The 45,934-nt window shown below is 61.5% G+C and carries 41 protein-coding genes, 1 tRNA gene and 1 pseudogene; 31 read left to right on the top strand and 12 right to left on the bottom strand.

The window, feature by feature from the left end; translation table 11 throughout:
- Positions 1–294, bottom strand: a pseudogene (locus tag AB5405_RS03360) (IS21 family transposase); the annotation flags it as partial.
- A 108-nt stretch (positions 295–402) separates the two neighbouring features.
- On the bottom strand, positions 403–663 hold the full coding sequence (locus AB5405_RS03365; protein WP_368137598.1) for a hypothetical protein: 261 nt from the start codon (positions 661–663) through the stop codon (positions 403–405).
- A gap of 70 nt (positions 664–733) precedes the next feature.
- Here AB5405_RS03365 and AB5405_RS03370 point away from each other — a divergent pair, with 70 nt between their 5' ends.
- The 11 genes from AB5405_RS03370 (at position 734) to AB5405_RS03420 (ending at position 9,774) form a co-directional block, all read left to right on the top strand.
- Positions 734–2,200, top strand: a complete 1,467-nt coding sequence (locus AB5405_RS03370) for an ATP-binding protein (protein ID WP_368137599.1) — start codon at positions 734–736, stop codon at positions 2,198–2,200.
- 266 nt (positions 2,201–2,466) lie between these two features.
- Entirely contained in the window at positions 2,467–2,811 is a 345-nt protein-coding gene (locus AB5405_RS03375) for a type II toxin-antitoxin system RelB/DinJ family antitoxin (RefSeq protein ID WP_368137600.1), read from the top strand.
- Positions 2,808–3,275, top strand: a complete 468-nt coding sequence (locus tag AB5405_RS03380) for a PIN domain-containing protein (protein ID WP_368137601.1) — start codon at positions 2,808–2,810, stop codon at positions 3,273–3,275. Before AB5405_RS03375 ends, AB5405_RS03380 begins: the two co-directional genes overlap by 4 nt.
- A 65-nt stretch (positions 3,276–3,340) precedes the next feature.
- Positions 3,341–3,808 (top strand): PTS sugar transporter subunit IIA, encoded by a 468-nt coding sequence (locus AB5405_RS03385; protein ID WP_368137602.1) that lies wholly within the window; start codon positions 3,341–3,343, stop codon positions 3,806–3,808.
- A 187-nt stretch (positions 3,809–3,995) separates the two neighbouring features.
- Positions 3,996–5,219 (top strand): peptidylprolyl isomerase, encoded by a 1,224-nt coding sequence (locus AB5405_RS03390; protein WP_368137603.1) that lies wholly within the window; start codon positions 3,996–3,998, stop codon positions 5,217–5,219.
- Between the two features lie 54 nt (positions 5,220–5,273).
- Complete coding sequence (locus AB5405_RS03395) at positions 5,274–5,717, top strand: GatB/YqeY domain-containing protein (RefSeq protein ID WP_118270581.1); 444 nt, start codon at positions 5,274–5,276, stop codon at positions 5,715–5,717.
- Between the two features lie 355 nt (positions 5,718–6,072).
- Complete coding sequence (locus tag AB5405_RS03400) at positions 6,073–6,804, top strand: amino acid ABC transporter ATP-binding protein (protein ID WP_022094215.1); 732 nt, start codon at positions 6,073–6,075, stop codon at positions 6,802–6,804.
- A gap of 8 nt (positions 6,805–6,812) precedes the next feature.
- Complete coding sequence (locus AB5405_RS03405) at positions 6,813–7,688, top strand: transporter substrate-binding domain-containing protein (protein ID WP_368137604.1); 876 nt, start codon at positions 6,813–6,815, stop codon at positions 7,686–7,688.
- 25 nt (positions 7,689–7,713) lie between these two features.
- On the top strand, positions 7,714–8,460 hold the full coding sequence (locus tag AB5405_RS03410; RefSeq protein ID WP_035136546.1) for an amino acid ABC transporter permease: 747 nt from the start codon (positions 7,714–7,716) through the stop codon (positions 8,458–8,460).
- A 3-nt stretch (positions 8,461–8,463) separates the two neighbouring features.
- Entirely contained in the window at positions 8,464–9,102 is a 639-nt protein-coding gene (locus AB5405_RS03415; RefSeq protein ID WP_006235796.1) for an amino acid ABC transporter permease, read from the top strand.
- Positions 9,103–9,150: 48 nt separating this feature from the next.
- Positions 9,151–9,774, top strand: a complete 624-nt coding sequence (locus AB5405_RS03420) for a cytidylate kinase-like family protein (protein WP_055251542.1) — start codon at positions 9,151–9,153, stop codon at positions 9,772–9,774.
- A 126-nt stretch (positions 9,775–9,900) separates the two neighbouring features.
- Here AB5405_RS03420 and gltA read toward each other — a convergent pair whose 3' ends face one another.
- From gltA to glmU, 5 genes are all read right to left on the bottom strand, one after another.
- On the bottom strand, positions 9,901–11,310 hold the full coding sequence (gene gltA / locus AB5405_RS03425) for an NADPH-dependent glutamate synthase (RefSeq protein WP_022094914.1): 1,410 nt from the start codon (positions 11,308–11,310) through the stop codon (positions 9,901–9,903).
- Positions 11,301–12,140, bottom strand: coding sequence for a sulfide/dihydroorotate dehydrogenase-like FAD/NAD-binding protein (locus AB5405_RS03430; protein ID WP_006235793.1), 840 nt, complete (start codon positions 12,138–12,140; stop codon positions 11,301–11,303). The genes gltA and AB5405_RS03430 overlap by 10 nt, the downstream gene beginning before the upstream one ends.
- Positions 12,141–12,513: 373 nt before the next feature.
- Positions 12,514–13,143, bottom strand: a complete 630-nt coding sequence (gene pth, locus AB5405_RS03435) for an aminoacyl-tRNA hydrolase (RefSeq protein WP_199409553.1) — start codon at positions 13,141–13,143, stop codon at positions 12,514–12,516.
- 242 nt (positions 13,144–13,385) lie between these two features.
- Complete coding sequence (locus tag AB5405_RS03440; RefSeq protein WP_368137605.1) at positions 13,386–14,372, bottom strand: ribose-phosphate diphosphokinase; 987 nt, start codon at positions 14,370–14,372, stop codon at positions 13,386–13,388.
- 191 nt (positions 14,373–14,563) lie between these two features.
- Entirely contained in the window at positions 14,564–15,976 is a 1,413-nt protein-coding gene (gene glmU, locus AB5405_RS03445; protein ID WP_368137606.1) for a bifunctional UDP-N-acetylglucosamine diphosphorylase/glucosamine-1-phosphate N-acetyltransferase GlmU, read from the bottom strand.
- 199 nt (positions 15,977–16,175) lie between these two features.
- On the opposite strand from glmU, the gene AB5405_RS03450 reads away from it, so the two are divergent.
- From AB5405_RS03450 to AB5405_RS03460, 3 genes are read left to right on the top strand one after another with little or no spacing between them, the layout of a single operon-like run.
- Positions 16,176–17,063 (top strand): energy-coupling factor transporter transmembrane component T, encoded by an 888-nt coding sequence (locus AB5405_RS03450; RefSeq protein WP_368137607.1) that lies wholly within the window; start codon positions 16,176–16,178, stop codon positions 17,061–17,063.
- Entirely contained in the window at positions 17,063–18,706 is a 1,644-nt protein-coding gene (locus AB5405_RS03455; RefSeq protein ID WP_368137608.1) for an ABC transporter ATP-binding protein, read from the top strand. Before AB5405_RS03450 ends, AB5405_RS03455 begins: the two co-directional genes overlap by 1 nt.
- A 4-nt stretch (positions 18,707–18,710) precedes the next feature.
- Entirely contained in the window at positions 18,711–19,424 is a 714-nt protein-coding gene (locus AB5405_RS03460; protein ID WP_161144975.1) for a DUF6580 family putative transport protein, read from the top strand.
- Between the two features lie 149 nt (positions 19,425–19,573).
- Here AB5405_RS03460 and AB5405_RS03465 read toward each other — a convergent pair whose 3' ends face one another.
- Positions 19,574–20,392, bottom strand: coding sequence for an exodeoxyribonuclease III (locus AB5405_RS03465; protein ID WP_138113647.1), 819 nt, complete (start codon positions 20,390–20,392; stop codon positions 19,574–19,576).
- A gap of 135 nt (positions 20,393–20,527) precedes the next feature.
- Here AB5405_RS03465 and AB5405_RS03470 point away from each other — a divergent pair, with 135 nt between their 5' ends.
- The 3 genes from AB5405_RS03470 (at position 20,528) to AB5405_RS03480 (ending at position 23,808) form a co-directional block, all read left to right on the top strand.
- Positions 20,528–21,280: an NAD-dependent protein deacylase gene (locus AB5405_RS03470; protein ID WP_368137609.1), complete on the top strand. Its 753-nt coding sequence runs from the start codon at positions 20,528–20,530 to the stop codon at positions 21,278–21,280.
- A gap of 95 nt (positions 21,281–21,375) precedes the next feature.
- A complete protein-coding gene (folP, locus tag AB5405_RS03475) occupies positions 21,376–23,106 on the top strand; it encodes a dihydropteroate synthase (protein WP_368137610.1) in 1,731 nt (576 codons plus the stop codon).
- Complete coding sequence (locus AB5405_RS03480) at positions 23,107–23,808, top strand: hypothetical protein (RefSeq protein WP_349100035.1); 702 nt, start codon at positions 23,107–23,109, stop codon at positions 23,806–23,808.
- 145 nt (positions 23,809–23,953) lie between these two features.
- Here the strand turns inward: AB5405_RS03480 and AB5405_RS03485 are convergent, their stop codons facing one another.
- Positions 23,954–24,727, bottom strand: a complete 774-nt coding sequence (locus AB5405_RS03485) for a type III pantothenate kinase (protein WP_171025266.1) — start codon at positions 24,725–24,727, stop codon at positions 23,954–23,956.
- Positions 24,728–24,923: 196 nt separating this feature from the next.
- Here AB5405_RS03485 and AB5405_RS03490 point away from each other — a divergent pair.
- The 8 genes from AB5405_RS03490 to AB5405_RS03525 all read left to right on the top strand — a co-directional run bounded on the left by AB5405_RS03490 (position 24,924) and on the right by AB5405_RS03525 (position 34,199).
- A tRNA-Met gene (locus AB5405_RS03490) sits at positions 24,924–25,000 on the top strand.
- 540 nt (positions 25,001–25,540) lie between these two features.
- Complete coding sequence (bilR, locus tag AB5405_RS03495; RefSeq protein ID WP_368137611.1) at positions 25,541–27,571, top strand: bilirubin reductase, long form; 2,031 nt, start codon at positions 25,541–25,543, stop codon at positions 27,569–27,571.
- 449 nt (positions 27,572–28,020) lie between these two features.
- A complete protein-coding gene (locus AB5405_RS03500) occupies positions 28,021–28,416 on the top strand; it encodes a helix-turn-helix domain-containing protein (RefSeq protein WP_368137612.1) in 396 nt (131 codons plus the stop codon).
- A gap of 180 nt (positions 28,417–28,596) precedes the next feature.
- Positions 28,597–31,479, top strand: a complete 2,883-nt coding sequence (locus tag AB5405_RS03505) for a proton-conducting transporter transmembrane domain-containing protein (RefSeq protein ID WP_368137613.1) — start codon at positions 28,597–28,599, stop codon at positions 31,477–31,479.
- Positions 31,480–31,491: 12 nt separating this feature from the next.
- Entirely contained in the window at positions 31,492–32,070 is a 579-nt protein-coding gene (locus AB5405_RS03510) for an NADH-quinone oxidoreductase subunit B family protein (protein WP_368137614.1), read from the top strand.
- Positions 32,070–32,756 (top strand): NADH-quinone oxidoreductase subunit C, encoded by a 687-nt coding sequence (locus tag AB5405_RS03515; protein ID WP_368137615.1) that lies wholly within the window; start codon positions 32,070–32,072, stop codon positions 32,754–32,756. Before AB5405_RS03510 ends, AB5405_RS03515 begins: the two co-directional genes overlap by 1 nt.
- Before the next feature lie 5 nt (positions 32,757–32,761).
- Complete coding sequence (locus AB5405_RS03520) at positions 32,762–33,850, top strand: hydrogenase large subunit (protein ID WP_368137616.1); 1,089 nt, start codon at positions 32,762–32,764, stop codon at positions 33,848–33,850.
- A 7-nt stretch (positions 33,851–33,857) separates the two neighbouring features.
- A complete protein-coding gene (locus AB5405_RS03525; RefSeq protein WP_349116460.1) occupies positions 33,858–34,199 on the top strand; it encodes a 4Fe-4S dicluster domain-containing protein in 342 nt (113 codons plus the stop codon).
- Between the two features lie 799 nt (positions 34,200–34,998).
- On the opposite strand, the gene AB5405_RS03530 is transcribed toward AB5405_RS03525, so the two are convergent.
- Together AB5405_RS03530 and AB5405_RS03535 are read right to left on the bottom strand one after the other, a co-directional pair.
- Positions 34,999–35,628, bottom strand: a complete 630-nt coding sequence (locus tag AB5405_RS03530; protein ID WP_368137617.1) for a response regulator — start codon at positions 35,626–35,628, stop codon at positions 34,999–35,001.
- Positions 35,625–36,770 (bottom strand): sensor histidine kinase, encoded by a 1,146-nt coding sequence (locus AB5405_RS03535; RefSeq protein WP_368137618.1) that lies wholly within the window; start codon positions 36,768–36,770, stop codon positions 35,625–35,627. The genes AB5405_RS03530 and AB5405_RS03535 overlap by 4 nt, the downstream gene beginning before the upstream one ends.
- 199 nt (positions 36,771–36,969) lie before the next feature.
- On the opposite strand from AB5405_RS03535, the gene AB5405_RS03540 reads away from it, so the two are divergent.
- The 6 genes from AB5405_RS03540 to AB5405_RS03565 all read left to right on the top strand — a co-directional run bounded on the left by AB5405_RS03540 (position 36,970) and on the right by AB5405_RS03565 (position 45,246).
- Positions 36,970–37,908, top strand: coding sequence for an ABC transporter ATP-binding protein (locus AB5405_RS03540; protein ID WP_349116456.1), 939 nt, complete (start codon positions 36,970–36,972; stop codon positions 37,906–37,908).
- Positions 37,909–37,917: 9 nt separating this feature from the next.
- Positions 37,918–39,105 (top strand): ABC transporter permease, encoded by a 1,188-nt coding sequence (locus tag AB5405_RS03545; protein WP_368137619.1) that lies wholly within the window; start codon positions 37,918–37,920, stop codon positions 39,103–39,105.
- Positions 39,092–40,297, top strand: coding sequence for an ABC transporter permease (locus tag AB5405_RS03550; RefSeq protein WP_368137620.1), 1,206 nt, complete (start codon positions 39,092–39,094; stop codon positions 40,295–40,297). The genes AB5405_RS03545 and AB5405_RS03550 overlap by 14 nt, the downstream gene beginning before the upstream one ends.
- A 93-nt stretch (positions 40,298–40,390) precedes the next feature.
- Positions 40,391–41,104 (top strand): ABC transporter ATP-binding protein, encoded by a 714-nt coding sequence (locus AB5405_RS03555; protein WP_368137621.1) that lies wholly within the window; start codon positions 40,391–40,393, stop codon positions 41,102–41,104.
- Between the two features lie 8 nt (positions 41,105–41,112).
- Positions 41,113–43,779: an ABC transporter permease gene (locus AB5405_RS03560; RefSeq protein WP_368137622.1), complete on the top strand. Its 2,667-nt coding sequence runs from the start codon at positions 41,113–41,115 to the stop codon at positions 43,777–43,779.
- A 261-nt stretch (positions 43,780–44,040) separates the two neighbouring features.
- On the top strand, positions 44,041–45,246 hold the full coding sequence (locus tag AB5405_RS03565; protein WP_055252574.1) for a DUF362 domain-containing protein: 1,206 nt from the start codon (positions 44,041–44,043) through the stop codon (positions 45,244–45,246).
- Between the two features lie 133 nt (positions 45,247–45,379).
- On the opposite strand, the gene AB5405_RS03570 is transcribed toward AB5405_RS03565, so the two are convergent.
- On the bottom strand, positions 45,380–45,934 hold a 555-nt coding region (locus tag AB5405_RS03570; protein ID WP_368137623.1), incomplete at its 5' end, for an alpha/beta hydrolase.

The raw sequence follows: 45,934 nt of genomic DNA on the forward strand, positions 1-45,934 counted from the left end.
CAGCCGCTCGAATATCACCTGCGAGTTGGTGACGCCCTTCCGCAGGAGGTCGTCCACCAGGCCGGTGTGGCCGGCGAGCACGCCCGGCGCGGCCCTCCTCCCGCTGTTCCCGTGGGGCAGGGCCCTGAACCCGTGTGCCCTGACCGTCCTCGCGCGGGAGCGGGTGAGCCCCGTCCTCCTGCAGAACTCCGCGAGGTTGCATGCCTGCGGGTCGAACCCGTCGCCCTCCTCCGCGGCCATCTCCCGGAGCGCCGCGTCTATAATCTCCTGTAGGTCATCGTGTCTCTCGTTCACCTCAATGGTCCTCCTAACGCCGGCGTGTTGGCACCACCAGCGTAGTGGCGGCGGGGAGGCACGGTGGCCATTATTCGGTGACCGGGATTGGTCAAAATCGTTTGACTATTAGCGGCTAAAATCGCCCGGCGCTAACACCGCTGCCGCTCGATTTGTTCGAAGGACATGATGCTGGATAAGGACAACGCCCATTTGCTTGGCGATAGTTGCTGGTTTAATTACATTCCCTGCTGCTTGAGTTCCTTTTGACATCGGAGCCATATCTTCTTGCCTGTCAATTACGGCAGTCGACTCTTTTGCAGAGAACAAAGCTTCCAGCATTGAGATTATCTGGGAAAATGACCAGAAAAACTTGGCCTTCAGCTTCAAATTGTGCACAATTCTATTTGTCGTCTATTTATCATTTTGTTATCAAAATGAGCGCAAGGAGGCAGGCTCAATGGGTGAAGCAGATGGCATGGAGCTGATTTATTCACTTATCGGCTATCCTGATGAAACCGAGTGGCTTGAGTTTAAAGAGAGTAATAGCGACCCCGTTAGAACGGGGCGTGACATCTCTGCGCTTGCCAACGCTGCCGCTTACTGCGGCCGTGCATATGCCTATAAGATCTGGGGCGTGAGCGACGATGCTCATGAGCTTGTGGGTACCCAGTTCAACCCATATCACGCAAAGGGCAAGGGAAACCAAGAGCTTTTGATGTGGCTCAAGCTTGCGCTCTCAAACAATGCGAATTACGAGTTTGCGGTTATTGACCATGAGACAAAGCACTTTGTGGTGCTGAAAGTGCACGCCGCGAACGCTCAGCCGGTCTATTTTGATAAGACCGCCTACATCCGAGAGGGATCTTCGACGGCAGAACTGCTTCCTGGTAGTGCGCGAGAGGCGGAGCTGTGGCGTCGCTTGCAGGCGGGGAACGCGGAGCTCGCTGTAGTTGAGAGCGATCTGACGCCTCAAGAGGTCGCCGAGATTCTGGATATTGATGCATATTTTGAGCTGTGCAGATTGAGGAGACCCGTCGATCTGGACGGAGTAATTCTTGCTCTCTGTGAGCAAGAGCTGATTCATCGCCAAGACAACGGCCGTTATAGCATGACGCGCTTGGGGATGCTTCTAGTGGGAAAGAGGCTCTCTCGCTATCCGGAGCTCAGAAAACGCATGCTGCGAATTGTGCGATATGCGGGAAAAGGCAGCTTTGACATTATTGGTGATACTGAAATCGATAAGGGTTACGCTTTAGCGCTTCCGCAGGCTGAGCAACTGATCATGTCGATGATTCCGGCTGTTGAGACGTTGGATGGCGCATTTCGACGCATCCAGACGGCCTACCCCCAAAGGGCGATTCGCGAACTGCTATCAAATGCCGTGATCCATCAAGACATCGCTGACAACACGGCGGGGCCTCTTGTTGCGATTTACGACAATCGTATCGAGTTTTCTAATCCCGGGACAACGCTTATTCCGGCAGAACGCGTGCTCAACGCGCAGCCGAAAACGCGCAATTCGATGATGGCGTCCCTCATGCGCCAAATGGATCTTTGCGAAGAAGGCGGTACGGGCTGGGATTTAATCGTAGATTCGCTCGAAAAAGCCGGCATGCCTTCACCGGTTATCAAGAGTGAGGGCGGGCTGGGAACGCTCGTGACGCTCTATTGCGATTGCCCATATACTCGAATGAAAAAAAGCGAACGAAAAAATGCTGTGTACTGGCATGCTTGTCTTTTGTACGCCCAAGGCGAGTCGATGAGCAATCAGTCACTGCGAGAGCGTTTTGGACTTTCCGATGAAAAGAAAAACACGGTGGCGATGTCTCGTCTAATCAGAGAGTGTCTGGAAGAGGCGTTGATAAAGGAAGAGGACGAGGATGCGGGCGCCAAATATCGAAGGTATATTCCGTATTGGGCCTAAAGGGCAGAAGCGGGAAAATGAGGCAGCTTGTGTTTGTTAATGACGAAGCGCTGTTGTGACTTAACTATCGAAAAAGCTGAGGGGGCTTATGGAATCACATGAGCCCTCTCAGCTTTTATAGCCTCTTTGATTTTGGACTCTGAATAACGTGACGGGTGTCATTTCCATCCCAAAAAATCCGATAGGGTTCCGTCCGCGTGCGGGCGGGGCCCTTTTGCGTGGCCTTTCATGTTTGCTATACTGCTAGCATGTAGAGAGGAGCCGCTATGGGTACAGCAACGGTGCAGCTCAACACGCGAATTGATCCTATGCTCAAAGCCGGTGGCGATGCGGTCCTAACTCGCAATGGGTTGGGGCCGAGCGATGCCATTCGCGCGCTTTGGGTCTATCTTGTCGAGCATCAAGCGTTGCCGGGATTTATGGTGGCGGATAAGCGTGAGGCACTCCGTGAGGAGAGCCTCGCCGAACAGGGGTGTGGCCTAGCTTTTTCCTCGTTGGGGCTGAGCGCGTCGGATTTCGCATCGGCAGAATCTTCGGCGGAAGACTGGGATGCCGTACGAGATGATATGTATGACGCGATGATTGCCGACATAGAGGCGAATTGTCGATGATTGAGGCAAAGCGTCTCTTGGTAGATACGAACGTTTGGCTCGATTATTACCTGCAAGAGGGGGCGTTCGACGAAGCGAAGAGATTGGTTGAACTGGCCGAGGCGGGAAAGATCGACCTTCTGTATGCGCCCACGACGGCAAAGGATGTGTTCTATATTTTGCCTCGGCGTCTAGCCCGACGGAATGCGAATGGGATTAACGTATCGTTTGCCCCGGCGTCATGGGCCTGCATCGAGCACATGATGCAGGTGGCAACTGCCTCTCCGCTTTCGTTGGCAGAATGCGAGATGGCGCGCATGCTTGGCAAGCGTATGCCGGATCTTGAAGACAACCTCATCATCGCTTCGGGCGAGACGGCGGATGTTGACTATGTGGTCACGAGCGACCGGCGCATGCTGGAGGCGATGCCCGAGGTGTGCTTGACACCTGCTCGCGCGGTCGAGATGATCGGGATCCTCGGCTAACCTTGTCTGTCTCGTTTCGCTATCATATGGGGCATTGTGAACCTCGTACAACTTTGGAGGACAGTATGGCGGATAACGCCGAGATGCTATTCTCGCCTGAGCTGGTGTTTTTTGATTGGGAGTGCGCGACGCCGGGTGAGGTGTTTGCGCGGCTCGAGGGTGAGCTTGCCCTGCGCGGCTACATTGGTGAGGGTTGGCTCAATGCCGTCCGCACGCGCGAGGCCGCCTATCCTACGGGTCTCGCTATGCCGGCGGCAAACATCGCCATTCCGCATACCGATCCGGGATTTGTGGCCAAGCCCTATATCGCGGTGGTAAAGCCCGCCGCACCTGTGACGTTCAACGCGATGGCGGGCATGGGCGCCCCGGTGCCGGCGCAGATCATCATCAACCTGGGCATTGCCGAGCCGGGCGGTCAGGTCGAGGCACTTCAGGCGCTTATGAATATCTTTATGGATGCCGACGCCGCAGCCGATGTGCTCGGCCAAACCACGTCGCAGGGCATGGTCGACGCCATTCGCCGTCACTTCTAAAGCCGGCACTTGGGGACTGTCCTTAACTGCCAGCACAAAAGGAACGTCCCTAACTGCCGGCTGGCAGCGCTGTCCCCTTTGCACCAAAATGGTGCAGATTAACCTGTCCCCCATGCACCAGGTGTGTCGCGGGGGCCGCGTTGTGACACAATGGCGTTTGTTCGATTCGTGATGCGAAAGGCCAACTATGGCAAACAAGAAAAAGAACTCCGAGGCCGCGCCGACGCCCGAGCAGCAGACTCGTGCTGCCTCCAGCTCTCGTAAGAAGCAGCGCAAGACGTACGTGTCTAAGACCGTCAAGGTCGTCCTGGTGGTTATCGGCGTGCTGGCAATGCTGCTTTCCGTCTCGGCCATGACGTGCTCCGGCCTGATGTCGCAGACCGAAAGCGCCAGCTCGGGCTATAAGCTCACTGGTGGCGTGGCTGCCACCATCAATGGCACCAACCTCACCGAGGATACCGTGACCAAGCAAATCATGAGCATGCGCACGTCCTACGGCTACACCAAGGACAAGGACTGGGCGCAGTATCTGGTCGACAACGATCTGACGCCCAAGAAGTACCGCAAGCAGCTCATCGATTCCTACACGCAGCAGATTCTGCTTCAGCAGGCGCAGAAGGAAAACGGCGTGACGGTGTCGGACGAGGAGGTCGAGAAGGCATGGAAGGACGCGTGCAAGAGCGCGGGCGGTGCTAAGACCTTTAAGAAGACCCTTAAGACCTACGGCTATACCGAGGACACCTACAAGGACTCGCTCAAGGAGAGCCTGGCACAGCAAAAGCTCAAGGATGCCGTGGCGCCCACCAGCAAGCCCAAGGACAGCGAGATCGTCGATTACATCAACGAGAACCTGTCTAACTACAACGATGCCCGCCGCTCGTCGAATATCCTGATCAAGGTTGATTCCGACGCGTCCGACGAGGACAAGGCCGCCGCCAAGGCCAAGGCGCAGGAGTGCCTGGACAAGATTAACTCCGGCGAGCTGAGCTTTGAGGACGCCGTGGAGCAGTACTCCGACGATACCGGCTCCAAGGAGAAGAAGGGCGATGTGGGTTGGGATAAGCTCACTACCTTCGTCGACAGCTACCAGACGGCGCTCGAGGGGCTCAACAAGGGCGATGTGAGCGACGTGGTCGAGTCGACGTACGGTTACCATGTCATCAAATGCACCGACTACTTCCATGTCGATAATCAGGTCGATGACATTAAGCAGGTGCCCAAGGACATTAAGAAGTACGTCTCCAACGTGGTGAAGACGCAGGCGGCAAGCACCGCGTACAGCGAGTGGCTGGAGCAGTACAAGAAGGACGCCGACATCACCGTTAACCCCATGCCCAAAGACGTGCCGTACAACGTCAGCCTGAAGGGCGTCACCAAGAGTTCGACCGACGATTCGTCGACGACTGAGTAATCACGGGGCGGCGCTCGCTCGAGTGTCGCCCACACTATTGAGGAGGATTTGCAGATGACCAACGAAGAGCTGCAGCAGGAAATGATCGCCGCCATGAAGGCCAAGGATAAGGTTCGCCTGTCCATCATTCGCCAGGTCAAGGCCGAGGTGAAGAATATCGAGGTTAACGAGCGCCGCGACGTGACCGAGGAAGACGTCAACAGCATGATCAAGCGTCTGATTAAGCAGACGAGCGAGACGCTGGAGATGTCCATTAAGGCCGGCACCGACCAGGAGCGTACCGACAACCTGACCGAGCAGGTCAAGATTCTGGAGAGCCTGCTACCCGCGCAGGTTTCGGGCGAGGAGCTCGAGGCTCTGATCGAGCAGGTCATCGCCGAGCTGGGTGCGACCTCTAAGAAGCAGATGGGCCAGGTCATGGGCGCTCTGGGCAAGGCCACTGGCGGTAACTTCGATAAGCCGGCCGCGGCAAAGATCGTCGGAGCCAAACTCGCGTAATTTGTTACGCGGTTTTACCAAACCGCGTAACGGCTCGACGCTGCAAACCCGTACACGCGGCAATCTGACGTTCAATTTCAAGGGCGCGACCATAAGGTCTGCGCCCTTTCATTTCACGTCACCTTGCTCGCGTGTACGGGTTTTCGCTGACTTATGCTCAACAAGGGCGGTTGTATTATTTTCGGGCCTGATGAAGGGCACCTCCCCTGGCTGGTCGTTGGGTGCTCATTGGGGACAGACTTAAATGAGTGGGTTAAAGGTTGCGGGTTCTTTACGGGAATGTAGTGTGGGCTGCGGAAACGTGGTTCTTTCCGTACAATAGTGCAACTCGTGTAAACGCAGGGAAGGGACATTCATGGCAGACATGATCGAGATCAAGCATCTCAACAAGTACTTTGGCGACCTGCATGTGCTCAAAGATATCAACCTCACCGTCAAGCGCGGCGAGAAGCTCGTAATGATCGGGCCTTCCGGTTCGGGTAAGTCGACGCTCATCCGTTGTGTCGATTATCTTGAGGAGCCCACATCGGGCGAGGTCGTCATCGACGGTACGCCGCTCACCAAAAAGAATCACCTGGAGATGGCTCGCAAGTATAGTTCTATGGTGTTTCAGCAGTTCAACCTGTATCCCAACATGACGGTGCTCGGCAACCTGACGCTCGCGCCCATCAAGCTGCAAAAGAAGAGCAAAGAGGAGGCGACCGAGATCGCCATCGCCGCGCTCAAGCGCGTCGGCATGGCGCATAAGGCCGGCGAGTATCCGCAGAACCTCTCGGGTGGTCAGCAGCAGCGCATCGCCATCGCCCGTGCCCTGTGCACCAAGCAGCCCATCATCCTGTTTGACGAGCCGACCTCGGCGCTCGACCCCGAGATGGTCCAGGAAGTCCTGGACGTTATGATTGAGCTCGCGCAGGAGGATATCACCATGATCTGCGTGACGCATGAGATGGGCTTTGCGCGCCAGGTGGCCGACCGCGTCATCTTTATGGAGGACGGCCGTATTCTGGAGGAGGGCACGCCCGAGCACTTCTTCGATAACCCCGAGAACCCGCGCTGCCGCGAGTTCCTGTCCAAGATTCTGCACTAGGCGCGGTGATGGACATGACGGATATGACGAGGGCGGCCGTGTCACGCCGCCACTTTTTGCAGCTGGCTGGCGCCGGCATGCTTGCGCTGACGGGGACCGCGCTTACCGGTTGCGGCAACTCCACCAGCGGCGAGGGCTCCGACAAGGGGTCCAAGCTTGCGGCCATCAAGTCGCGTGGCCACCTGAATGCCGGCGTTAAGAAGGACGTTCCCGGCTATGGCTATTACGACACCGCCAAGGGCCGCTTTGAGGGCATGGAAGTCGATTTGTGCTACCAGATCGCCGCTGCCGTCTTTGGTGTGAGCTACAAGGATGCTCGCGCCCAGGAGCTAGTCGAGTTTACCGATGTAACGCCCAAGACGCGCGGGCCGCTGATCGATAACGGCCAACTCGACGTGGTCGCGGCGACCTACACCATCACCGACGAGCGCAAAAAGAGCTGGGATTTCTCGACGCCGTACCGCACCGACTACGTGGGACTCATGGTCAAGAAGCGTTCGGGTTTTACCTCGATTGAGGACCTGGACGGCAAGATTATCGGCGTGAGCCAGGGTGCTACCACGCAGAGCCTGATCGAGCAGATGATCAAGGACAACGGCTTTAGCTGCAAGCCCGAGTTTAGGGCCTTTAGCGGCTACCCCATCATCAAGAGTTCGCTCGACGCCGGCAATATCGACGTCTTTGCCATGGACCGCTCCACGCTGGCCGGTTATATGAACGAGACCGTTGAGCTGCTGCAGCCCGAGGTCAAGTTTGGCGAGCAGGGCTACGGCGTGGCGACCAAGAAGGGCTGCGACCTTTCCGCCGTGGTCGATCAGGTGATTTGCGATCGCCTGGCCGATGGCTGGCTCGACCAAGAGGTTAAGACCTGGGGTCTTGTATAGGCGTATCGTCCAAGGAAGGAATCAAATGCTCGAAGGATTATTTGACGCCGACCGTTGGTCGACGACATTTCAAAACATGGGGCCCTTCTGGGAGGGCTTTGGCGTGACGCTGCAAGTGGTCGTTGCCGGTCTACTGCTGTCGCTGGTACTGGGCACGCTGCTGGGCGTGTTCTCTACCACTCGCTCGCGCGTGCTGCGCGCCATAAGCCGCGTGTACGTGGAGTTTTACCAGAACACCCCGTTGCCCGTGCAGGTGCTCTTTATGTACATGGCCGGTCCGCAGTTTTTGCAGGCCATAACCGGTGCCGATCAGCCGGTGCGCATCGCGCCGTTCGTGCTGGGCTTCTTGGGTGTGGGCCTGTATCACGCGGCCTACATTTCGGAGGTCATCCGCACTGGTATCGAGGCGGTTCCGCGCGGTCAGATGGAGGCGGCCCAGAGCCAGGGCTTCACCCGTGCGCAGGCGTACTGGTACATCGTGCTGCCCCAGACATTCAAGATCATTCTGCCGCCGCTGTGTAACCAGGCACTCAACCTGGTCAAGAACACGTCGGTGCTGGCGCTTGTGGCCGGCGGCGACCTTATGTACCGTTCCGACAACTTTGTGAGTCTGTACGGTTACCTGCAGGGATACATCGTCTGCTGCCTTATGTACTTCATCATCTGCTTTCCGCTCGCCATGCTGGTGCAGTGGCTCGAGCGCCGCTCCAAGGAGCGTCCGCGCGGCGTGAGCCTGGCCGAGCTGGGGCTCGACAACGTAGAGGAGGCCTAGCGCATGGAAATCTTCAACGCGACCAACCTGCTCTACATTTGGGGCGGCTTTGTTAAGACAATCGAGATCTCGGCGCTGTCGATCTTTTTCTCGCTCATCTTTGGCACGGTGCTGGCGCTCGTTAAGAGCTATGCGCCCCGCCCGTTCCGTATTTTGGTGAGCGCCTATATCGAACTGTTCCGTTGCACGCCAAACCTGCTGTGGATCCTGTTTATCTACTTTACGGTGCAGGGTTTGGACATTGTGATTTCGACCATCGCCTTTACGCTGTTTACCAGCGCTGTTATGGCCGAGATTGTGCGCGGCGGCCTCAACTCGATTCCGCGCGGCCAGTTTGAGGCAGCGCAGAGCCAGGGCTTCGGCTTCTTTGCCACCATGCGCTACATCATTTTGCCGCAGACGTTTAAGACGATCATTCCGGCGCTGTTTAGCCAGTGCACGACCGTCATTAAGGACAGCTCGTATCTTTCGGGCATTAACGTGGCCGAGCTCATGTACACGGCAAACGTGGTGATGGCCCACGCGATCGACCTGTCGCAGGTGCTTATGCTCTACGGCCTGGTGTTTGCGATGTACTTTGTGCTCAACTTTGGTATCTCGCTGCTGGTTCGCGCATATCAGAGGCGAATGGTGGCAGCGTAGAATGTGGCAAAGGGACAGCCCCTTTGTCACATAGAGAAAGGAATCGCGATGAGCGATCTGGAGAATAAGAAGAATCCTGTGGTCATTACCATCGCGCGCGACTTTGGCGCCGAGGGCCACGAGATTGGCCGCATGCTTGCCGACGAGTTGGGGATTCCGCTGTACGATAACGAGCTGCTGGTACGTGCGTCGCTGCGCGCGGGCGAGTCGCTCGACAAGATGGCCGCCTACGACGAGCGTCTGGCCGTGGAGAACATGGCGTTTCTGCCCGACCGCTACGATGCGCGTTCGTACTCGGACAAGTTGTTCCAAAAGATGAGCCAGGTGATTTTGGATCTGGGTGAGACCGAGAGCTGCATTATCGAAGGCCGCCTGTCCGATTATCTGCTGCGCAACAACCCCAACCACATTGCCGTGCTGGTGACCGCACCCTTTGAGGACCGCGTCGAGATCGTGCGCAAGAAGCGTGGCCTTAACAAAAAGAAGGGTGCCAAGCTGGTCAAACAGCAGCAGAAGGCGCGCGAGGCGTTCTATAAGCGCTACAGTGCCGGAAAGTGGAAGATGACGAGCGGTAAAGACATCGTCGTCAACCGCGCCAAGCTGGGCCGCGAGGGCTGCAAAGACGTTATCGCCGCTGCCTACCGCTACAAAGTGGCCCAGCTCGAAGGCTAACCGACCAAAACCATCACAAAGGTGCCTGTCCCCATCGTGGTGGTTGGGTGGTCGGCATAGAAAAAGTCCCCGCCGGGCGTGTGCTCGACGGGGACTTTGCCGTTTGATGGCTAGCGCTGTAGGTGATTACTCGCCCAGCAGGCTCTTGGTGATGGAGGCAGCGGCCTTCTTGCCGGCGCCCATCGCCAGAATGACCGTAGCGGCACCGGTGACGATGTCGCCGCCAGCCCAGATGCGGGGATCGGTGGTCTGGCCAGTCTCCTCGTCGGCAACGATGTAGCCCCACTTGTTGAGCTCCATCTTGCCGCCGATCTTCTTTGCGAAGGGGTTGGCGTTGGTGCCGATAGCCGAGATTGCGACGTCGCAGGGAATCTCCTCGATGGCGCCCTCGATGGGCACCGGGCGACGACGGCCGGACTCGTCAGGCTCGCCGAGCTCCATCTTCTGGACCTTGACGGCGCACACGGAGCCGTCCTCGCCAGCGACAAACTCGAGCGGGGAGACGAGCGGCAGAACCTCGACGCCCTCGGCCTTAGCATGGTGCAGCTCGGCGCGACGGCAGGGCATCTCGTCCTCGGTACGACGGTAGGCGATGATGGCGTGCTCGGCGCCCAGACGCTTGGCGGTACGGACGGCGTCCATAGCCACGTTGCCGCCACCAAAGACGACGACGTTCTTGCCGTGCTTGGTGGGGGTGTCGTACTCGGGGAACTTGTTGGCCTTCATCAGGTTCACGCGGGTGAGGTACTCGTTCGCGAAGAAGACGTTGGGCAGGTTCTCGCCGGGGACGTTGAGGAACTTGGGCAGGCCAGCGCCGGTCGCCACATAGATGGCGTCGAAGCCCTGCTCGAACAGCTCCTCGGCCGTGGCCATGTTGCCCACGACGGAGTTGTACTCAAACTTGACGCCCATGTCCTCCAGGCCGTCAATCTCGCGCTTGACGACCGCCTTGGGCAGACGGAACTCGGGGATGCCGTAGACCAGCACGCCGCCGCCGGTAAAGAAGGCCTCGAAGACGGTGACGTCAAAGCCGTTGCGGGCGAGCTCGCCGGCGCAGGTGATGCCGGACGGGCCGGAACCGACGACGGCGACCTTCTTGCCGTTCTTGGGAGCCATCTTGGGCGTGGAGGCGAGCTCGGGGCGGTCACCCAGGAAGCGCTCGAGCTGGCCGATGGCCACGGGCTCGGACTTCTTACCACGGATGCACTTACCCTCGCACTGGTTCTCCTGCGGGCAGACGCGACCGCAGATGGCGGGAAGCATGGAGTCCTCGCGGATGGTATCGAGAGCGCCGCCGAAGTCCTTCGCGCGGATCTGCTCGATAAAGCGGGGGATGTTGATGTTGACGGGGCAGCCCTCAACACAGAACGGCTTCTTGCAGTTGAGGCAGCGCTCGGCCTCGGCCAGCGCCATCTCCTCGGTGAAGCCCTTGTCGACGGGGCGGAAGTCGCAGGCGCGCTCGGCAGCCGGCTCCTCGTTATCGGGGGTGCGGGGCGACTTCATATCGGCAACGAAACGACCGTTAACTAGTGGCATGCGCAGCTCTTTTCCTCATAGGCCTTGAGGGACTCGCCCTCTTCGGAACGGTAAGCGGCCTGGCGGGCACGAAGGTCATCCCAGTCGACCAGGGTAGCATCGAAGTCGGGGCCGTCGACGCAAGCGAACTTGGTCACGCCGCCCACCTCGACGCGGCAGCAGCCGCACATGCCGGTGCCGTCAACCATGATGGGGTTGAGCGACGCGGTGATGGGGGTGTCGTACTTCTGGGCGGTGAGGGTCGAGAACTTCATCATCGGAACGGGGCCGACGCAGAAGACCTGGCTCACGGCCTTGTCCTGCAGCAGGCGCTCCAGCGGAGCGGTGACAACGCCCTGCTCGCCGTAGGAGCCGTCGTCAGTGGTGATGTGGATGTGGTCCTCGTCGAGGAGCTCGCGGAACTGGTCCTCCATGAGCAGGAGGTCCTTGGTGCGGGCGCCCATGATGGCGTGAACCTCGTGACCGGTCTCGACCAGGTGCTTGGCGACCGGGAAGGCAATTGCCAGACCGACGCCGCCGCCAATGACGGCGCAGGGGCCCTCGGCCATCTCGGTGGGAACGCCCAGCGGGCCCACGACGTCGCGCAGCGACTCGCCGGCCTCGTAGGTGGAAAGCATCTCGGTGGTCTTGCCGATCACCATGAAGATGAACTCGACCCAGCCCTCGTCACCGTTCCAGCCAGCCAGGGTAAACGGGACGCGCTCGCCCGTCTCGTTGGCGCGAACCATGAGGAACTGTCCAGCGTGCGCATGCTTGGCGATTGCGGGCGCCTCGATGCGGAACTTGAACACCTTCTCCGAGAACTGCGTCTTCTCCAGGATCTTATACATAGAACCCCTCTCTTGTTAGGGCTGCCGAACCGTGCCTCCACGGAAATGGACGGTAGCCCGAATAAAACCGTACGCGCACAGGCGTTGTGCAGACATACGGTGCAAATTATACCCTCATGGACATGTCACTTACGTGTGTCTTCGGCGGTTGGGAGTAGGGTTTGTCCACTTTGGCCTACCAAATAGGGACAGGTTTATTTTGGTCGGTTTTATCAGGCAAAACGGCAAAGGGGCCGGCCTCGGGTTGTGATGAGGCCGGCCCCCTTTGGGGCGCTATGCATGTATGGTGGCAGCGTGTCTATTGCGATGTGCCGACTGCGGCGTTTTCGCAGATAAAACCTGCCAAAATAAACCTGTCCCTAAATAGTAGGTTTTAGTGCTTGCCGTTGGCGGAGGCGGCACCGTTGACGTGGTCGCGGGCATAGATCACGCCGTGGACGATTGCCAGGCCGGCGGCGTCGGCGGCGCGAGCGCAGGTGTCCTGGAAGTCCTCGGCCTCGCGGGCGCGCAGCTGCTTGAGCACGTAGTCTGCCACGGCCATCTTGCCGGGAGGGTTGCCGATGCCGGTGCGAATGCGACTAAAGTCGCGGCTGCCCATCTTGTCGATGATGGAGCGCAGGCCGTTGTGGCCGGCGTGGCCACCGCCCACCTTAACACGTACGTCGCCGGCGGGAATGTCGAGCTCGTCGTGGATTACGAGCAGTTCCTCGGCCTTGATTTTGTACTCGCGGCAGAGCTTGGAGATGGGGCCACCCGAGGTATTCATATACGACTGCGGCTTGACCAGCACAATCTGGCGCTTGCCACCCTCTTCCTCAGCATCGTTGATATTGATGAGCGCGACCTCGGCGCCGGCCTGGTTTTTCCAGTACGTGACGCCGGCCTGACGGGCCAACTCGTCGATCGCCTTGAAGCCAGCGTTGTGGCGGGTCTCGGCATATTCCTCGCCCGGGTTGCCAAGCCCGGCAACCATGCGAATCTTAAGCGGCTGTGCAGCTGCCATGTTTGTCCTTTCGTTACACAAAAGTTTAATCAACGACAAAGGCTACCACGCCCGCCGAAGGCGAGGAAAGGTTGCAGCAAAGTCATTTCAGAAAACAGCTGCCCCGAGACAGCAGGAAGCCCCGGACGCGCCGGGAGGGGTTATCAAAGCGAACATCCCGCAGCCGCAAAGCGGCGAGGACGTTCGCGTGATAACCCCGCAGGCGCGCCCGGGGCTTCCGGAGGGATGCGAGGGTCGAGCGACTACAGCGCGAAGTCGCCGCCGACGAGCGTGGAGACGGGCTCCTCGTGGTAAACGGCGGAGATGGCCTGAGCGAACTCCTCGGCGACCGAGATGGTCTTGATCTTGCCGCCGATCTCGACGGGAATGGCGTCGGTGACGAGGCACTCGACGATCGGGGCGTCGTTCAGACGCTCGATGGCCGGACCGGAGAAGATACCGTGGGTGGCGCAGACGTAGATATCGCCAGCGCCCATAGCCTTGAGCTCCTTGACGTTGGCGCACAGGGTGCCAGCGGTGTCGATCATGTCGTCGTTGATGATGCAGGTCTTGCCCTTGATGTCACCGATGATGCCCATGACCTCGGCGGCGTTGTGGCGCGGACGGCCCTTGTGGGCGATGGCCAGGTCGCAGCCGAGCATGTCGGACAGCTTCTTGGCGGCCTTGGCGCGGCCCACGTCGGGGGAGACGACAACCAGGTTGTCGGTGTCGAAGTGCATGTCGTTGTAGTACTGGCCAAACAGCGGCAGTGCGGACAGGTGGTTAACCGGGATATCGAAGAAGCCCTGGATCTGGCCCTGGTGCAGGTCGAGGGTGATGATGCGGTTGACGCCGGCGCGCTCGAGCAGGTTGGCGACGAGGCGGGCGGTGATGGGCTCGCGCGGGCCGGCCTTGCGGTCCTGGCGGGCATAGCCGTAGTGGGTGATGACGGCGGTGATGGAGCGGGCGGATGCGCGCTTGGCAGCGTCGGTGGCGATGAGCAGCTCCATGAGCATGTCGTTGACGTTGCCGCCGGCCACGGACTGAATCAGGAAGACGTCGGCGCCGCGGACGGTCTCGTCGTAGCGGGCGTAAATCTCACCATTGGCGAACTGCTTTAGCGTAAGGCCCGAAAGCTCGACCCCAAGGTACTCAGCGATCTTCTGAGCGAGGGGACGGTTGGAGGAACCGGAATACACGCGGATGGACTTGCGCATATTCTCCGACTTCTCGGGATCATTAATCGGCATTACCCTTCTCCTTTATATCGAATGCCATATAGATGCCTTTTTGCATTGTAACCGCGCGACGGGGTTTATCGAGTCTTGATAACGTCTTTACCGTCAACGGACACGAACCGACCACTCATCCGGTTGCGCAGGTCACGATAGAAAAAGGAGCCGTCCCCATGGGAACAGCTCCTTAGATGCTTGGTAAAACGTTATACCTCGTCGTCCTCGTGCAGACGGCGGCGATAATCGGCGGCCCAGCCCTCAATATTTATCTGGCGGGCACGGCCCAGGCCGAGTGCGTCAGCCGGGACCGGCTCGGTGATGACGGAGCCGGCGGCCACAAGCGCGCCGTCGCCAATCTGGGCGGGCGCGACCATCATGGTGTCGGAGCCGATGAAGGCATCCTTGCCGATGACGGTCTTGTGCTTGTGTACGCCATCGTAGTTGCAGGTGATGGAGCCCGCGCCCACGTTGACGCCGGAGCCCATGGTGGTATCGCCGATGTAGGACAGGTGCGGCACCTTGGAGCCCTCGCCGATCGTGGACTTCTTGATCTCCACGTGCGTGCCGGCCTTGGAGCCATCGAGCATATGGGTGCCCGGGCGCAGGTAGGCGCGCGGGCCGCAGTCGACGCCGTTCTCGATGACGGCCTCGACGGCGATGGTTTCATCGATGGTGCAGCCGCTGCCGACGGTGGTGTCGGTGAGGCGGCTGTTGGGGCCGAGCTGGCACTCCTCGCCCACGGTGACGTGGCCGATCAGGTGCGTCTGCGGCCACACGACGGTGTCGCGGCCGATGACGGCATCGGGACCGATCCAGGCCTGCGTGGGATCGATGAACGTGACGCCCTCGGCCATCCAGTGCTCGTTGATGCGGCCGCGCGCGATGGCGGTGAGCTGCGCGAGCTGAATGCGGCTGTTGACGCCCAGGCCGTCGCGGTAGTCGTCGCAGTGGAAGATGGAGACTGCCTGGCCGTGGCCTTTGAGGATCTCGAGCATGTCGGGCAGGTAGTACTCGGACTGCGCGTTGTCGTTGCCGATCTCGTCAATGTGCGCGGCGAGCTGCGCGCCGTCGAAGGCGTAGCAGCCGGCGTTGCACTCGAGCAGCGTGGCGGCCTGCTCGGGCGTGCAGTCCTTCTGCTCGATGATGCGTTCGATCTGGCCGTCGGCGCCCAGCTTGATGCGGCCGTAGCCGAAGGGGTCGGGCGGGGTCATGGTCATGACGGTGCAGGCGAGCTCGCCGGTAGCGACGGTCTGCGCGAACTTGGCGACGGTGTCGGCGGTGATGAGCGGCAGGTCGCCGTTGAGCACGACGACGGGGCCTTGCGTGATGCCGCAGGCCTCGAGCGCGACCTTTACGGCGTGGCCGGTGCCCAGGCGCTCGGTCTGCTCGACGCACTCGACCTTGGTGGCGCTGTTGGCGTAGGCGCCGTCGATCAGGGCGCGCATCTCGTCGGCGTGGCTGCCGATGACGACCACGACGCGGCTGCAGCCGGCCTTGATGGTAGCGTCGACGATCCACTGGACCATGGGCTTGCCCAGGATCTTGTGCGAAACCTTGCAGTGGTTCGACTTCATGCGGGTGCCCTCGCCGGCAGCGAGGATAATTGCGGTTGCGTCCATGTGATCTCCTGTTACGTTATAGAGACGTGTGTTTGGAAACGATACACGGCGCAATATGATACCGCAGGCATATGTTGAGCGCGTAGCGATTGGTTTGCGGCGGTTGAGGCTTGCGCCGCCGGCATGGCGTTTGCACTGCTTGCGTGCGGCGTTGGCGGTGCTGCGGAGCTGTCGTTTGAGCGAGGGGACGGGGGTGCCCGTGGACAACATACGAGAGGAGTTTGGCGGCGAGCCCGTCGCGGCATTCTCGATGTCGCATCCAGCTGTGCCGGCGCTCTATATAGTGCTGACGCTGGGGCTCACCATGTTCTCGATGCAGCCGGTGCTGATTGCGCTGTCGCTTGCGGGCGGGCTGGCGTATGGATTTGCGACGCGTGGGGCTGCCCGCACGCTGGGCGCACTTCGCTGGCAGCTGCCGGTGATTTTGATTATCGCGCTGGTCAATCCACTGTTTAGCGCTTCGGGTTCGACGGAGCTGTTCCGTATTGGCATGCGCGCGGTGTATCTGGAGAGCATGGTATATGGCCTGTGCATGGGCGGGCTGTTTGTGGCGAGCGTGCTGTGGTTTGAGGCCGCGGCGTCGATGCTCGAATACGACAAGGTGCTCGCACTGTTAGGCAACGCCGCGCCGGTGATTGCGCTCATGATCTCGATGTGCATGAGGCTTATCCCGCAGTTTTTGCGCCGCGGCCGCACGGTGCTGGCGGTGCAGGACGCGATTGATGTACCGGGGCGTGCGCCGGCCGACCCCGTGCGCTCGCGCTTGCGGGCATCGAGTGTGTTGATGGGCTGGGGCATGGAAGATTCGCTGGAGCGCGCGGACGCGATGCGCTCGCGCGGGTGGGGTGCCGCGACGCGTCGTACGACGTATGCGCGGTATCGGCTGGGGCGCAGTGACGTTGCCGCGCTGGCCGGGCTCGTACTGTTTGGCGCTGCCGCGGTGGCGGTGGCGTGGACCGCGACGACGCAGTATTCGTTTTATCCGCAGCTCTCGGTGCCGGCGCCGTGGCCAGGCTATGTCGTGTACGCCGCCTGGATGGTGTTGCCTTGCGCGTTGCACGCGATTGATGAGAAGAGGTTTGGCTGATGGCTCGGTTGGATAGCTGCTCGGTAACGGGCGGGGCGTGCGGCTCCGATGTGCCTGCGATTGAGGTACGGGGCCTGAGCTTTACCTACCCCGGGGCTGAGGCGTCGGTACTCGAGGGGCTCGACTGGTCTGTTCCCCGGGGTGCATTTGTGCTGCTTGTTGGCGGTACCGGATCGGGTAAGTCGACGCTGCTGTCGCTGCTCAAACCCGAGATCGCTCCGGCGGGCGAGCGCACTGGCGATGCGCGCGTGCTGGGCGAGAACGTTGCCGACATGGACGTGCGCGCGTCTGCGGAGCGCGTGGGCTATGTGTTCCAGGATCCCGAGAACCAGATCGTGTGCGAAACCGTGTGGCACGAGATGGCGTTTGGCCTGGAAAACTTGGGGCTAGCGCGTGATGAGATGCGCCGTCGCGTAGCTGAGACCAGCTATTTCTTTGGGCTGGAGGACTGGCTTCATCGTGATACCGATACGCTTTCGGGTGGCCGCAAGCAGCTGCTGTCGTTGGCGGCCGTTCTGGCGCTGCGCCCGCACGTGCTGCTGCTCGACGAGCCCACGTCTCAGCTCGATCCCGTTGCCGAGAAGAATTTCCTGCACGCGCTGTTTCGTGTAAATCGCGAGCTGGGCTGCACGGTTGTTGTGGCGACGCATCAGCCGCGCCCAATGCTCGAATACGCGACGTGTGCGTACCGGATTGAGGATGGCCGCGTGCACGAGGCGGCGGATATGGCATCTTTGGGACGCCGAGAATCGCTGTTTTCCGATGACACGTTGGGGTGGGGTGCCATCCGATGTGCAAAAAACGGAGTATTCAGCAGGCGTGAGGACAATTTAGGCTCTCTGGAGCCGCCCGGGGACGTATCGAGCGCGAAAAAAAGTTCGGAATTGGACAAATCGTCCGAATTTATGGCGCAAACGTCGCTCGAGAACGGCTCGGAAGCCTTCCCGCGCACGGATGGGAGCAGAATACTCCAAAAAATGCACGCTGGGTCGGCTACCACCCTGTCGGAAGGTTGGTTTCGCTACGATCGAGCGTCCGGCTGGGTGTTGCGTGGGCTCGATGCGTCGTTTTCGGCCGGTGCGGTGCATGCGATCGTGGGCGGCAACGGATGCGGTAAGTCGACGATGCTCTCGGTGCTGGCGAAGACCGCCAAGCTGCAGCGCGGCCGCATGGTGCGCGGAGCGGCCTCGGCGGCGTTGCTGCCTCAGAATCCCAAAGCATTGCTGGTTGCCGAGACGGTTCGCGATGAGCTGATGGAATGGGCCTCGACCTGCGGATACGACGAGGCCGCAGCACGGGAGCAGACAGCGCGCCTGGGTCTGGCGGGCTTGGAGGCGCGTCACCCGTACGATCTTTCGGGCGGTCAGTGCCAGCTGCTTGCGTTGGCAAAGCTGCTGTTGATTGGCCCCGAGCTGTTATTGCTCGATGAGCCCACCAAGGGTTTGGACCTGGCCAGCCGCCGCATCATCGCCCGTGCCCTGCGTGACCATGCGAAGGCTGGCGGCACCGTCATCATGGCTACGCACGATTTGGACTTTGCCGAGCAGGTAGCCGACGACGTCGCCATGATGTTTGACGGCGAGATTGCCTGCGTGGAGCCCCCGGCCGACTTCTTTGCCGACAACGTGTTCTATAGGGCGTGATGGGATGACGGACTGTCGTTTCTCGCGTTTACTCACAAAACTGGAGATTCCGCTGTTGTTGGCGGTGCCGGCGGTGATGGCAACGGCGTTGCTGGCGGGCGTTGAGCAGGCGGCGCTCGCCATGCTTGTCGTGGTGGCGCTGGTGCTTGCGCTGTTCTTTGCAGGCTACGAGGCGTCGCGACCGGGCCTGCGCCAGATTATGCCCACGCTGGTGCTGGCGGCGCTGGCGGCGGCGGGCCGCATCTTGTTCGGCCCCATTCCCGACTTTAAACCCGTGAGCGCCATCGCCATCATCGCCGGGGCGACGCTCGGGCGTCGCAACGGCTTCATGGTCGGCGCGTTGGCAGCACTGACCAGCAATTTCTTTTTTGGGCAGGGCATGTGGACGCCATGGCAGATGTATGCCTGGGGCCTGGTTGGCTATGTTGGCGGTGCGCTGGCGCATGCCGGTGCGTTCGACCGTGCGGATGGAACCGTGCGCATGCCGGCGCTGATGGCGTACGGCTTTGCTTCGGGTCTGCTGTACGGCGTGGTGATCAACGCGTACGACATTATCGGTTTTGTACAACCGCTCACGTGGGCGGGCGTCGTGGCGCGTCTTGCCACGGCAGTGCCGTTCGATATCACACACGGCCTCGCGACCTGCGTGTTCTTGGCCGCCCTCTACAAGCCTTGGTGCCGTCGCATTAACCGTGTCGTCGTGAAATACGGACTGTAGGGCATTTCGCGTTCCCTCACGAACTTGCGGTGGAATAGTTCTCGTTTTTGGCTATTTGCTGCCCAAACAGGAACTATTCCACCGCAACTTATAGGGGGAGAGGGGCCACACAATCTGTTTTCCTCTGTCCCCCCAGGAATTACTTGGGGCTAGAGTTCTAGCGTGAGGGTGACGGGGCAGTGGTCGCTGCCGAAGATGTCGCCGCGGATGCCGGTGTCGCGAACGTTGGCGGCGATTGCGTCGCTTACCAGGAAGTAGTCGATGCGCCAGCCGGCGTTGTTCTTGCGGGCATTAAAGCGATAGCTCCACCAGCTGTAGACGCCCTCAACGTCCGGATTAGCCGTGCGCCAGGTATCGGTAAAGCCGGCGTTGAGCAGCTCGGTAAACTTACCGCGCTCTTCGTCCGAAAAGCCGGCGTTGCCACGGTTGGACTTGGGGTTCTTAAGGTCGATCTCTTCGTGCGCCACGTTAAAGTCGCCGCAGGTTACGACGGGCTTGCCGGTTTCGTGCTCAAGCGCGCCCAAAAAGCCGCGATAGGCATCGTCCCAGGCCATACGCACGTCGATGCGCGCGAGCTCATTTTGCGCGTTGGGCGTATAGACGTCGACAAACCAAAACTTGTCGAACTCGAGCGCACAGACGCGGCCCTCGGTTGCGGCTTGGGCAACGAGCTCGGCGGCCTCGCCCTCGCCGGCGTAGGGCAGCAGCGCGTCGGCGCGCAGCACGCGTAGCGGCTCCTGGCGGCTAAAGACCGCGGTGCCCGAATAGCCTTTGCGCTCGGCGTAGCTCCAGGTTTGGTGATAGCCGGGCAGGTCGATATCGACCTGGCCCTCCTGCAGCTTGGTCTCCTGCAGCGCCAGGATATCGACGTCGAGTTCTTGCGCGATCTGGATAAAGCTCGGGTCCTTTTTGAGCACGGCGCGCAGGCCGTTGACGTTCCACGAGGCGAAAGTGTAAGTCTGAGGCATGGTGTCCTTTCGACGGGGTTGGCAGGCTTAAGATTAGCGCAACAGGGGCGGGGTGGGCTCCGTGCATGCTGACTTAAAGGCCGCATGCTGGGACGTCGCTCAACGCTGCCCGACTAACAAGGACGGAGGACTCATATGACGCAGGCAATATCGGACCCCAGGCAGGCCTCCGCCGCGCTGGCGGATCTGTTTGACACCCACAAGCGCGTGGTCTTCTTTGGCGGCGCTGGTGTTTCCACGGCAAGTGGCATCCCCGATTTCCGCAGCGTGGACGGCCTGTATCACCAGCAGTTTGCCTATCCGCCCGAGACCATGCTGTCGCATAGCTTTTACGAGGCACATCCTGCGGAGTTCTTCGACTTTTACCGCACCAAGATGATCGCGCTTAACGCTAAGCCTAACCGCTGCCACACCAAGCTGGCCGAGCTGGAGCGCGCCGGCAAGCTCGACGCCGTGGTGACGCAAAATATCGACGGTCTGCACCAGGCGGCCGGCTCACGGCGCGTGTTTGAGCTGCACGGATCGGTCCATCGCAACATTTGCCAGTCGTGTGGCGCGGTCTATAGCGCCGAGTGGATTTGCTCGCGCGAGCACGAGGACGCCGCGGGCGTGCCTGCGTGCCCCGCGTGCGGCGGCCGCATCAAGCCCGATGTAGTGCTCTACGAGGAGCCGCTCGACGAGCACGTGCTGACCGGTGCCGTTGCCGCCATCGCCGCGGCCGATGCCCTCATTGTGGGCGGGACCTCGCTCGTGGTGTATCCGGCGGCAGGCCTTACGCGTTACTTTACCGGCGATACGCTGGCCATATGCAACCTTGCTCCCACCGATCAGGATGCAAATGCCGACCTGCTGATTTCTTGCGACATCGCGGCCGCGTTTGCGTTCTAGCCCGCGCGCGCGGATACAATAGAAAGACTGAGTGCAAAGCGACCCCGCCGCCAGCTCCCCAAGCTCGGCGGCGTGGGCATTTTAGGAGGATGTTCATGGCGAACGACAGCAAGACATGGCGGTGCGGAAAGTACGAGCTCAGCTTTGACCGTCCGCGCATCATGGGCGTCCTCAACGTGACGCCCGATTCGTTTAGCGATGGCGGGGAGCACTTCGACCCGGATGCCGCCATCGAGTACGGCCTAGCGATGCTCGACGCCGGCGCCGACATCATCGACGTGGGCGGCGAGTCCACGCGCCCTGGTTTTACCCCGGTCAACCCCGACGAGGAGGCTCGCCGCGTGCTGCCCGTGGTGCGCGCGCTGGCCAAGGAGGGCGCCATCGTCTCGATCGACACGCGTCATGTGGCGGTTGCCAAGGCGGCCGTGCGCTGCGGCGCCTCGATCGTCAACGACGTGACCGGCTTCACCGACCCCAAGATGGTCGAGTTTGTTAAGACGAGCACCTGCGGCGTCATCGTGATGCATGCCGGCGAGGTCGCCGCGCCCACCCGCACGCACGCAACGGTGCAGCTCGATACCTCGGCAGCGGCGTTTGTTGCCGAGAAGGCGCGCGAGGCGGCTGCCGAGGCCGCGCGTGAGGCCGAGAAGCCGGCTCGCCGCCGTCGCGGCAAGTTGCTGGGTGAGCCTAAGTCGGAGGCCAAGCTTCCGGGCGGCGTGGTGCAGCCCTCGTTGCCGTTTGGCGAACCGGAGCCCACGTCCGAGTCTGCAAGCGAGCAGGAGACGCCCGCCGCCGAGCAGACTGCTGCCGCCGAGACCGTCGCGCCCGCGCCCGCAGTCACCGAGGCCGCATCGGAGTCCAATGACCGTCTGGCCGCCATGATGCGCCGCAGCGCCCGCCGCGAGGAAGCCTACGTGCCCACCTCGCAGCTCCGCCGCTTCACCCTGCCCGATTCGGCGCCCATTATGCGCCGCGTCATGGGCTTTCTGTCTGACCAGGCCCGCACACTCATCCATGCCGGCGTGTCGCGCGACCGCATCTGCATCGATCCTGGCCCGGGCTTTGGTAAGTCGGCTAACGAGGACATCGTCATCCAGCGCGAGACTGCCAAGATGGCGTCACTGGGCTATCCGCTCATGTGCGCCGTGTCGCGCAAGCGCTTTGTGGGCGCCGTCTCGGGCGTGACCGAGGCCGCCGAGCGCGATGCCGCTACGTTTGGCGTGTGCCTGGGCGCCATCCAGGCCGGTGCCAACATCGTGCGCGTGCACGACGCCGCGGGTTTTGCGCAGTTCCTAAACGGCTACTGGGCGGTTGCCAAGCCACAGCCGCGCCGCGCGTTTGTGGCCGTGGGCTCCAACCTGGGGCATCGCTGCGACAACATCCGCGCCGCACGCGAGATGATCGCCGAGATTCCACTCACCTGCGTGTCCAACTCCTCCAAGATCTACGAGAGCGAGCCTGCCTACGAGACGCGCCAGGACGCGTTTGCCAACGCCGTCATCGAGATCAAGACCGAGCTGGCGCCGTTGGTGCTGCTCGACGAGCTTATGAAGATCGAGGCCGAGCTGGGGCGCGACCGCTCCAAAAAGGCCAAGGCCAACGGTCCGCGCACCATCGACCTGGACCTGCTGTGGATGGACGGCGAGACCCACGGCGGCAAAAAGCTGCGCCTGCCGCATCCGCTGATCGGCGAACGCGATTTTGTGCTGGTGCCGCTCGAGGACCTGATGCACGACCCGGCGCGGTTCTTCCGCTACAACGGCGTCGAGGTCAAGGAGCCCGAGGACCGCGTGGGCCATATCGTGGGCGAATTGGGGCGTATGTAGATGATTGAGATGAATGCTGTTGTCGCTGGCACCGAGCTCGACGCGGCGCGCGACGCGGGCCGCGAGGGCATGTCCGCGGGCTGGTGCGCGTGGAGCGCGGGCGATGCATCGCTGATGTTTTCGCTGGTCGTGCGCCCCGATGTGAACATGCATGCCTTCCACGGCCTGCCGTTTGTGGCGGCTATGGGCATGATGGACGCGCTTGTGGGCACGGCTTCGACGCCGGGGTTGGGCCTTGCTGGTAAGGTGGGTATCCAGTGGCCGAGCGATATCGTGTGCGGTGCGCCTGCGTTTGAGACGTCGCTCGCGCGTGTTGCCGTGAACGGCGGTGCCGGTGCTGCGGGCATGTTCGGTGCCGTGACGGTGGATATTGAGCGTTCGGCGCTGAGCGAGCTTGGTGTGGACGTGGCTGACGAAGCGCTGGTCGAGACGCTGGCCGCCGCCGTGCTGGCCCGCGTGGACGCCTGGGCGGTTGTTGCCAACACGCCGCAAGGCGCCGCAGGGCCGCTGGCTCCCGTGCTGGGCGAGTACTTCGACATGGTGCCGCTGCTGGGCCGCCAGGTTGCGGCGGTGTCTCCCAACGGCTTGCCGCTTGCGGTCGGTGTGTTTGCGGGCCTGGACATCTGGGGCCGCGCGACCATCAAGACCGATGCCGGCGAGCAGGAGTTTCCGCCCGAGGCCGTACGAATTCGCGGGCTGTAACGCGAGGCGCCCGCGCTCAAAGATAACGATGACAACGAAGCCCTCTTCGGCCTGTGCCGGGGAGGGTTTCGCCTGTCTGGGGAATGGGCTTGGCGAACGTTTGCGGGGACTGTGGCATCGGGCGTGCTTGACTTAAGCCCCTGCTCTATCCCAGCTCCTGCATGCGGCGGTAGATTTCGCAGATACCCTTGATGGTGAGCTGTCCGTCGACCACGTCGAAGGCATCGGTCGAATCGGCGACGATGCTGGCGAGACCGCCCGTGGCGATAACGGTGGCATCCTCGCGGCCCAGCTCGCGCTTCATGCGCGCGACCAGGCCCTCGGCCATGGCAGCGGCGCCCGTTACGGCGCCGACCTTGATGCACTCCTCGGTATCGCGGCCGATGGCGTGCTCGGGCGCCTCGAGCGGCACGCTGGCGAGCTTGGCGGCACGGGCGGCAAGCGCGTCCATGGAGATGCGAATGCCCGGCGCGATCGCTCCGCCAATGTAATAACCGTCCTCATCGATGACGTCGATATTGGTCGCGGTGCCAAAGTCCACCACGATTGCCGGCGCGCCGTAGAAAGTTTCGGCCGCAACGGCGTTAGCGACGCGATCGGCGCCTACGGCTTGGGGACGCGCCGCGCGCAGCTTGGTCACCGCGGCCGTCTGCGGCCCGATGACGATGGCGTCCGCGGCAATGCGGTCGGCCACGGCGTGCCATTCGCGCGAGAGCTGCGGCACCACGCCGGCAAAGGCGATCGCGTCGACCGCGCCGAGCGAGAGGTCGTACATCTTAAAGAAGCCCATCAGGCGCACGTGGATCTCGTCGGCGGTATAGGAGCGGTCGGTGGGCATGCGCCACGACTGCACCAGCTCGTCTCCGTCAAACAGGCCCATGGCCGTCTGCGTATTTCCCATATCGATAGCGAGCAGCATGTCTACTCCCAGTGTCGGCATAAAAGGACGCGCACCATTGTATACGTGCCGTCGACGGTGCTCGGCTGCGATTCGTTTACGGTGATAGGGGCTGAGGGGTTTAAATATGAAGGAATTATGCTCTACGAGATTTTCCTTGCCGCTTACCGAACTCCCGCGTAATATTCTTTCTTGCGCACATGAGGCGCCCAGACATTGCGGGGTGGAGCAGTCTGGTAGCTCGCCGGGCTCATAACCCGGAGGTCGTAGGTTCAAATCCTGCCCCCGCGACCAAGAACTTGCAGCTCGTCGGCCTAGCCGGCGAGCTTTTTTGTTATCCCGGGACTGTGTTTTCGGTCCAATTCTCGGCTTCTTAAACAAAATCTCGATCTGTAACATCTAGACCCGATTTGGGCGGCTAAGTGTTACAGATCGAGATGTTTCGGCAGGACGGTCTTCGTTTGTCTAAATCTGTAACACGAGGGACGGATTTTGCCGAGTTGTTGTTATAGATTGAGATTTTCTAGCAGGCTAGATTGGTTTGTCTCGATCTGTAACAGGTAGGGGTCAAAAGTGGGTCTAGATGTTACAGATCTAGATTGTTGAGGTTGGGCCGAGAGGAATGTCTCGATCTGTAACAGTAAGACCCGGTTTTGCCGCGTAACTGTTACAGATTGAGATAAACCGGCGGGCAAACCGACGGGCCGCCCCGCCCCATCCACCTGCCGCCACCTGATATTCGCCGATTTTCGTTGTGCCGCTGTGCCCCCATGCCATATCCTCTAGACAACTACGCGGCATCATCGCCGCCGCGCCTACAAGAGAGGAATATCCATGACCGCACCTGCATCCAAGCTGCTCCAGCCCATTACGGTTGGCCCCCTTGAGCTCAAAAACCGCATTATGTTCCCGCCGCTGACCACCGGCTACGAGGAGCGCGACGGTTCCATTGGCGAGCGCAGCCTGGCCTTTTACGAGCGCCTGGCCCGTGGCGGCGTGAGCTACATCGTCATCGGCGACGTTGCTCCCGTCATGACCGCAAGCCCCACGCCCAAGCTGGCGACCGACGCCCAGATCCCCACGTTTAAGGCCCTGGCCGACGCCGTCCACAAGCACGGCGCCAAGGTTGCGCTGCAGCTGTTCCACCCCGAGTACGACGTGCCCGGTGTCGGCCGCATGGTCATGGGCTCCATGGCCGCCGCCAAGGCCGCGCAGGAGGCCAAGGCTGCCGGCGACGAGGAGACCTTTGCCGCCAAGATGGCCGAGTCCAACGAGATCCGCAAGCAGGCATACGCCAAGCTGCACCACGACATGCAGCACTTTGTGAACGAGGCGAGCGTAGAGCAGCTCACCCAGATCAAGGAGGCCATCGCCGCCTCGGCCGCCCGCGCGCAGCAGGCCGGCATCGACGCCATCGAGGTCCACGGCGACCGCCTGGTAGGTTCGCTGTGCTCGGCCATCCTCAACCAGCGCACCGACGAGTACGGCGGCTCGTTCGAGAACCGCGTCCGCTATGCGCTGGAGGTCGTCGCTGCCATTAAGGAAGCCGCGCCGCAGCTGATGGTGGAGTACAAGCTCCCCGTGATTATGGAGAACCCCGACGGCACGCCGCGCGGCAAGGGTGGCCTGCAGCCCGACGAGGCCTGCGAGTTTGCCAAGCTGCTCGAGGGCGCGGGCATCGACATGATCCAAGTCGCACAGGCCAACCACACCGGCAACATGGGCGACACCATTCCGCCCATGGGCGCCATGCCCTACAACTGGACGCTGCCCGTGGCCGAGCGCGTCAAGGCCCTGGTCTCCGTGCCGGTGGCAACCGTCGGTCGCGTGGTCTCGGTCGAGGCCGGCGAGAAGATTCTGGAAGACGGCGCGGCCGACATCATCGCCTATGGCCGCTCGCTTATGTGCGACCCCGACATTGCGCTAAAGGCCGCCACGGGCGAGCCCATTCGCGAGTGCCTCAACTGCAACAAGGGCTGCGTTGACGCGATTCAAAACCGCAAGTACATCTCGTGCGTGCTCAATGCCGAGAACGGCGACGAGGCGACCATCGCCATTAAGCCGGGCGAGGGCGACAAGAAGATCGCCGTGGTGGGCGGCGGTATTGCCGGCCTGGAGGCCGCGCGCGTGGCGGCCAAGCGCGGCTACGATGTGACCGTCTACGAGGCGAGCGATCACTTGGGCGGCCAGATTGTGCTGGCGGCTGCGCCTCCGCGCAAGGACGAGATCATGCGCTCGGTCGAGTACTACGAGAAGATTCTGCCTGGCCTGGGCGTGAAGGTTGAGCTCAACCATGCCGCTACCGCTGAGGACCTCAACGCCGCCGACGCCGCGATTGTGGCCGTGGGCGCGCACGACGTGGTCATTCCCGTTCCGGGTGCCGATTCGGACAAGGTCGTCTCGAGTTGGGACGTGCTGGCCGGCAAGGTGGAGCTTACGGGCCGCGTCGCCGTCATTGGCGGCGGCCTGGTGGGCACCGAGACTGCCGAGTACCTGCTGCAGCACGGCTGCGAGGTAGCGATCGTGGAGATGCTCGATAAGATTGCCGCGGGCGAGTCCGAGACCATTCTGCCGCTGATCATGAGCGACTTTGCCGAGCACAACGTGGAGCAGCACGTGAAGACCCGCCTGACCGCCATTACCGACGAGGGCGTGGAGGCTGTTCGCACCACCGAGGACGGCGCCGAGGAGCCGGTGAAGATCGCCTGCGATTACGTGGTGATGGCCGTGGGTTCCAAGGCCAACGCGTTTGACCTGGACGGCGTGACGGTGCCCGTGACCTGCGTGGGCGACTGCTCGGGCGAGCGCACCGCCGACATTGCCAGCGCCATCCGCACGGCATATCACGCGGCCAACGAGCTGTAGTTGAACATCGCGGCCAGGCGGGGCGGTAGCACGGATCCGCCTCGCCCGGCTGTGTCCCGTCGGGTGTCAACCGGTGCGGGGCCTGCAAGCGCAGCAGGTCCCGCCCTTTTTGTTTTGCTCCGGTGGATGGCAATGCGAGGTAATCATGAGGAGTGAGGACGTCTACTGCCTTGCAGATCACTCAAAAATATTGGGGGAGGGGTTAATAACTATATCCTCTATACCAAAGGACATAAAGAGATGCCAATTTTGTTGACAAGCGAATGACGATTAGCTGCGAGTCAGCTACCAGCGTAAATAATCGATAAAGAAATGTCGTAATTTGGTGCCAAATGCCCAGATAACGCCGCGTCTATTTTAATTAACTGCTTTGAGCAAACAGTAAAATGCTACTATCTAACTTGCACGTAAGAAAGCAGATTAACGGCTAAGGCTAAGAAGTGGCAGGCATGTCAGAAGCAACAAGGACTCGCGCGCATGCGCCCGAGGTTAGGCAGCGCGCCGTCGAGATCCTCCAAGAGGGGGTCGGTCACCGCGCCCTCGCCGCAAAGCTTGGCATTCCCCAGGCCACGGCTCGTCAGTGGGCCCGCGCATATGCCGTGGGCGGTGCCAACGCCGTGCTCAATGCGGGCGCTCGTCATCATACCTATTCGTACGACGTAAAGCTCGCCGTGGTTAAGGACCGTCTGGAAAACGGCCTGACGGTTCGCGAGGCCATGATCAAGCATGGGATTCCCAGCGAGTCTTCGGTCAAGGCCTGGTGCCGCCAGTATCGCGAGAGCGGTGAGTCCGCACTGGTCGATAAGCCGCGCGGTCGCAAGCCGCGCGTTAAAAAGGCGGAATAGCGAACGGGATGGTGCGCCCACAGGGGCGCATTTTTCTTGCTGCCCCTCTGCTCCAAAGCGGACGTGCCCTTGCCCCGTACGCCTAAAACTCCCCAGTTGACCGAAAACCTGCCGCCGCTACTCCTCAATTGAGCTATAACGTTAAACAATTGCAGCGTTTTTGCATGGGGGAGTGATGGTATGACGCTACTGTATTTCCTTACCCTGTTTCCGCTGGTACCGGCGCTGGGCATGCTGTTCGCGCGCGGCGACCGCGCCCGCGATGCGGTGGGGCTTGTAGGCTCCGGCATTATTATGGCGGTGACAGTTGTAGTCGCCGTCATCTTTTTTGGCACGGGTCCGCAGAGCTTTGAGGTTGCCCCCGGCACCTCGCATGTGCTCTCGATCATCAGCTCTGTCATCGATGTCATTCTGTGCGCCGTCATCCTGTACAACGCGTTCAAATATAGGAACGCGCTCACCACGGTGCTTGGCATAGTCCAGCTGGTGGGCTCGCTTGCCTTTGCTGCCATGACGCTGTCTGCGGCCGAAGCCGTCACGGCGACGCCGCTCTACCTGGACTACATGAGCGTGATCATGGTCCTCGCCGTCGGCATCGTCGGCAGCCTCATCTGCGTGTATGCCCTGGGCTACATGAAGGACTTCCAGGCCCATGACGAGCACGAGGCCGCGCTACGCGGGCAGACCGCGCCCGACCGACGCCCGCAGTTCCTGGCGCTCATGTTCCTGTTCCTCTCGGCCATGTTCGTCATCGTGACGAGCGACAACCTTGAGTGGCTGTTCTGCGGCTGGGAAATCACCACCGTGTGCTCGTTCCTTATGATTGGCTACACGCGCACGCCCGAGGCCATCAAGAACGCCTTCACCCAGATCATCCTCAACATGCTGGGCGGCATCGCGTTTTTGGCCGGACTCATGTACCTGCACGTTAACGGCATGCCGCTGACCATCTCGGGCATGATCGAGCTTTCCGGCGCCGGAACCGCGCAGTCCGCGCTGCTGGTGATGCCGGTCGTCCTGCTGTCGCTCGCCGCACTCACCAAGGCCGCACAGATGCCGTTCCACACTTGGCTGCTCGGCGCCATGGTTGCCCCCACGCCCACGAGCGCCCTGCTGCACTCGTCAACCATGGTCAAAGCCGGCGTGTTCCTAATGGTCAAGCTGAGCCCGCTCTATGCCATCTATCCCGTGACCGGCTTTATGGTCACGAGTGTGGGTGCCATCACGTTTTTGCTCGCTGCCCTCATGGCTATCTCGCAGAGCAACGCCAAACGCGTGCTCGCGTACTCCACCATTTCCAACTTGGGCCTCATCAGTGCCTGCCTGGGTGTCGGCGCGCCCGAGGCCGTGTGGGCCGCCATCTTCCTGATCCTGTTCCACACGGTGGCCAAATCGCTGCTGTTCCTGTGCGTGGGCACGGCCGAGCATCATATCGGCAGCCGCAATATCGAGGACATGGACGGTATGTTCAGCCGCATGCCGCACCTGACGCGCCTGATGATGCTGGGCATCATGGGCATGTTCGTGGCGCCGTTTGGCATGCTCGTGTCCAAGTGGGGCGCCCTGGTGGCGTTTGCCCAGACCGGCAACGTGCTCATGATCATGGTGCTTGCCTTTGGCTCGGCCGCGACGTTTTACTTCTGGGGCAAGTGGCTTGCCAAGCTTTCGGGCGTCGATCCCACGGCTCAAAACGTTGAGGTCAATGTCCATAAGACCGAATGGATGGCGCTCAACACCATCGCCGCACTGCTGATTCTGTGCTGCGTGGCGTTCCCGGTTATCTCGAGCGGTCTGGTGTCGCCTTACTTGGCCATGGTGTTTGGCCGCGTGCCGTACGTTATTGGCAAGGACGCCATGTATCTGATGGTGGTTATCGTGGCGTTTATCGCCGTGGTACTGCTGACTTCATTCCGCGTGAGCGACAAACCGCACGTAAACGTATATCTTTCGGGCGTGGGAACCGACAAATATCGCCATTTCCGCGGTTCGATGGGTCGCGAGGTAAAGGCCGAAAAGCGCAATTGGTACTCGGAGGACGCCCTTGGCGAGAAGCGTATTGGCCCCGCGGGTAGCGTCGTGTGCTGCAGCATTATCTTGTTTGCGCTGCTGTGTTGCGCGTGGATTGGGCCCGAGCGGCTTGCCATGAGCGCGCCCTCGGTGTTGCGCGGCAAGTATTTTGAAGGTTCGGGCGTCGTGGGCATCTTTATTGGTACCGTGGCGTTTGCCTTGCTGGCGCCGCTTGTGGGTGGCCTGATCGACGGCGTTGACCGCAAACTTTCGGCCCGTATGCAGGGCCGCGTGGGCCCGCACCTGCTCCAGCCTTTCTACGACGTTGCCAAGCTGCTGCGCAAAGCCCCTGCCAGCGTAAACACCATGGACGATACCTATATGGCGTGCGCGCTCATCTTTACCGTGGTGGGCGGCGGCATCTTTGTGTCGGGCTCTAACACGCTGTTGTGCGCTTTTATGGTGACGCTCGCCGCGATCTTTGTGGTGCTGGCATCCGCTTCGACGCAAAGCCCGTTTGCCCAGGTCGGCGCCGACCGCGAGCTGCTGCAGGTTATGAGTTACGAGCCCGCCGTTCTGCTGATGAGCGTGGGCCTGTACCTTGCCACCGATAGCTTTGATTCCATCGCCGTGACGGGGCAGTCGGCGCCCATCATCGTGTACAGCGCGCCCATTTTCCTCGCGCTGCTCGCGGTACTTACCATTAAGCTGCGCAAGTCGCCGTTCGATCTTTCATACTCGCATCACGCGCATCAGGAGATCGTCCAGGGCGTCGCCACCGAGATGAGCGGCGGCACGCTGGCCAAGATGACCCTTATGCACTGGTGCGAGACCGTGCTGTTTTTGATGTGGGTGGGCATGTTCTTTGTCTGGGACAACCCGGTGAGCTGGGTGGTTGCCCTGGTCGTGATGGTCGCGACGTACTTTGTCGAGGTACTGATCGACAACACCTTCGCACGCAGCACCTGGCGCAGCTGCTTTAAGCTCGGCTGGGGCGTGGCGCTGGTGTTTGGCCTGCTCAACCTTATGCCCATCCTCGTCGACGTGTTTATTTAGGAGGCGGCATCCATGGATCATAAAATGTCGCGCTCGCCGTGGGTTATTCATTACGACGGCTCGAGCTGCAACGGATGCGATATCGAGGTGCTGGCCTCGCTCACGCCGCTGTTCGATGCGGAGCGCTTTGGCGTGGTCAACACCGGCAACCCCAAGCATGCGGATATCTTTTTGGTGACGGGGTCGGTCAATGCCCAGAACCTGCCCGTCGTGCGCCAGATCTACAACCAGATGCTCGAGCCCAAGTGCGTGGTGGCGTGCGGCATTTGCGCGTGTTCGGGCGGCGTGTTCCGCGATGCCTATAACGTGATTGGCGGCGTGGACCGCGCGATTCCCGTGGACGTGTACGCGCCCGGGTGCGCCATTCGCCCCGAGACCGTGATCGACGCCATCGTGGAGGCGTGCGGCATCCTGGACCAGAAGGAGGCCGTGATGCGTGCTGGCGGCGATCCGCTCACCGTGGGCGGCGCCGCTACCTGGGATGGTGGCGTTGAGCTGGGCGAGGACGGGTTTGTGGCTGCGGGGGCCGGGGCTGACGGTGCCGGTGACGCGCCTGCTGGGACGCCCGCCGCTGCAAAGGAGGCCGAGTAATGCAAAAGGCTATCTATACCACCGTCGGGATCGACGAGCTCCTGTCGCATGTCCAGGCGCTCAAGGGTGTCGGCGCTCGCTTTGTGCAAATGCACGCCGAGCGCAACGTCGACGACGGCTCGTATCGCCTGGTCTATACGTTTATCAACGTTCGTGCTGCTCAGGAGCGGATCGTTCAGGACGGCAGCTATGCGATCGAAAACCTGGTAGTCGAGGGCATCGACCGGTACCAGGAGATTCCGTCCATCAGCTCGTACTATCCGGCGGTGTTCCCGTTTGAGAACGAGGCGCATGACCTGTTTGGCCTTGCCATCACCGACATGCAGCTCGACTTCAAGGGCTTTTTCTACCAGGTCTCGACTGCCGAGCCCATGAGCGTTATCACACCCGAGGTGAAGGCCGCGCGCGAGAAAGCCATGAAGGTCCGTGCCGCCGCCGAGGCCAAGACGCGCAAGGCCGCTGCCGAGAAGGCCGCCGCTGCGGGGGAGGACGTTGCGGGCGCTGCTGCCCAGCCCGCTGCGGCTGCCGGCTCCGATACTCAGCACGATGAGGCTGCTGCCAAGGCGGCGCTCAAGGCTGCCGAGATGGAGGCAAAGCTCGCCGCCATGGATCCCGAGAAAGCGGCCAAGGTCCGTGCAGCGCTTGCCGCAAAGGTCGCCCGCGACAAGCAGAAAAAGGAGGCGTAAGGTCCATGGCACATCGCTCCGTTATTCCGTTTGGCCCGCAGCACCCGGTGCTGCCCGAGCCGCTTCATCTGGACCTGGTGATCGAGGACGACCGCGTTCTTGAGGCAATTCCGCAGATCGGCTTTGTGCACCGCGGACTCGAGAAGCTCACCGAAAAGCGCGATATGCATCAGTTTGGCTACATCGCCGAGCGCATCTGCGGCATCTGCGCCGTGGGCCACAGCTACGGTTATGCCAGCGCCTGCGAGCGTATGCTCGGCATCGAAGCGCCCGGCCGTGTGCAGTATATCCGCACCATTCTGCACGAGCTCTCGCGTATTCACTCGCACCTGCTGTGGCTGGGCCTGCTCGCCGATGCCTTTGGCTTCGAGGCGCTGTTCTATCGGTCGTGGACGCTGCGCGAGCAGATTCTCAAGATCTTTGAGAGCACCTGCGGCGGCCGCGTGATTCTGTCGATCAACGAGATCGGCGGCCTTAAGCACGACATCGAGGACTCCGAGCTGGCGGGTATTGTCCAGACGCTCGATGCCATGCGTCCCGACTACGAGGCCCTGGTGCATACGTTTTTGGACGACAATAGCTGCGGCGAGCGCCTGCATGGCGTGGGCGTGATCGGCAAGAAGGACGCGCTGGATCTGTCGATGGTCGGCCCGTTTGGGCGCGCCTCGGGCGTGGACTACGACGTGCGTATGTTCGGCGACGGTGCCTATGCGGACCTGGCTGCGTTTGAGCCCATCGTTGCCACAGACGGCGACTGCTATGCCCGCTGCCAGGTGCGTTGTGCCGAGGTCACGCAAGCCATGGACATTATCAAGGAGCTTGTGGGCAAGATCCCGCACGACGGAATCGGCGGGCGCACCAAGCTCACGCCGGCCGACGGCGCGCGTGGCGAGGTTGTGATTGAACAGCCGCGCGGCGAGGCGTATTACTATGTGCGCGGCAACGGCACCAAGAACCTGGACCGTTTTCGCGTGCGCACGCCGACGTCGCAAAACCTGGCGGGTCTGACGCATGCGCTGCAGGGCGTGCTCCTTGCCAACGTGCCCATGATTATCTTGACCATCGACCCCTGCATTAGCTGCACGGAAAGGTAGGCGCGGCATGAGTTTGCTGACATTTGCCAAGACGGCCTTGGGCTCTATGGTCAAGCAGCCGGTCACGGTGTGCTATCCGCAGGAAAAGCTCGCGGCACCCAAGCGCCTGCGCGGGCACATCGTCAACGACATGGACGTGTGCATCTGCTGCGGCATGTGCGTGCGCCGCTGCCCGGCGGGCGCGCTCGCGGTCGATCGCAAGGGTGGAACGTGGTCGATCGACCCGTATGCCTGCGTGGTGTGCGGTGAGTGCATCGAGAGCTGCCCCAAGCACTGCCTGACTATGGACACCGCTCGTACTCCAGTTGCGGCGAATAAGACTCCCACGGTAGAAACCAAGCCGGAGTAACGCTGGGATAGAACTGGAATAGGGGCCGGTGGGGCAATTTTGCCCCACCGGCCCCGCGCTTAAACGCGCGGTTGTGCCGTCGCGAACAAAACTATGCCGGATTACTACGATAAATCGCCCACCTCCAACCACACCGCATTTGGCAAAATCAAAACCGCAGGTAGACGGCTTGTAGTTTTGCGAAAAAATCACGCGTGGTCGGGAATCTCGTTTTTATCGTAGTAAACCGGCATAGTTTTGAAATGACACCATATTCGTAACAGCACTTGATCTCCCGTGGACAGAGGGAAACGGATCATTTTGGCCTCGCGAGGACATCCGTGTGGCCCGTTCGCCATGAAATGGGCCTATCTACTACGTTTGGGCGGTGGCCCTCAACCACGGCAAAAAATGCGAAAAGAAAACCGCAGGTAGAACGCCTGCGGTTTTCTGGAAAACGGGGGTATGGTCAAGGGTATCGAGTCAAACGTAGTAGATGGGCAGGTTTCGTGGCGAGCGGTTCCGGGTGATTCCTTGGGGACGGAGGAAAACGGATCATTTTGGTCCCGCGAGGCTTGCGGAGGCGCTCGTGCAGAGCCGCTCGGACAAAACTATGCCGGTTTACGGGGCTAAGTCACGCGCTCCCAACCATGCCGATATCCGTGAAAATAAAACCGCAGGTAGACAAGCCGTCATTTTACGGAAAACGCGGGTATGGATGGGGGCCCTGAGCTTAGCCCCGTAAACCGGCATAGTTTTGAAATGGCATTAAATCGATAACAGATATTTTGCTCTGTCGGAGCGGTTGGCCGTTGGGTAATTACCCTCGCAGGTAGGCGATGGCGATCTGCGTGCGGTTGCGTAGGCCCATTTTGGCAAGGATCGAGCTGATGTGGTTGCGTACGGTGCCTTCGCCCATATAGGCGGTGGCGGCAATCTCCTTGTTATCGAGGCCGCGGGCGATGAGCTCGGCGACTTCGAATTCGCGGTCGGTTAGGCTGGCGAAGGCCGCAGGCCGGCGGGGCGTGCCCGCCTCAACGTCCGTTCCGTCAAAATCGACGTCCTCGATCGCCTTGCCCTCGAGCACGCGTTTGCCATCCATGACCTGCGTCAACGCGGGAGGGATGGCAGCGACGTCGGTTTTAATCAAGTAGCCGCGCGCGCCCAGTTTGAGCGCCGACACAATGTATTCGTCATCCGAGAATGTCGTCAGAAACACCACGCGCGCCGAAGGGTCGCGCTCGAGGATCTCGCGTGCCGCCGAAAGTCCGTCACGCCCCGGCATCTGGATGTCGAGCAGTGCGATATCAGGCGCGTGTTCGGCATAGAGCGAAACCGCGTCGTTGCCGTTGGCGCCGGTGCCCACTACCTCGATCTGCGGCTGGGCGCCCAGGATAATCTTGAGCGAATCGACCACCAAGCGGTCGTCGTCGACAACGATGAGCCTCATCGGCCCTCATCTCCTTGCTGTTTGGGAACGGTGGCAAACACACGCCAGCCGCCGGTGCCGGCGCGCGGGCCGGCGGTAAAGGCGCCACCAAGCGCCTCGATGCGCTCGCGCATGGAGGCGAGCCCCATGCCCTCTGCGGCGTCGCGGCTGCTTGCTTGGACCCCACCAGCGCCATCGTCGGTAACGACAAGCTGGTAAAACGACGGATGCTCCATGCATCGTACGGTGACGGTCTGGGCGCAAGCGTGGCGCATGGTATTGGAGAGCGCCTCGCGCAGGACCGCTGCAAAGCAGTTGGCGACATTTGCGGGCGCATGCTCGGCCAAAACTTCAAGCTCAATCTGCGGGCCGCCGTCCGAGCGCGCGCCTTCAACAATGCGTTCGAGCTGCACGGAAAGGTCGACGGCGTTGTCGTTGAGCGCGTGGACGCTGATGCGCACAAGCTGGAGCGCCTCGTCAACCGTGCGTTTAACGTCGGCGAAATCGGCGGCGACGCCAGGCTCGTCGGCGTGGACCACGCGTAGGGCTTCAGCCTGCAGTGAGGCGCGCGTGAGCTGGTGCCCGACGTTATCGTGGATCTCGCGCGCGATGCGGGCGCGTTCGGCGAGCGTCGCGAGCTCGACTTCGTAGTCCTGGCGGTCGGCAAGGTCGCGGTTGCGCGCTTCGAGCGCGAGGGCTCGTTCTTGCAGCTCGTCGCGGGTACGGCGCATGCGCTGCTGCTCGCGCTCCAGCTGGGCGGTACGTAGCGATAGCAAGGTGGCGGCAACCGAGAGGATGGCGGTCAGCAGGAGCGTTCGGGTGGTGAGCGCGCCGCCGCGAAGGTCCGCGACAAGCGCGCAGACAAACACGGCGCCAATCGCCAGCGCGGGCCAGATGCGTTCACGGCGCACGCGTCGCGCGATGTCATAGAGGATGAGAGGCGCAAACGGCACAAACGGCGGCACGAAGACAGCCGCGATGATGTAAGCGTAACTTGCGGTCTCGCTTGCGCGGCGCGTGCGTTCCCCCTGTGCGACCTCGGCCAGAGAAGTGGCAATAACGCCAAGGCAAAACGCTGCGACCAGGTGAGCGTCCACAGCAAGGCCCATGGCGGCCGCAATGCAGCACGCCAGCACGATCGATTTGTCGAAAAGCCTGTTCATACGGGTATTGTACGCGAAGCCGCGCATGGTGGAGGGGCCGCCTGCGCAACCGTGACATTCCTCCCGCGCAGCAAAGCGGGGGGCGTCGGCAGGCCGCACGACAAAGACCCCGCACTCGTGACAAAGCTCACTGGTGCGCGTCGGCGGCTCCTGCGATGATGCAATCGTACCGGGCCGCAATCAACAGAAGGGCCGCCTCATGACAGACATCGTCCACGTCGAAAACCTCGTCAAGCGCTACGACGATCTTATTGCGCTCGACCACTTTAACCTGAGCATCGCCCCCGGCGAGATCTTTGGCCTGCTGGGCCCCAACGGCTCGGGCAAGACCACGTCCATCAACTGCATCCTGCAGCTGCTCGCCTACGACAAGGGCACCATCGAACTGTTCGGCGAGCCCATGACGCCCGCCCGCTACGACCTCAAGCGCCGCATCGGCGTGGTGCCGCAGCAGGTGGCGGTGTTCGACGAGCTTACGGTGCGCGAGAACATCGACTATTTCTGCAGCCTCTACGTCAACGACCGCAAGCGCCGCCGCGCGCTGGTCGACGAGGCCATCGACTTTGTCGGCCTGGGCGACTTTGCCAAGTTCCGCCCCGGCAAGCTCTCGGGCGGCCTGGCGCGACGCCTCAACATCGCCTGCGGCATCGCGCACAAGCCCGAGCTCATCTTTTTTGACGAGCCCACGGTGGCGGTCGACCCGCAGAGCCGCAACGCCATCCTGGAGGGCATCTGCCGCCTGCGCGACGAGGGCGCCACGGTGGTGTATACCAGCCATTACATGGAGGAAGTCGAGCAGATCTGCAGCCGCATCATGATCATGGACGGCGGCCGCGTGCTGGCGCAGGGCACCAACGACGAGCTCAAACGCATGATTCAGATGGGCGAGCGCGTGACCGTCGAGGTGGGCGCCGTCGAGCCAGCCACGGTCGAGCGGCTGCGCGCCCTCGAGCACGTGCTCAGCGTCGAGCTGTCCGGCGGCGAGCTCGTCTGCACCTGCGAAGCGAGCCCGCACAATTTGGTCGACATCCTCGACACGCTGCGCGCCGCCGATGTGGCGCTCGGCCGCGTGTGGAGCGAGCCGCCGACCCTCAACGACGTGTTCCTCGAGATCACCGGCCGCGAGCTGCGCGACTAGGGGGCAGTCATGTTCAGCACCATCATCACTACGGTCAAGACGCTGCTGCGCCGGCCGAGCACGTGGGTCTGGGGCGCTCTCTTTCCCATCGCACTTTCCACGATGTTCATGTTTATGTTTGCGAATCTGAGCTCTGACGGCACGGTCGACCCGGTACCGGTTGCCGTCATAGCGGACGAGGCCTGGGACGCCTCGACCTTTAAGGACGTGGCGACGTCGCTTGCCAAGGAGAGCGACAATCAGCTGCTCGAGATCCACGAGTGCGACGACGCAGCCGATGCGAACCGTGCGCTTAAGGCCGGCGAGGTTGCGGGCATCTATACGGTCGACGACGCAGGCGTACCCAAGCTCACACTGCTATCGAGCTACGACAGCTCGCGCGCATCATCGGTGCTCACCGATCGCAGCATCCTGGAGACGGTGGCAAGCTCGTATACACAAAATGCCGAGCTCATGTCCCAGATTGCCCAGGACAACCCGGCGGCGCTCGCCGACCAAGAGGCGGTTGCGCGCGCCCTGTCGCTCGAGGGCGGCACCCGCCGCGTAAGCCTGACGCGCACCACGCCCGACGGCACGACCATTTACTACTACGCGCTCTTTGGCCTGGTCGCGATGATGTCTGCCGAGTTTGCCGCTTTGAGCGTCGTCGACCTGCAGCCCAATCTGTCGGGCCTTGGCGCGCGCCGCTGCGTGGGTGGCCTTTCCAAGACGGCGTCGCTAGCCGGCATCTTTGTCGGCTCGTGGCTGGTTTCCTTTGCCTCGATGGCGGTTGCGATTGGCTACGTGCGCCTAGTCGTTGGCGTCGACTTTGGCGGGCGCGAGGGGCTGTGCCTGCTGGGCGGTGCTGCATCCGCGCTAGCCGCCACGGGCCTGGGGCTCTTTGTGGGCACGCTTCCCGTTAAGGGTGGCAAGGCGTCCAAGTCGGGCATCCTCACGGGCTTTGCCACCACGTGCGCCCTGTTCGCCGGCCTCTACGGCGAGCCGGCGATGGCGCTTGCCGACGACGTCGCCCGCGCCTGCCCGGCCGAGTGCTGGCTCAACCCCGTCAAGCTCATCTGCGACATGTTCAATCGCCTGTATTTCTTTGAGGACCTGGGGCCGTTTGCCGTTCGCGCTGGCGCGCTGGTCCTTATGGCGCTGGTGTTCGTCGCCGCCGCTACGCTGATCTTTGGAAGGAGCCGCTATGAGCACCTTTAAGACCGCGCTTCGCATGGCGCTGGCGCACCCGTTCTACCTGCTCATCTATACGGTGTTCATCTCGCTCATGGGCGCATTCATCGCGGCCTCGGTGAGCTGGAACTCGTCGCAGCTTACCGAGTACAAGCCCTACGACACCAACGTGATTGTGGTCGACCGCGACAATAGCGACCTTTCGCGTGCGCTTACCAAGCATCTGGGTTCGCGTTTTGAGCTGGTCACGGGCGTCGGCGACGACACCTACGACCTTGCGGACGCGCTCTCCAAGAGCAACAGCGCCAAAGGTAGCGCCGACTGCGTGTTCTTTATCCCGGAGGGGTTTGAGGGCGATCTTGTTGCAGCCGCCCGCGCGGGGGAGTCCCTGCCCAAGCTCGACGTGACTTACGGTGCCGGTACCATGGCGGCGGCGCTTTCGTCTGCCGAGGCCTCGCGCTGGATCTCGCTCGCGGGTGCTGCGGCGGCACTTGAGCCCACTGCCTCCAACGGCGACGTTGCCAAGGCTGCCGAGCATGCTGCCGCGAAGCGCGCGGAGGTCGAGATTGAGCAGGTCAAGGTCGACTCGACAGCCGCTGCTACGCTCGAGTCGTATTTCAACTTTGGCGCCTATGCGATTATCTCGTCGGTCATCGTATCGGTGGGGTTGGTGTTCTCGGGCATGAACGAGCCCGAGCGCGTACGTCGTATGGATGCCGGCCCAATCTCTGAGCGCCGGCGCTCGCTTGCCGTGTTTGCGGCCGCCGCCGTGATCACCGTCTGCATCTGGTTTGTGTCGAGCATGATGGGCGTCGTGGGCTTTGCCGGCGCGGTCGCCGAGGTCGGCGTGGGTCGCGTGTGTCTGGCGCTGGCGGCGACGTTTGCCCTGGCGTGCACGCCTCTGGCCGTTGGCTTTGCGCTGTCGAGCCTGGGTGCGCGCGAGGAGCTGCTTAACGGTGTGGGCAACCTGCTCGGCATGCTCATGACGTTTTTGGGCGGCGCTTGGATGCCGCTGTCGCTGATGGGCTCGGCCGTGCAGACGGTGGCGCACTTTGTGCCGACGTATTGGGTGAACGACGCGATTGGCAAGGCGCTCGCTTCGGATCTGACGTCCACCGTGTTGGGCGACATCGCCTGCGACCTGGGCGTCACCGTGCTCTTCGCCGCCGCCATTGCCGCCGTAGGCCTGGCCCTCTCACGCGCCAAATCCCGCGCCTAGTCTGAAATAAATCCTAGGCCTCGCCCCAAAATAGTTTGCCAAGGTTTACTATTACGTTCATAAAGTAGTACGAGGCTAACAATGGGGGATACCATGGCAACGCAGGAAGCCTACGTCCAGGTTAAGGATCTCAAAAAGCACTACGGCGACGGTGACGCGCGCCTGGCGGTACTCGATGGCATCGACGCGTCCATCAACCGCGGCGAGATCTGCGTCATGCTGGGGCCCTCGGGCTCGGGCAAGTCGACCTTTCTCAACCTGATCGGCGGCCTGGAGGATGCTGACGGCGGCTCCATCATGGTGGACAGCTGCGACCTCACGGTGCTCAAGCCTGCCGACCTGGGCGAGTATCGCCGCCGTGAGCTGGGCTTTGTCTTCCAGTTCTACAACCTGGTGCCCGATCTCACCATCAAGGAAAACATCGAGGTCACGGCGCACCTGTCCAAAAAGCCGCTCAACGTCGACGACCTGCTGCGCTCGCTGGGCCTCTATGAACATCGCAACAAGTTCCCGCGCCAGGTCTCGGGCGGTCAGCAGCAGCGCTGCGCCATCGGCCGCGCACTCGTCAAAAACCCGGGCCTGCTGCTGTGCGACGAGCCCACGGGTGCGCTCGATTACAAGACATCCAAGGAAATCCTGCAGCTCATGGAGGATGTCAATCACGAGTACGGCTGCACCATCATCATCGTCACGCACAACGCCGCCATCGCCCGCATGGCCAACCGCGTGCTGCGCCTGCGCGACGGACGCATCGTCGAGGATGAGCTCAACGAGTCGCCCGTCGCGGCCGCCGAGCTCGATTGGTAGGCGGCGCCATGACACCTCTCGCAAAACGTCTCCCGCGCGAGCTGCGCCGCAATATCGGCAAGTACCTGGGCATCTTTCTTCTTATGTGCGGAAGCATCGCCCTCACCTCGGGCTTTTTGCTCGCGGCCCACTCCATCGGTTGCCTTATCGACGACATGCGCGATGCGTACACGATCGAGGACGGCCGCGTGACCACCTCCTTCGAGGCCACCAAAGACCAGCTCAAGGCTGCCGAGGACGCGGCCGGCGATGTCGGCGGCGTCACGCTCTACAAGAATTTCTCCATCGACGCCATCATCAAAAAGACCGCCGGCGACGACGGCACCAAGCGCACGCTGCGCACCTATGCGCACCGCACCAAGGTCGATATCGCGTCCTACTGTGAGGGCAAGGAGCCCAAAACGGACGATGAGGTGGCAATCGACCGTGTCTTTGCCACCAACAACGGCCTCGCCGTGGGCGATAAGGTCGAGCTCGAGGGCCGCACCTACACCATCTGCGGCATCATGACCCAGCCCGATAGCCAGGCGCTGTTCCTCAACAATTCGGACTTTACGGTGAACACCATCACGTACGGCGTGGCCGAGGTCACCGATGCCGGCTTTGCCGCGCTCGAGGATGCCGGCGGCGCGCCCGCCTACACCTACTCCTTCACCTTTGCCGATCGCGACCTCCCCACCGCGGATCGCATCGATGCGGAGCAGGATATGGTCGAGGCGCTGACCGATGCCGATGCGCGTGTTGACGATCTGATCGATGCCGATTCCAATCAGGGCATTGGCTATGCGCGCGACGACGTGGACGGCGACTCCATGATGTGGATGACGCTGCTCGACATCATCATCGTGATCATGGCGTTCGTCTTTGTGGTCCTTACCGACGCTACCATCGAGGAGGAGAGCGCCATCATCGGCACGCTGCTCGCCAGCGGCTATCGCCGTCGCGAGATCGTGCTGCACTACCTTGCGCTTCCCGCCATCGTGGGCGTGATCGCGGCGCTTTTGGGCACTGCGCTCGGCGTTGTGTTCTTTACCGAGCCCATGCGCAGCCTCTATTACGGTTCGTACAGCCTGCCGCCCTTCCAGGTGTACTGGAGCTGGGAGATCTTTGTGAAGTGCGCCGTGGTTCCCGCCGCCGCGCTCATCCTCATCACGCTGGTGGGCCTGCTTCGCAAGATGGGCAAGACGCCGTTGCAGTTCCTTCGTCACGAGGCGAGCGGCAAATCGGGCACCAAGCGCGGCTTGCAGCTGCCGGAGCGCATGGGTTTTGTTTCCCGCTTCCGCCTGCGTATCTTCCTGCGCAACCTGGGCAACTTCGCCACGCTCTTCGTGGGCATTGCGTTTGCCTCGCTGCTGCTGCTCTTTGGCCTGGCGATCCTGCCCACGATGACGCACTATGCGGACAACCTCGAGACGAGCCTGGTCGCTGAGCACCAGTACACGCTCAAGGCGCCGCTGGAGCTCGAGGGCACCGCCGAGGAGCGCGAGCAGTGGTCGGCACTCGAGCGCTTGCAGTCGGTTGACGGCGCGCTGCTAACCGCTGCCCAGGATGCCGATGACGAGCTCGACGACGCGGCCGATGCGACGCAGGCAGCAGCCGATGCCGCGACCGCATCTCCGTCTGCCGAGAGCCTGGCCGCGGCGCAGGACGCGCTTGCCAAGGTCCAAGACAAGAAGGATGCGCTTTATGCGCGCCTCGATGACCTTGCCGATGCCCTCGGCTGCAACCGCGACGAGGCTATCGACCTGATCGACAAGGCCTCTAAGATCGACACTGACAACGATGATATCCACCCGGTCAACACGACCGACAACGGCGCGGGCGCAATCGCACAGGCCGAGAAATATGCCGTTTACCAGCTGCAATACGACCGCGGCGATGGTAATGGCGAGGAGACGATTTCCGTCTACGGCATCTCGCCCGATTCGCGCTATTGGAAAGACCTCAACGTTGACGATGGGTGCGTCGTCTTTGGCGGCGGTCTGCTCGATAAGTTTGGCTGGAGCGAGGGTCAGAAGGTCACGCTCGGCGACAAGTACGAGGGCGAGCATTATTCCCTTGAGTACGCGGGCAAGGACTGTGCCTGGGGCTCCAAGTCGGACATGAATATCTATATGAGTATCGAAGATTTTAACGAGCTGTTCGGCAACGACGCCGCCTACTTTAACGGCTATGTGAGCGACGAGAAGCTCGACCTCGATGCTCGCTACTTTGCCGGCGACACCACGCCCGATGACATGCGTGCCGTGGGCGACCAGTTCATCGGCATGATGAGCAAAATGATCGGCATGATGATCGGGCTCGCGGTGTCTATCTTCCTGCTGTTTATGTACCTGCTGACCAAGGCGGTGATCGACCACAGCGCCCGTTCGATCAGCTACATGAAAGTCTTTGGCTATCGCGATAGCGAGATCTCGCATCTGTACATCCGCTCGATCACGCTGTGCGTGGCGGCGTCGCTCGTGCTGAGCCTGCCGGTCATTATTGGCTCGCTCACGGCCATCTTCCGCTCGATGCTGCTCGCCTACAACGGCAATATCGAGATCTACGTGCCCGCTTGGTCCATGGCGGCGTGCGTGGGCATTGGCTTTGCGACCTACCTGGTCGTGGCGCTGCTGCACACGCGCTCCATCAAGCGCGTCAGCCTGGCCGAGGCCCTCAAAGTGCAGGAGTAGCCATCGGGGACAGTCCTTGCCATTCGTCGGCTCGCCGGCCGGGCTGGCAAGGACTGTCCCAATATGCCGGCACTTGGGGACTGTCCCCAGCTGCCGGCAGATAAGGAACGTCCCCAACTGCCGGGTGGCGAAAGAGTGTCCCTTGCGACTACTCATTTAAGAACATCCCCAATGACTAGGTGCCGTACTTGACTTTAACTCTGCTTTAACTGGTACCATCCTCTATGTCTGTAACGCCATATAGACCGAGGGGATAGATCTATGACCGCAACTGCACCCGCAGCACCCGCTAAGGTGTACTTCACCAACCTGCGCACGCATGCTCGCGAGAGCCAGCTCGACAAGCTCAAGCGCCTCATCCGTCACGCCGGTATCGAGCAGATCGACTTTGAGAACAAGTTCGTCGCCATCAAGATTCACTTTGGCGAGCTGGGCAACCTGAGCTTTTTGCGCCCCAACTACGCCCGCGCCGTCGCGGACGTCGTGAAGGAGCTGGGCGGCAAGCCCTTCCTCACCGACTGCAATACGCTCTATGTCGGTAGCCGCAAAAACGCGCTCGAGCACATTGATACCGCCTACCAGAACGGCTTTACCCCGTATGCTACGGGTTGCCAGATCATCATTGCCGACGGCCTCAAGGGCACCGACGAGGCGCTCGTCCCGGTCGAGGGCGGCGAGTACGTGCACGAGGCCAAGATCGGTCAGGCGCTCATGGATGCCGATATCGTGATCAGCCTCACCCACTTTAAGGGCCATGAGCAGGCCGGTTTTGGCGGCGCCATGAAGAACCTGGGCATGGGAGGCGGCAGCCGTGCCGGCAAGATGGAGCAGCATGCCGCCGGCAAGCCGAACGTCGCGACCGAGCACTGCGTTGGCTGCCATGCCTGCGAAAAGATCTGCGCGCACAACGCTATCTCGTTCGACGGCACCCGCGAGCGCGAGCTTGCCAGCGGCGCTACTCGCACGGTGCACGTGGCTGCCATCGACCACGATCGCTGCGTGGGCTGCGGACGCTGCATTGCGGCATGCAACCAGGACTGCATCAAGCCCGGTTATGAGGCCGCGGCCGACGTGCTCAACTGCAAGATCGCCGAGTATACGAAGGCCGTCGTCGACGGCCGCCCGAGCTTCCACATCTCGCTTGCCATGGACATCAGTCCCAACTGCGACTGCCATCCCGAAAACGACACGCCTATCGTCAACGACATCGGCATGTTCGCGAGCTTCGACCCGGTCGCCATCGACCAGGCCTGCGCCGACGCCGTCATGGCGTCTGAGCCGCTGCCCAACACCGAGCTCACCGATAGCGCGGCCAAGATGGAGCACAACCACGAGCATCTGGAGGGCGAGCAGGCCAAGGATCCCTTCTGCATCACGCATCCCGACACCGACTGGCGCGTGTGCATCGCGCACGCCGAGAAGATCGGCCTGGGCACGAGCAAGTACGAGCTCATCGAGGTCAAGTAGCACCTAGCTATTAGACAAAACAAGCGCCTTTGTAGCACAACTGTTAGCAAAAGCCGCCCGTGAGCACAGTGCCCACGGGCGGCTTTTCGGAAGTGCTAGGGGGTCAGATAGGCCAGTAAACCGTACTATTTGCCTAAAAATACTCGTCGAGGAAGTCGTCGACCGTGTTCCAGTAGAGTTCGGGGTCGACCTGCGCGCTCTTGGCGTGGGTGGCGCCATGGACGGTGAGCTTTTGCTTGACCTTGCTGGCGCACGCGTCGTAGTTTTGGTCGAGCATGCTGTACGGCACAAAGGTGTCTTGGTCACCGTGGATAAACAGCATGGGAACCGTCGCGCGCTTGAGCTGTTCCACGCTGCTCGCCTTATGAAAGTCGTAGCCCGCGCGCACGTTGCACACCAAGTTTGCTACATCGAGCAAGGGAAAGCTGGGCAGGCCGAACACGTCCTTGAGCTGCAGAGAAAACTCGTCCCAAACACTCGTATAACCGCAGTCCTCGATAATGCATTTCACGTTTGCGGGCAGAGGTTCCCCCGCGACGTTCATGGCGGTCGCCGCGCCCATGGATTCGCCAAAGACCAGGATGCGCGCCTTGGGGTCAGCCTGAACGATTCGCTCGATCCATGCGACGATGTCGAGGCGCTCGGGCCAGCCCATGCCGATATAGTCGCCGCCGGAGCGCTCGTGGGC

The organism is Collinsella aerofaciens, assembly GCF_040920445.1.
Taxonomy (GTDB): domain Bacteria; phylum Actinomycetota; class Coriobacteriia; order Coriobacteriales; family Coriobacteriaceae; genus Collinsella; species Collinsella aerofaciens_BH.

What these genes read in the sequence shown, in the direction of transcription:
- AB5405_RS03370 (WP_368137599.1), top strand. Translation starts at nt 734, where the DNA reads ATGGGTGAAGCAGATGGCATGGAGCTGATTTATTCACTTATCGGCTAT.
- AB5405_RS03375 (WP_368137600.1), top strand. Translation starts at nt 2,467, where the DNA reads ATGGGTACAGCAACGGTGCAGCTCAACACGCGAATTGATCCTATGCTC.
- AB5405_RS03380 (WP_368137601.1), top strand. Translation starts at nt 2,808, where the DNA reads ATGATTGAGGCAAAGCGTCTCTTGGTAGATACGAACGTTTGGCTCGAT.
- AB5405_RS03385 (WP_368137602.1), top strand. Translation starts at nt 3,341, where the DNA reads ATGGCGGATAACGCCGAGATGCTATTCTCGCCTGAGCTGGTGTTTTTT.
- AB5405_RS03390 (WP_368137603.1), top strand. Translation starts at nt 3,996, where the DNA reads ATGGCAAACAAGAAAAAGAACTCCGAGGCCGCGCCGACGCCCGAGCAG.
- AB5405_RS03395 (WP_118270581.1), top strand. Translation starts at nt 5,274, where the DNA reads ATGACCAACGAAGAGCTGCAGCAGGAAATGATCGCCGCCATGAAGGCC.
- AB5405_RS03400 (WP_022094215.1), top strand. Translation starts at nt 6,073, where the DNA reads ATGGCAGACATGATCGAGATCAAGCATCTCAACAAGTACTTTGGCGAC.
- AB5405_RS03405 (WP_368137604.1), top strand. Translation starts at nt 6,813, where the DNA reads ATGGACATGACGGATATGACGAGGGCGGCCGTGTCACGCCGCCACTTT.
- AB5405_RS03410 (WP_035136546.1), top strand. Translation starts at nt 7,714, where the DNA reads ATGCTCGAAGGATTATTTGACGCCGACCGTTGGTCGACGACATTTCAA.
- AB5405_RS03415 (WP_006235796.1), top strand. Translation starts at nt 8,464, where the DNA reads ATGGAAATCTTCAACGCGACCAACCTGCTCTACATTTGGGGCGGCTTT.
- AB5405_RS03420 (WP_055251542.1), top strand. Translation starts at nt 9,151, where the DNA reads ATGAGCGATCTGGAGAATAAGAAGAATCCTGTGGTCATTACCATCGCG.
- gltA (WP_022094914.1), bottom strand. Translation starts at nt 11,310, where the DNA reads ATGCCACTAGTTAACGGTCGTTTCGTTGCCGATATGAAGTCGCCCCGC.
- AB5405_RS03430 (WP_006235793.1), bottom strand. Translation starts at nt 12,140, where the DNA reads ATGTATAAGATCCTGGAGAAGACGCAGTTCTCGGAGAAGGTGTTCAAG.
- pth (WP_199409553.1), bottom strand. Translation starts at nt 13,143, where the DNA reads ATGGCAGCTGCACAGCCGCTTAAGATTCGCATGGTTGCCGGGCTTGGC.
- AB5405_RS03440 (WP_368137605.1), bottom strand. Translation starts at nt 14,372, where the DNA reads ATGCCGATTAATGATCCCGAGAAGTCGGAGAATATGCGCAAGTCCATC.
- glmU (WP_368137606.1), bottom strand. Translation starts at nt 15,976, where the DNA reads ATGGACGCAACCGCAATTATCCTCGCTGCCGGCGAGGGCACCCGCATG.
- AB5405_RS03455 (WP_368137608.1), top strand. Translation starts at nt 17,063, where the DNA reads ATGGCTCGGTTGGATAGCTGCTCGGTAACGGGCGGGGCGTGCGGCTCC.
- AB5405_RS03460 (WP_161144975.1), top strand. Translation starts at nt 18,711, where the DNA reads ATGACGGACTGTCGTTTCTCGCGTTTACTCACAAAACTGGAGATTCCG.
- AB5405_RS03465 (WP_138113647.1), bottom strand. Translation starts at nt 20,392, where the DNA reads ATGCCTCAGACTTACACTTTCGCCTCGTGGAACGTCAACGGCCTGCGC.
- AB5405_RS03470 (WP_368137609.1), top strand. Translation starts at nt 20,528, where the DNA reads ATGACGCAGGCAATATCGGACCCCAGGCAGGCCTCCGCCGCGCTGGCG.
- folP (WP_368137610.1), top strand. Translation starts at nt 21,376, where the DNA reads ATGGCGAACGACAGCAAGACATGGCGGTGCGGAAAGTACGAGCTCAGC.
- AB5405_RS03480 (WP_349100035.1), top strand. Translation starts at nt 23,107, where the DNA reads ATGATTGAGATGAATGCTGTTGTCGCTGGCACCGAGCTCGACGCGGCG.
- AB5405_RS03485 (WP_171025266.1), bottom strand. Translation starts at nt 24,727, where the DNA reads ATGCTGCTCGCTATCGATATGGGAAATACGCAGACGGCCATGGGCCTG.
- bilR (WP_368137611.1), top strand. Translation starts at nt 25,541, where the DNA reads ATGACCGCACCTGCATCCAAGCTGCTCCAGCCCATTACGGTTGGCCCC.
- AB5405_RS03500 (WP_368137612.1), top strand. Translation starts at nt 28,021, where the DNA reads ATGTCAGAAGCAACAAGGACTCGCGCGCATGCGCCCGAGGTTAGGCAG.
- AB5405_RS03505 (WP_368137613.1), top strand. Translation starts at nt 28,597, where the DNA reads ATGACGCTACTGTATTTCCTTACCCTGTTTCCGCTGGTACCGGCGCTG.
- AB5405_RS03510 (WP_368137614.1), top strand. Translation starts at nt 31,492, where the DNA reads ATGGATCATAAAATGTCGCGCTCGCCGTGGGTTATTCATTACGACGGC.
- AB5405_RS03515 (WP_368137615.1), top strand. Translation starts at nt 32,070, where the DNA reads ATGCAAAAGGCTATCTATACCACCGTCGGGATCGACGAGCTCCTGTCG.
- AB5405_RS03520 (WP_368137616.1), top strand. Translation starts at nt 32,762, where the DNA reads ATGGCACATCGCTCCGTTATTCCGTTTGGCCCGCAGCACCCGGTGCTG.
- AB5405_RS03525 (WP_349116460.1), top strand. Translation starts at nt 33,858, where the DNA reads ATGAGTTTGCTGACATTTGCCAAGACGGCCTTGGGCTCTATGGTCAAG.
- AB5405_RS03530 (WP_368137617.1), bottom strand. Translation starts at nt 35,628, where the DNA reads ATGAGGCTCATCGTTGTCGACGACGACCGCTTGGTGGTCGATTCGCTC.
- AB5405_RS03535 (WP_368137618.1), bottom strand. Translation starts at nt 36,770, where the DNA reads ATGAACAGGCTTTTCGACAAATCGATCGTGCTGGCGTGCTGCATTGCG.
- AB5405_RS03540 (WP_349116456.1), top strand. Translation starts at nt 36,970, where the DNA reads ATGACAGACATCGTCCACGTCGAAAACCTCGTCAAGCGCTACGACGAT.
- AB5405_RS03545 (WP_368137619.1), top strand. Translation starts at nt 37,918, where the DNA reads ATGTTCAGCACCATCATCACTACGGTCAAGACGCTGCTGCGCCGGCCG.
- AB5405_RS03550 (WP_368137620.1), top strand. Translation starts at nt 39,092, where the DNA reads ATGAGCACCTTTAAGACCGCGCTTCGCATGGCGCTGGCGCACCCGTTC.
- AB5405_RS03555 (WP_368137621.1), top strand. Translation starts at nt 40,391, where the DNA reads ATGGCAACGCAGGAAGCCTACGTCCAGGTTAAGGATCTCAAAAAGCAC.
- AB5405_RS03560 (WP_368137622.1), top strand. Translation starts at nt 41,113, where the DNA reads ATGACACCTCTCGCAAAACGTCTCCCGCGCGAGCTGCGCCGCAATATC.
- AB5405_RS03565 (WP_055252574.1), top strand. Translation starts at nt 44,041, where the DNA reads ATGACCGCAACTGCACCCGCAGCACCCGCTAAGGTGTACTTCACCAAC.